Source organism: Muricoccus vinaceus (assembly GCF_042433125.1).
GTDB classification, from domain to species: Bacteria; Pseudomonadota; Alphaproteobacteria; order Acetobacterales; family Acetobacteraceae; genus Roseomonas; species Roseomonas vinacea.
The window spans coordinates 1-55,544 of sequence record NZ_JBHLVZ010000025.1 but is presented as its reverse complement, the minus strand read 5'-3'; the positions used below and the strand labels follow the sequence as shown (position 1 = coordinate 55,544).

Sequence of the window (55,544 nt, the reverse complement as noted above, 5' to 3'; positions counted from 1 at the left end):
TGGGCGGCATGGCCGTCGCGGCGACGCTGCTGCAGGCCGGCTTCGACATCCAGGTCTATGAGCAGGCGTCGCGCTTCGGGCGGATCGGGGCGGGCATCCAGATGCTGCCCAATTCCATGAAGGTGCTGCGCGGCATCGGCGTGGAGGAGCGGCTGCGCCAGGTGGCCTTCATGCCGCATTCGCACCTCAACCGCGTGTGGGACACGGGCGAGGTGAAGCGCGAGCTTCCCATGCCGGAGGACCTCTACGGCGCGCCCTTCCTTTGCATGCACCGCGCGGACCTGCACGACGCCCTTTCCGCGGCCGTGCCGACGGAGCGCATCCAGCTCAACAAGAAGCTGGTGGGGCTGGACCAGGCGGGTGGGCCGGTGACGCTGCGCTTCGCCGATGGCACCACGGCGGAGGCCGATGCGGTGATCGGCGCGGATGGGGTGCACTCGATCGTGCGCGGCATCATCGTCGGGCCCGATGCGCCGATCCACCGCGGGCGCATCGCCTATCGCGCGGTGTTCGATTCCGCCCTGATGCCCTCGGGCATCACGCCGTCCCGCACGAAGTGGTGGGGGCCGGACCGGCACATCGTGATCTATTACACGCGCGCCGACCGCAGCGAGCTTTACTTCGTCACCAGCGTGCCGGAGGCGGCCGACTGGGTGACGCCGGAATCCTGGTCCGCCAAGGGCGACGTGCGGGAGTTGCGCCGGGCCTATGAGGGCTTCCACCCGGAGGTCCGCATGGTGCTCGACGCCTGCCCGGACTGCCACAAATGGGCCATCCTGGAGCGCGAGCCGCTGCCGAACTGGAGCCAGGGGCGCGTGGTGCTGCTGGGCGACGCCTGCCATCCCATGACCCCCTACATGGCGCAGGGGGCGGCGACCTCCATCGAGGATGCGGCGGTGCTGGCGCGCTGCCTACCCGACATGCGCGGCGCGGATATCGAGGGCGCCTTCCGACGCTACGAGGCGCATCGCAAGCCCCGCACGTCCCGGATCCAGGCGATCTCCAGCGCGAACACCTGGATGAGCGGCGGCAACGACGACACGAGCTGGCTTTACGGCTACGACGCCTGGAACGCGCCGCTGGACGAGCCGGCCGCGGGGGCGCTGCTGCCGGAGGCGGTGGCATGAGCGAGGGGACGGCCCGTGCGGCGGATGGCTGCGCCATCGCCTTCTCGCACCACCCCGCCCCGCGGGAAGGCGCGCCACGGCTGGCGCTGATCCATTCCCTCGCTCTGGACCGCAGCTTCTGGGATGGCGTGATCGCGGAACTGGGCGGCGAGGCGGAGATCCTCGCTTATGACTGCCGCGGCCACGGGCGCTCGGGGAAGCCAGGCGGACCCTACACCACCGAGCTTTTCGCCGGTGACCTGGCGGCGGTGCTCGACCATCTTGGCTGGGAGGCCGCGACGGTGGCCGGCTGCTCCATGGGCGGCTGCGTGGCCCAGGCCTTCGCCGCGCGGTACCCGGAGCGCGCCCTTTCGCTGGCCTTGATCGACACCACCGCCTGGTATGGGGAGAACGCGCCCTATGAGTGGCGCGAGCGCGCGGCCAAGGCGCGGGCGGAGGGGTTGCAGGGACTGGCGGCCTTCCAAACGACGCGCTGGTTCGGCGATGCCTTCCGCGCCGCGCGGCCGGAGGTGGTCGCGGCCACCACGGCGACCTTCCTGCGCAACGACCTCGGTTGCTACGCCGCCACCTGCGCCATGCTGGGCGATGCCGATCTTCGCGCGGGCCTTCCCACCCTGCGGATGCCCGTGGCCGTGGTGGTCGGGGAGGAGGATTACGCGACCACGCCGGAGATGGCGCGCGCGATCCACGAGGCCGTGCCGGGATCGACGCTGACGGTGCTGCCGGGCGCGCGGCACCTGACGCCGATCGAGGCGCCGGCCGCGATCACAGCCGAGATACGCCCCCTCCTGCGCTCAGGGCACGCGGCGGCTGCCTGACACCACGCGTGGCAAGCGCGCCGAAGAGCGCGCGGCCTCCAGGAAGGGAGAAAGGACGCATGGCCTGTTTCGATCGCCGGCAGCTTCTGGCCGGTGGCGCGCTGCTGGCCGGGGTGGCCCCGCTGCGCAGGGCGCGCGCGCAGGATGGCTATCCCAGCAAGCCGATCCGCCTGCTGCTGGGCTTCGCACCGGGTGGCGTGGCGGACATCGTGGCGCGGCTGGTGGCGCCACGGCTTTCCGAGTTGCTGGGCCAGCCGGTGCTGGTGGACAACCGGCCGGGCGCGGGCGGGATTGTCGCGACGGAGGCCGCGGTGCGGGCCGCGCCCGACGGGCACACGCTGCTCTGGACCACGTCGAGCACCGCCACCGGCGTCGCGCTGTACAAGCGCCTTCCCTATGACGCGATGAGCGACTTGGCCTTCGCCTCCACCGTCTCCTTCTTCGACCATGTGCTGGCGGTGGCACCCGGCTTCGAGCCGCGGGATCTCCGGCAGACGATCGCTTACGGCCGCGCCAATCCGGGGCGGCTCAACATCGGCTCCATCAGCGTGGGCAACGCGCAGCACCTGGGCGCGGAACTTCTGCGCGCCATGCTGGGGATCGAGGCCACGGTGATCACCTATCGCGGCACGCCGGACCTGCTGAACGCTGTGGTGGCGGGGGATGTGCAGATCGCCTCGGAAATCCTGCCGCCGGTGCTGCCGCAGATCCAGGCGGCGCGGCTGCGCGCGCTGGCCATGGCGACGAAGGAGCGCTTCCCACTGCTGCCCGACGCGCCGACGGCGGAGGAATCGGGCCTGCCGGGCTATGTCGTTCGCTCCTGGAACGGCATTTCGGCCCCGGCCGCGACACCGCCGGCGGTGGTGGAGCGGGTGAGCCAGGCCGTGGGTGCCGTGATGGCGAATGCGGATCTGCGCGCGCGCCTGCGCGACCTGGGCGTGAGCCCCGGCGCGAGTTCCCCGGCGGAGTTCCGCGGCTTCTTCGGCGCGGAAACGCGGCACTGGGCGCAGGTGATCGACGAGGCCCGCATCGAGCGACAGTGACCGCGCGGCAGCCTGCGCGGCTTGGTCCCGGCCTCCCGCAGCGCCTAGGATCGAGCCCAAGCAAAGACATGGGGAGGTCGTTCGGACCGTGAGACGACGCCGCCTTCTGGCCGCACCGGCTGCGATGGCCCTGGGGAATGCCAGCGCCCGCGCGCAGGCGCCCTATCCGGACAGGGCCTTGCGCCTGATCGTCACCATCCCGCCAGGCGGTGCGCCGGATGTCGCCGCGCGCATCCTGGCGCAGCGGCTGGGCGAAAGGCTGGGACAGCCCGTGGTGGTCGAGAACCGCGCGGGCTCCAACGGGCAGATCGCGGCTGAGGCGGGGGCGCGGGCGCGGCCGGACGGATACACGCTGCTGTTCGCGCAGGATACCGTGATCACCGTGAACCCCGCGCTTTATGAACGCTCGCCCATCAATGTTTCCACCGACCTCGTGCCGGTGGCGAGCGTCGCGTCGAACCAGTTCGTGCTGTCGGTTAACCCCGGATTGCCGGCACGGACACTGGCGGAGTTCATCGCGCTCGCCCGGCGCAGCGACCCGCCCCTGGCCTATGCCTCCGGCGGTTCGGGCAGCCAGCACCAGCTTGCGATGGAGATGCTGATGCGGCGCGCGGGCATCCAGATGCTGCACGTGCCCTTCCGGGGTGGAACGCCGGCGGTGACGGCAACGGTTGCGGGAGACACCGCGGCGGTTTTCTCGGGCACTTCCTCCGCGCCGCTGATCCAGCAGGGGCGGTTGCGGGCCATCGCGGTGACCGGGCCGCGCCGTTCCCCGGCATTCCCAGACCTGCCGACCATCGGCGAGATGTTCCCGGGGTACGAAGTGGTCATCTGGCTGGGCGTCTTCGCGCCGGCCGGGCTGCCGGCCCCCGTGCTGGCCTTGCTGCGGGGCGGCATCAACGAGGCGTTGGGCGATCCTGCCGTGAAGGCGCGGCTGGAAGCAGGCGGAGGGCTGGAGCCCTTCGTGACCACGCCCGAGGCATTCGCCGGGCTGATCCGTCATGACACGGAGAAGTACGGGGCGCTGATCCGCGAGATCGGCATCAGGCCGGAATAGCGCCCCGCGGCGGTCAGACCTTGAAGCGGCTGCGCGTCTCGGGCGCGAAGATCCCGGCCGGCTCCAGCTTGCGGTGGCAGACGCCCTGCTCAAAGGCCCAGGTGGTGAAGGCGTCCAGGGTCCTGCGGTTGTCCTCGACGCCGTAGGGCCAGCCATCGCCGCCGATCAGCGCGCGCGCCTGGCGCGCGCGCTCGGCCATCCAGGGAATGGGGAAGAAGGACAGCGTGATATCGGACATGCGCGCGAGGGAGCGGTCCTTCGCCGTTTCAAGCGCCTTCATCAGGTTCAGCGCGAGCCAGCGGTTGCGCTCGTAAACGTCGCGGCGGATGACCACGACGTGCATGATCGGGAAGATGCCGGTGTCCCGCAGGAACTGCTCCTCGGTGGATTGGTAATCGGCGAAGAGGCGGCGGATGCCGGGATCGCCCGCCAGGAAAGGGGCAGGGGGGCGGGCCGAGAGCACGGCGTCGAGGTCGCCTGCCATGAGCATTTCGGATAGCGAGCGGTCCGGCACGGGGGTGAGGCGAAGGCCGCCGCGGAGATCGAGCTTCACCTTCTCCACCCGTCCGGGATCGTTCACGCCGGCCTGGTGCCACTGGATGCTCGCGAGATCCACGCCGTGGTGATGCGCCAGGATGCCGCGCGAGTAGATCGCCGCCGTCTGCGCCCATTCCGGCACGCCGACGCGCTTGCCGGCCAGTTGCGAGGGATCGGTCAGGCCGCTGTCCGCGCGCACGTAGAAGGAGGAATGCCGGAACATGCGGGACACGAAGACGGGAATGGCCACCAGTGTGTCGTCGCCCTGCGACATCAGGGAAACCACCTTGGCGAAGGACATCTCCGAAACGTCCCATTCGCGGTGAAAGGTGAAGCGGTAGAAGATCTCCTCCACGGGCATGCGGAGCACGGTGAGGTCCGCACCAGGCACGGGCACGGTGCCGTCCAGCACGTCGCGGACGTGATCGTACTCCGATAGCGCGATGGTGAGGGGGATGTTCGGCATCTGGCTGCTCCGGCGTGCGCGGCCGCCTGCGGCAGCGGAGCGGCGATCGGTGCTCCGCCACCCGACGTCGTGGTGCAGGTGAGCCTTGCCCCCTTTGCACACGCGGTCAATCGCGGGGCAGGCTGGTTCTAGCGCGCGGCCGGGACGACCTGTGCACGACGGCCTGACAGGGCGGTGCCGGAACCCAGGCGGAAGGTGCCGTCACGCTGCGGCACCGCCAGGGGGGCGACCTCCACCCGAGCGACGCCGTCCACCGGCATGCCCAGGAACTGCGCGACTTTCGGGCTGACGCTGATGATGCGCTCACCGCTGGCGGGCAGGCGGTCCCGCACGCGCACCATGGCGACGCGCCCGTTCCGGAGGTTGCGGATCCGCGCGGTGGTGCCGAGGGGAAGGACGGCACTGGCGGCGCTGTCGGAGTTCATCTCGACACGGCCGCCATCCGCCATGCGGCGGCCGGCAAGGCCCGGGGCGAAGACCGATGCCTGACCGCGACGCGCCCCGCCGGAGGGATCCGGCGCCGCGGACTGCGCCAGGGCGGAAAGGGCGAATGCGGAGAACGGAATTGCAACGAGCAGGGCGATCAGCGCAGTGCGCACGGCGGGATACCATTGAAAGGATACAGCCCAACGTTCCGGCTGCGGCGTGGTTTGAACCAGACAATGTCATGTTCTGTGGCATCCATCCGCGCGGCACGGCGTTTTTGCGCGGCATGAAGGCGACCCGCTGCCGGGCCGCCGCGGAGACGCGAAGGAGGAATTGACATGGTCAAGGCCAGCGTCGTGGCGGCAATCGGGGCCGCGGTGATCGGTTTGTCGCTGGGTGGCGCGGTCCCGGCGGGGGCGGCGGAACGCAACCCGCACGAACAGCGCGCGCGTCCGGGCGATGACACAAGCGGGCGCGTGCAGCGAGGACAGGCCTCGCATTACCACCGGCGATTGAACGGACGGCGCATGGCGAACGGGGAGCGCTTCTCGACGCGGTCGAATTCCGCGGCCAGCCGCACTCTGCCTCTGGGCACCACGGCACGGGTGAAGAACCTGGAGACGGGCCGCGTGGCGAGCGTGGAGATCGAGGATCGTGGACCTTACGCGCACGGGCGCATCCTCGATGTCAGCCCTCGCACGGCCGAGGAGCTTGGCATGTTGGAGGATGGCACCGCGCGCGTGGAGATTACCCCGGTGGAGGTCCCGCAGCGTGACGGGACCACCAGGCCGGGCGCCGGCGCGGCGCGGCGCTGATCCTACTCCTTCACCGCGCCGGTGAGGGACGACACGTAGTAGTCCACGAAGAACGAGTAGAAGATCGCGACCGGCAGCGAACCGAGCAGGGAGCCCGCCATCAGCGAGCCCCACTGATAGACGTCGCCCTGCACGAGTTCGGTCAGGATCGCGACCGGCACCGTCTTCTTCTCGGAGGAGGAGATGAAGGCCAGGGCGTAGATGAACTCGTTCCAGGAGAGCGTGAAGGAGAAGATCCCGGCGCTGATCAGCCCTGGCACGGCCAGCGGCAGGGTGATGCGGCGCAGGATCTGCAGGCGGGATGCACCGTCGATCAGGGCGCATTCCTCGAGTTCGTAGGGGATCGACTTGAAGTAGCCGATCAGGAGCCAGGTGCAGAAGGGTATCAGGAAGGTCGGGTAGGTGAGGATCAGCGCCAGCGGGCTGTCGAAGAGACCCAGCTGGAAGACCATGGTGGCGAGCGGGATGAAGAGGATGGAGGGCGGAACGAGATAGGCGATGTAGATCGCCAGCCCCACCACGTTGGATCCGCGGAAGCGCAGGCGCTGGATCGCGTAGGCCGCGAGCACCGAGGCGAAGATCGAGAGCACAGTGGAGCAGACCGCGACCAGCATCGTGGTCATCAGCCAGCGTGGGTAGGCGGTTTCGAACAGGAGCTTGTTGATGTTGGCGAGGGTGGGGTGAACCACCCAGAAAGGGTTGAAGTTCTTGTAGTCGTAGAGCTCGGCGTTCGGTTTGAAGGTGGTGATCGTCATCCAGTAGAAGGGAAACAGGAGGACGAACACGAACAGCGCGAGCGGCAGGTAGACCGTCATCAGCCGGCGCGGGGCCGACTGCCAGGAGAGGATGGCGCCCTCCTCCGTGGAGTTACTCATCGGAGCCTCCTTGCTGCCACTTGCGGTTGGACAGCGCGAAATAGCTGAACAGCGTGGCCAGGATCAGGAAGGGGATCATGGAAACGGCGATTGCCGCCCCTTCGCCGAGCTGGCCACCGGGGATGCCGCGCTGGAAGGCCAGCGTTGCCATCAGGTGGGTGGAGTTGATCGGCCCGCCCCGGGTGATGGCATAGACAAGCTGGAAGTCCGTGAAGGTGAAGAGCACGGAGAAGGTGAGCACCACCGAGAGGATGGGCGCGAGCAGCGGCGCGGTGATCTTGCGGAAGCGCTGCCAGGAAGAGGCGCCATCCAGCAGCGCGGCCTCGTAGAGGGAGGGCGAGATGGTCTGCAGGCCCGCCAGGAGCGAGATCGCCACGAAAGGAATGCCCCGCCAGACATTGGCGAAAACGAGCGACCAGCGCGCGTGCCAGGGCGTGCCGAGAAAGTCGATGTAGCTCGTGCGCCAGCCCAGCACGTCCACCAGCACGTAGGAGATAATGGAGAACTGCGCGTCGAACATCCACCAGAAGGCAATGGCGGAGAGAACGGTCGGCACGATCCAGGGCATCAGGATGATGGCGCGGATGAGCGACTTGAAGGGCACGTTCTCGTTCAGCAGCAGGGCGAGCCACAGGCCGAGGCCGAACTTCAGGACCGTGGCGACCGCCGTATAGAAGACCGTGTAGAAAACGGCGTTCCAAAAGACGTTGTCGTACCAGAGGGATTCGAAGTTCTCGAACCCCACGAAGACGCCGCCGCGGCCGATATGCGTATCGGTGAAGGCGAGCCAGATGCCGAGGCCGAGCGGATAGGTGAGGAAGACCAACAGAAGTCCCACAGCCGGCAGCAGGCAGAGAAAGACAAGAAAGGCTTTGTTGTCGAGCAGGCGCGCCAGGGCGCCCGGCGCGGCGCGCTTGGGGTTCCAGGGCACCGCGGCGGTGGTGGTGTCGGCCATGGGCCCTTCCTTCCGATCGGGTGCCGCCGCGGGCCCGTCCGCGGCGGCGCGTCTGCTCAGCGGTAGTAGCGGCGCGCGCGGCGCTCGGCCTCGCGCACGGCGTCCTCGGGCGTGGACTGGCCGGAGGCGGCGGCGGCATACATCTGGACCACCACGTAGTCGGCCGCGACGGAGCCGGAGGCGGCGCTGATCGGGCCCTTGTAGCCGGACCAGAACTCCACCGTGTTGGTGTCGCGGTACACCGCCAGCTTGGGATCGCTCTTCCAGACATCGCTCTCGCCGTAGGCGGCGAGCGGGTGGGACCAGTAGCCGCCGCAGCCGGTCAGCCAGGGATCATACTGCTCTGCCTCCATCATGAAGCGGAGGTATTCCTTGGAGGCGTTGGGGAAGCGGCTGTGCTTGAACACCATCGCGTTCAGCAACAAAACGTTTTCCGCCATCTTGCCGGCGGGGCCGGTCGGCATGCGCATCATGCCCGTATCCTCGGCGATGGCGACCGTGCGCGGGTCATTCTTGAGCGAGAAGTACATGGACACGCCGTTCTGCGTCAGGCCGATCTCGCCTGCCGCATAGGCGCGGTTGTTGTTGATGTCGCCCCAGGACAGGGTGCCGGGGATGAAGGTCTGGTAGAGTTCCCTGGCGTAGCGCAGGGACTGGATGGTCTGGGGGCTGTTGATCGCGACCTTGCCGGCCTCGTCGACCACCATGCCGCCATGGGACCACAGTAGCCAGTTGCAGAAGGCGTTGCCGTCGCCCACCGCGTTGCCCAGGGCGAAGCCGGCGGGATGGCCGTTGCGCTTCATGCCCTGGCAGAGCTTCAGGAAGCCGTCATGGTCGGTGGGGACGCTGTCGTAGCCGGCCTCCTTGGCCCAGGAAATGCGGTAGACGCAGGGCGCGCCGGTGCCGCCCATGGGAAGGGAGATCCACTGCTCCGTGCCCCACTTCTTGCCGAAGCGCTGGGGCAGCGCGAGCCAGCCGCCGTATTTCTGGCCGAGGTAGGTGGCCAGTTCGGTCATGTCGAGCAGCTTGTCGGCGTAGATATGCGGGTCGTCCGCCCAGCCCACGACCACGTCGGGGCCCGCGCCGGTGTTGGCCGCGACCGCGGTCTGCGGCCGCAGGTCCTCCCAACCCGCGAAGTCCACGCGCACCTGGACGCCGGTCTGCGCCGTGAACTTGGCGGTGTTCTCGCGGAACACCGTCTCGTCGGCGTCCACGAACTTGGTGGGGCGCAGCACGCGCAGGGTGGCACCGTTCTCGATCGGCTGCCGGGGCGCGGTGGCGTTGCCCATGGGGATGGCGGCGCGGGCGCCGAAGCTGGCGGCGGCCATGGCGCCAGCGCCGAGCGCCATCGTGCCGCGACGGGTGATGCGGTTCATTCTCTTGGTGTCTCCCTTTTTCTTCTTGGTGGGGGGCCTGTCAGGCGCCGAGGCGCATGCCGGTTCCCTTGCTGAACAGGTGGGCGAGCGCAGGGTCCGGCATGACGCGCAGCGTATCGCCCACACGGGCCGAGATGCGCTCGCGGAAGGCGCCGACCAGGATGGCCTCGCCCAGGCGCGCGGTGACCATGGTTTCCGACCCGGTGGGCTCCACGAGCTGGACCGTCACGGGAATGCCGGCCTCGTCCAGCCGGAGGTGCTCCGGGCGGATGCCGTAAACCACGGGTTCGCCGGGTTCGGCACGCGTCGGCAGGGGCAGGCTGGCGGTGGCGGTGGCCATGCCGTCCGGGCGGAAACCACCTTCCCCGACCTGGCCGGGAAGGAAGTTCATGGCGGGGCTGCCGATGAAGCCGGCCACGAAAAGGTTGGCCGGACGGTCGTAGAGCTCGAGCGGGGTGCCGATCTGCTCGACCTTGCCGGCCTGCATCACCACGATCTTGTCGGCCATGGTCATGGCCTCGATCTGGTCATGGGTGACATAGACAGTGGTGGTGCGAAGGCGCTGGTGCAGGTCCTTGATCTCGCCGCGCATCTGCACGCGCAGCTTCGCGTCGAGGTTGGACAGCGGCTCGTCGAACAGGAAGACCTGGGGGTGGCGGACGATGGCGCGCCCCATGGCCACGCGCTGGCGCTGGCCGCCTGAAAGCTGGCGGGGATAGCGGTCCAGCAGCGGATCCAGGCCCAGGATGCGGCTCGCGCGGGTGGTCTCCGCCTCCACCACGTCGGCCGGCGCCTTTGCCAGGCGGAGGGAGAAGGCCATGTTCTCGCGCACGGTCATGTGCGGGTAGAGCGCGTAGTTCTGGAACACCATGGCGATGTCCCGGTCCTTCGGGGGCACGTTGTTCACCACCCGGCCGCCGATCGCGATCTCCCCTCCCGTGATGTTCTCCAGCCCCGCGATCATGCGCAGCAGGGTGGACTTGCCGCAGCCGGAGGGCCCGACGAGCACGCAGAACTCGCCGTCGGCGATGTCGAGGTCCACGCCATGCAGAATGGGAGTGCCGCCAAAGCTCTTGCGGACGGCACGAATTTCCACGGATGCCATGAGTTCGGACTAACCCACCGTGCTGATCGGCACGAAACGTCGCGACCGCGGAATCGGCATTCGGCCACCCTCCCTGTGTGTTTGGCGGAAGCCTACGCAGGGGCCAGTCGGCAATGCAACAGGGTTCGGTGCGTTTCGGTTCCATACCGGCGCGTTCGGCGCGGGGGCGTCTTGCCCGGCATCGCCCGCCGGGCTGTATTGCCGCGGAGGCTCCGCGCGCCGGGGCCTGTGCGGCGACGCACGCGGCGTTCACAATGAAAAGATTGCCGCAGGGGGGATCCGGCCATGAACGGCACAGAAGGCAATCGGTACCGGGCCTGCGTCGTGGGCCTCGGCTCCATGGGAATGGGCGCGGCGCGGTCCTGCATCGCGGCGGGGCTGGCCACCTATGGCATGGACCTGAACCCGGCTGCCTGCCAGGCACTCCGAGATGCCGGGGCGGAGGGAAGTGGCGCGGACGCCTCGGCCTTCGCCGGGGAACTGGATGCGGTGCTGCTGCTGGTCGTGAACGCGGCGCAATGCCGGCAGGTGCTGTTCGGCGCCGACGGCTCGGGGCTGGCGGCGCGGCTGCGGCCGGGAACCGGGGTGATGGTCTCGGCCACCATCGCCGCGGCCGATGCGCGCGACATCGCGGCGAGGCTGGAGGCGATGGGGCTGCTGGCGCTGGATGCGCCTGTCTCGGGCGGCGCGGCCAAGGCGGCGGCGGGGGAGATGACGGTGATGGCCGCAGGGCCCCGCGCGGCCTTCGACCGGCTCCGTCCGCTGCTCAATGCCGTGGCGGGCAGGGTCTACGAGATCGGGGAGGAGATCGGGCTCGGCGCCACCGTGAAGATCATCCACCAGTTGCTGGCCGGGGTTCACATCGCGGCGGGGGCCGAGGCCATGGCGCTGGCGGCACGGGCGGGCATTCCGCTGGACACCATGTACCAGGTGGTCACCAACGCGGCCGGGAACAGCTGGATGTTCGAGAACCGCATGAAGCACGTGGTGGACGGCGATTACACGCCGCATTCCGCCGTGGACATCTTCGTGAAGGACCTGCGGCTCGTGACGGAAACGGCACTGTCGCTGAACTTCCCGCTGCCGCTGGCGAGCACCGCCTATGCCATGTTCGCCAATGCCAGCAATGCCGGCCATGGGCGCGAGGACGACGCGGCGGTGATCAAGACCTTCGCCGGCATCGCGCTGCCGGGTGTGGAGAAGCCATGAGCATGCGGCTGGGCGTCATCGCCGACGACTTCACCGGAGCGACCGACATCGCGGGCTTCCTTGTCGCGAACGGGCTGCGCACCGTGCAGATCAACGGCGTGCCGCCGGCGGGGCTGGACGTGGCGGCGGAGGCGGTGGTGGTCAGCCTCAAGACGCGGTCCTGCCCGGTGGAGGAGGCGGTGTCGCAGAGCCTGGCGTCGCTGGAATGGCTGCGCGCCCGGGGCTGCCCGCAGTTCTTCTTCAAGTACTGCTCCACCTTCGACAGCACGCCGCGCGGCAATATCGGCCCCGTGACGGATGCGCTGCTGGATGCGCTGGGCGAGGACTTCACCGTGATCTGCCCGGTGCTGCCGGTGAACGGGCGGACGACCTATTGCGGGTATCTGTTCGTCAACGGCGTGCCGCTGGCGGAATCGGGCATGCGCGACCATCCCGTCACGCCGATGACCGACAGCAACCTCATGCGGCTGATGGATGCGCAGTCCCGCGGGCGCACGGGGAGCGTGCCCAGCACGGTGATGGACCAGGGGCCGGATGCCGTGCGCGCCGCCCTGGCGCGCCTGAAGGATGAGGGCTTCCGCTATGCCGTGCTGGACGCGCTGAACGACGCGCATCTGGTGGTGATGGGGCAGGCCGTGGCGGGGATGCGGCTGGTCACCGGCGGGTCCGGGCTGGCGGACGGCATGGCGCGCGCCTGGGGGGGCGCCGATGCCGCGGCCGCCGCCGCCGAGGGGAAGCCGGCTGGCGGGCGTGCGGTGGTGCTGTCGGGGTCGTGCTCCTCCATGACGAACGCGCAGGTGGCGGCCTATCGCGGGGTTGCGCCCTCGGTGGCGGTGGACGTGGCGCGCTGCCTCTCCGATCCCGGCTACGCGGAGGAACTGGCGGGTTGGGCCGCGGGGCAGCCGGTGGGGCTGGCGCCACTGATCTACGCGACGATGGAGCCGGCGCGGCTGCGGGAGGTGCAGGCGCGCTTCGGCGCGGCCGAGGCGAGCGCGGCGGTGGAGCGGTTCTTCGGCGCGCTGGCGCCGCGTCTGGAGGCGGCGGGTTTCGACCGCTTCATCGTGGCGGGCGGGGAAACGTCGGGCGTGGTGACGCAGGCGCTGGGCATCGGGGGCTTCCACATCGGGCCGCAGATCGCGCCGGGCGTGCCCTGGGTGCGCGCCATCGGGCGGCCGCTGTCGCTCGCGCTGAAATCGGGCAATTTCGGGCAGGAGCGCTTCTTCTTCGAGGCGCAGGACATGGCCGACTGAGCCGGGAAGGAAAGAGACACATGCCGCGCTTCGCCGCCAACCTGTCGATGATGTTCACCGAGGTGCCCTTCCTGGACCGCTTCGCCGCCGCCGCGGCGGCGGGCTTCCAGGCGGTGGAGTTCCTGTTCCCCTACGAGCACCCGCCGGAGGTGGTGGCGGGCAAGGTGAAGGAGGCCGGTCTCTCGGTCGCGCTGTTCAACATGCCGCCCGGCGACTGGGCCGCGGGCGAGCGGGGCATGGCCGCGATCCCCGGGCGGGAGGCGGAGTTCCGCGAGAACGTCGGGGTGGCGCTGCGCTACGCCAGGGCGCTGGAATGCCGGACCCTGCACGGCATGTGCGGCATCACCACGGGGATGGACCGCGCGGCCTGCGAGGCGAGTTTCGTGGAGAACTACCGCTTCGCCGCCGATGCCCTGGCGGCGGAGGGGATCACCCTGGTGCTGGAGCCGATCAACAGCCGGAACATGCCCGGCTATTTCGTGGCGCACCAGCGCGAGGGCATCGCGCTGATCGAGCGCGTGGCGCGGCCCAACGTGTCGCTCCAGCTCGACCTTTACCATGCGCAGATCATGGACGGCGACCTGAGCAAGCTGATCGAGGCGCTGGCCGGGCGCTTCGCGCATGTGCAGGTCGCCTCCGTGCCCGACCGGCACGAGCCGGACGAAGGGGAGCTGAACTTCCCGCACCTTTTCGCCGTGCTGGACCGGGTGGGGTACGCGGGCTGGATCGGCTGCGAATACAACCCGCGCGGCGAGACCACGGCCGGGCTCGGCTGGTTCACGCCCTTCCGGGCAGGGTGAGGGCGACATGAGGATCATCGTCACCGGCGGCTCCGGCTTCCTCGGCAGCCGCGTTATCCGCGCGCTGCTGGCGGCCGAAGGAAGGGAGGGGCTGCCCGCCTTCGAGAACATCCTTTCCGTCGATCTCGGCGCCTGCCCGGTGGATGACCCGCGGGTCGCCTCGGCGGTGGGCGACATCGCGGATCCGGGCTTCGCGCGGCGCGTGATCGATGGCGATACGGTGGGTGTCTACCACCTCGCGGCGGTGCTGAGCGGCCAGTCGGAGCAGGATTTCGACCTCGGCATGCGCGTGAACCTGGACGGCACGCGCGCCCTGCTGGAGGCGGCGCGGGCCACCGGGCGCGCCCCACGCTTCGTGTTCGCAAGCTCCGTCGCCGTGTTCGGGGGCGACCTGCCGGCGGTGGTGCCGGAGACCATGGCGCCCATGCCGGCATCCTCCTACGGGGCGGCCAAGGCCATGGGGGAGCTGCTGGTCAACGACTATTCCCGCCGGGGCTTCGTGGACGGGCGCGCCTGCCGCCTGCCAACCATCGTGGTGCGGCCGGGCAAGCCAAATTCCGCCGCGTCCTCGTTCGCCAGCGGAATCGTCCGCGAACCCTTGGCGGGCATCCCCTCGAACCTGCCGGTTCCGCCGGAAACCCGGCTGTGGCTGTCCTCGCCGGCCGCGGTGGTGGCCAACCTCGTGCACGCGATGGCGGTGGAAGGGGCACGGATCGGGCCCTGGCGCACGCTGAACCTGCCGGGGCTCTGCGTCACGGCGGGGGAGATGCTGGAAAGCCTGGAGCGGGTGGGCGGCGCGGCGGCGCGGGCGCTGGTGTCGCAGGAGCCGGACCGGCGCATCATGGACATCGTCTGCTCCTGGCCGGGCGATTTCGAGGTGTCCCGCCTGCTGGCCATGGGCTTCACGCGCGATGCGGATTTCGACGGCGTGGTGCGCCAGTACCGGGACGAGTTCGTCCGGTGAGCCACGCGAGGAGGGCGGTGCCATGACCGAGGGCGAGCTGCGCGGCCTGCTGGTGGAACTGGGAGCCAGCCTCTTCGCGCGCGGCTATTCCGTGGGCAGCGCCGGCAACATCAGCGTGCGGCTGCCGGACGGCTTCCTGATGACGCCGACGAACTCCTCGCTCGGGCGGCTCGAGGCGTCGCGGATCAGCAAGCTCGACGGCGGCTGGCGCCATGTGGGCGGCGACAAGCCGTCCAAGGAGGTGTTCATGCACCGGGCCGTGCTGTCGGCGCGGCCGGAGGCGGGGGCGGTGGTGCACCTGCATTCCACCCATGCGACGGCGATCAGTTGCCTCGCCCGGCCCGGAGACGCGGAACCGATCCCGCCGCTGACGCCCTATTTCGTCATGCGCGTGGGGCGCAGCCTGCCGGTGGTGCAGTATTACCGCCCGGGCGACGCGGCCATGGAGGCGGAGATCCACGCGGCGGCGCTCGGGGCGCGCGCCATGCTGCTGGCCAATCACGGGCCGGTGGTGTCGGGCAAGTCGCTGCTCGACGCCGTCTATGCCGCGGAGGAACTGGAGGAGTCCGCGCGCCTCGCGCTGATGCTGCGCGGACAGGCGGCGCATGGCCTGACGCCGCCGCAGGTGGAGGACCTGCTCGCGACCTTCGGGTGAGCGGCGCCGCTACCGCGCCAGCATGAGGAGGTGACGCTCCTGCGCGGCCGTTTCCACGGCGCCGGGGCGGACGGCCCTCACGGCGTCGATGGCCTCCCTGGGCGGCTGCCCGCGCTCCACCAGGATGCGCGAGGCAACGAGGCCGGCGCGGCCCAGCCCGCCCTTGCAATGCACCAGCACCTTGCCGCCACCATCCAGCGCCGCGTGAACCGTGCCGCGGGCGGCGGCCCAGTCGGCTTCCCAGGCCGGGGTGGGGGTGGAGAAGTCCTCGATCGGCAGGTGCAGCCATTCCATGCCGGCGCCCGCCACCGAAGCGCCGAGGCCGGGCACGCGGAGCGCGCGCAGTTCCGCCGAAGTCACCAGGGTGACGACCAGGGCGGCACCCCAGCCGGCGATGGCCGCCACGTCGGTCGCAAGGTCCCGCGACCAGGTGCCGGTGGCCGCCATGGCCTGCCACTTGCCCGGGCAGAAGGTGATGCCGAGCGTGCCGCCGCCGGGGCAGGAAAGGGCGGCGATCTGCAACGGATGGGTCTGGCTGGTTCTCATTCCCGGCACTTCCTGTGGCCGCGCCGGAGGATGGACCAGCCCGGCGGGAACGGCCATCCCGGACCGGGCGTTGAGGCGCTGGGCCCATACGCGCTAATCTCGGGCAGGCCGGGTTATCAGAACCCAGGGAAGTGAGGTTGTGCATGCGTAAGCCGAATTATGACTTTGAACGCAGTCAGCGCGACAAGGCCAAGGAAATCAAAGCGCAACTCAAGGCGCAGAAGAAGCTCGAGCAGAAGGAAGCCGCCCAGGCGGGCGTGCAGCCCAGAGAAGACGGCGCCGGCGACGAAGGTGCCGACACCGGCCGGGAGTGATCCCGACCGGTGCGGTCGCCGCGGGGAAGGGGCGCCGGATCAACCGGCGCCCTTTTTTCGTTCCGTGGCGGTGCGTGCCGTGGCGTGTCCGCAGGGGCCCGCCGGATCAGGCCCAGGGATCGATGTGGAAGGTGGCTGTCGTGGGCTGGACCAGCGTGGCGGTGGCGCCGGCCTGCTCGTGCCCGTCGACGCTGATGCCGTTCACGTAGAGGTTGCGATCGGTGCTGGCGCTGCCACCCCAGGCATCGTTCAGGAAGGCGACCCCCACGGTGGTGGGCACGCTCGCCAGACCGTTGAAGGTGAAGTCCTGCACCGCGCCGGCCGCGTGGGAGGCGGTGACGGTACCGGTGCCGATCTGCTTGCCGTCCGCGATCACCAGGAACTGCGCGTCGCCCTGCCAGGCGTCCTCCGACAGGTGCAGCGTCAGGCTGTGCGTCGCCGCGGGCGCCGTGGCGGCCGCGCCGCCGACGGTGACGGACTTGCTGGCCCCGCTGTTCAGCAGCGCGGCGCCCACCGCCTTCTCCTGGCCGGCATAGGTGATGCTGTCCAGGTAGAGGTTGCGGTCGGTGGCGCTGCTGCCGCCCCAGGCGTCGTTCAGGAACGTCACGGACACCTGGTGCTGGCCCGAGGCCAGGCCGGAGAGGACGACGTCGTCGTGCTGGCCGGCCGCGTGGGAAGCCGCGGCGGTGCGGACGCCGCCCACCTGCTTTCCATCCACGGAGACGGTGAACTGCGCGTGGCCGAGATAGGCATCCTCGGAAACATGGAGCACGAGGTCGCCCGCGGCCGGGGGCGTGGACACGGGGGTGCTCGGTGTCGCGGGCGTAGCGGGTGTGGCGGGCGTTGCCGGCTTGGCAGGGGCAGGGCTGGCCCCGGTGTCATAGGGGTGGGACAGGTCGGACACCGGACGGGCGACCAGCGCCGTGACCGCCGAAACCAGGGCTGAGCCGAGGGCCACGTTGCCGCTCACCAGGCCGTAGGTGTGGTTGCCGCTGACCTGCGCCTGCACGCTGGTCTGGTTCAGCACCAGAGAGGCGCTGGGGGAGACGAGGTCGTTCACCGCCGTGTTGCCGGTGACGGAAAGGCTGGAGCCGGCATAGGGACCGCCTTCTCCGCCGAAGTGGATCATGGCGGGGTTCTGCGAGTGTGCACCCTGCTCGATCACGTTGTTCGCGATCAGCACCTTGCCGCCGTTGGGCACGTCGATCGAATAGCTGCCCGTGCCGTTGGCGCCCTCGGCGATACGGCTGTCGGTGATGACCGTCTCGTGCGCGCGGCTCTTGATCTCGTGCCCCACCACGGCGTCGTGGATGTAGCTGTTGTCGATGGTGAGCTTGGCGATCTCGCCCACGTAGAGGTTGTGCGTGCGGCCATCGCCGACGCCGTTGTGGTTGAACTCGCTGTCGGTGATGGTGATCGTGCCGTTCGGGACCGTGCCGGCGAGAATGCCGTTCTGGTTGTTCTCGAACAGGCTGTCATCGATCGTCAGGTTGCCGCCCTGGAAGCGGATGCCGGCCCCGTTGCCGTCCGCGACCGCCGCGCCGGAGAAGGCGATGTCCTTGATGGTGACATCCGTGTTGGTGACAAGGATCGCCTTGCCGTTCGGGATGTTGCCGGTGGCGGTCAACCGGGCCAGGCCGCCCACGCCCTCGATGGTGATCTTGGTGTTGATGGCCGCGAAGTCGTTGACATAGGTGCCGGCCTGCAGGGCGATCACGTCGCCGTCGTGCGAGGCCGCGACCGCAGAGGCAAGCGTCTTGAACTGCTGGCCAGCGCCAACATTGAGAGTGCTCATCGCTGTATCTTTCCCCAGCCGTGTGGCCCGAGTTTCCGGATTGGCGGAGCAAGCCCCCGCCGCTTGGCCGAAGGGCTACCAAGGCTCTGGACCGAACACATCCACGAGGTCGAAACGGTTGCGGAGTTGGAGCCGATTAGCCGGATCTAAGCTCTCTTTTCCGTGATTGATAGGGAAATCCTCCTGTTACTTTGATTGGGACGAAATCGCGCCACACTGCGCCGTGCCTGAAGAACACACGGTTACGAGGTAGAATTGATCACATTAAGGTGATGTTGGTGTGGGCAAGCTCGCAACCGGGTTGCCTTCCCACCCGCGCAACGGCCTGGCTACCTTTCCGTTTGATGGGAATGACCTCTCCCACAATCCGCCGTGCCGCGACTTCACAGGCGACCGGCGTTGTCCCGCCCCGGACGGAACGGGCGGTGGTTCCTTCCTCCATCTCCCCGTTCCGCCGGTTGGTGGCCCAGCCGCTGAAGGGGGCCATCGCCGCTCAGGTGGCGGGGTTGTTCAACGACCCCAGCCGAGGGGAGCAGCCGGTGAAGCGCCGGCCGGACGGGCTTTTCGGGCCTCAGTCCGTCGCCTGGCGGGTGCACGGCGATGTCACGTCCATGATGGTGGGCGGCGTGGCGTCCCTCCTGATGCAGATGCTGCACCCAGCCGTGCTGGCGGGGGTCTGGGATCATTCGAACTTCCGCGCGGACATGCATGGCCGCCTGCGGCGCACGGCCCGCTTCATTGCCCTCACGACCTATGGTGGGCAGGAGGAGGCCGAGGCCATGATCGCGCGGGTGAGGGGGATCCACGGCCATATCCGCGGCGTCCTGCCGGATGGCACCCCTTACGAGGCGAACGACCCGGCCCTGCTCGCCTGGGTCCACGTGACGGAGACCATCAGCTTCCTCGATGCCTGGATCCGCTACGGCGAGCCCGGAATGTCCTCTGCGGATCAGGACCGGTACTTCGTGGAAATGGCCCGCGTGGCCCGCGCGCTCGGTGCCGATCCGGTGCCGCGCAGCCGGGCGGAGGCTCTGGCGCAGATCCAGGCGGCCCGGCCCCGGCTCCGGAGCGATGCCCGGACGCGCGAGGTGGCGCGTGTGCTCATGGCTCAGCCCGCTCCGAGCCTTCCGATCGAGCCCTTCCGCCAGATCACCTTGCAGGCGGGTGTGGACCTGATCCCGGCCTGGGCGCGCCGGATGCATGGATTGCCCGGCGGGGGCCTGGGGCGGCCCCTGGTGCGGGCCGGCGCCCTGGGTGTCGCGCGGACGTTGCGCTGGGCGTTCGAGAGGAATGTTCTCCCGACCCATCCGGAGCGCGCAACGGCGGGGGGAGGGGGCGCCGGCGGATAGCGGACCTTCCGCCGGGGCCAGCCTCGGCCTGAGGCTGGGAGGCGTGCCGCGGCGGTTGGAGCCCGCCGCGGCACGCCGTCCTTCAGGCCGCCGGGGTCGCTTCCTCCGGCTCGCGCAGGAACACCAGCACCGAGCGGCCGGTGGCCTGGTAGACGCCGCCCACCTCGAAGGAGGCCTGCTCGTCGTCGTCGGGCATGTTGCTGTCCACCAGCAGCGTCCACCCCTTTCCGCCGGGGGTTTCCGGAAGGGTGAACTCGACCGCGTCGTGATAGCCGTTGATGACCATCAGCAGCGTCGCGTCCTGGCCGCGCTTGCGAATGCCGGTGACCTGGGCCCGGCCGTCCATGAGCATGCCGAAGCACTTCATGTTCGCGTCCTCCCAGTCCGCCGCCTGCATCTCCGAGCCGTTGGCGTTGATCCAGGTGACGTCCTTGACGCCCAGTTCCTCGTTGTACTCGCCGGTCAGGAACCGGGTCCGGCGCAGGATGGGGTACTTGTGCCGCAGGCCCGTCAGCTTCTGGGTGAAGCGGATCAGGGACTGGCCCTTCTCCTGGATGTCCCAGTTGAGCCAGCTGATCTCGCTGTCCTGGCAGTAGGCGTTGTTGTTGCCCTCCTGCGTGCGGCCGAACTCGTCGCCCGCGAGGATCATGGGCGTGCCCTGGGAAAGGATGAGGGTGGCGAGCATGTTGCGGATCTGGCGGGCGCGCAGCTCGTTGATGGCCTCGTCTTCCGTCTCGCCCTCGACGCCGCAGTTCCAGGAGCGGTTGTCGGAATGGCCGTCCTTGTTGTCCTCGCCGTTCGCCTCGTTGTGCTTCTCGTTGTAGGTGACGGTGTCGTTCAGCGTGAAGCCGTCATGGGCGGTGATGAAGTTCACGGAGGCCCAGGCGCGGCGCCCGCTGTGGTTGAACTTGTCGCCGGAGGCGGAGAGGCGGGGGGCGAGGGCGGTGGCCGGGGCCTCGCCGCGCCAGAAGTCGCGCACGGTGTCGCGGAAGGTGTCGTTCCACTCCGCCCAGCCGGCAGGGAAGCCGCCGACCTGGTAGCCGCCCGGGCCGCAGTCCCAGGGCTCGGCGATCAGCTTCACCTGTTGCAGCACGGGATCCTGTCCGCAGACCTTGAGGAAGCCGCTCTGCTCGTCGAAGCCGTGCGGCTCGCGCGCCAGGATGGTGCCGAGGTCGAAGCGGAAGCCGTCGATGTGCATCTCCTGCACCCAGTAGCGGAGGCTGTCGGCCACCATCTGGATGACGCGGGGATGGGAGAGGTTGACCGTGTTTCCGGTGCCGGTGTCGTTGATGTAGTAGCGCTTCTGGTCCGGCAGCAGGCGGTAGTAGCTGGCGTTGTCGATGCCCTTGAAGGAGAGCGTCGCGCCCTTCTCGTTGCCCTCGGCGGTGTGGTTGTAGACGACATCGAGGATCACCTCGAGGCCGGCGTCGTGGAAGCGGGCGACCATCTCCTTGAACTCGCGGAGCGAGTTCGGCACGTCCGAGGCGTAGCGCGGGTCGGGCGCGAAGAAGCCGATGGTGTTGTAGCCCCAGTAGTTCACCAGGTCGCGGTTCAGCAGGAAGTCGTCGTTGATGAAGGTGTGGATCGGCAGCAGCTCCACCGAGGTGACGCCGAGGGACTTGATGTAGTCCACCACCGGCTTCTGGCCGAGGCCGGCATAGGTGCCGCGCAGGTCCTGGCGGACCTTCGGGTGCAGGCGGGTGAAGCCCTTCACGTGGGTTTCGTAGGTGATGGTGTGGTCCCAGGGCACCGATTGCCGGCCGGGCTCGCCCTGCCAGTCGAAGTTGGGGTCAACCACCACGCATTTCGGCATGAAGGCGGCGCTGTCGCGCTCGTCGAAGGTCAGGTCGTCGCCGGTTTCCATCTTGTAGCCGAAGACGGAGGGATCCCAGGTCAGCTCGCCGGCATGGGCGCGGGCATAGGGATCGAGGAGGAGCTTGTTCGGGTTGAAGCGGTGGCCCGCCTCGGGCTCGTAGGGGCCGTGGACGCGGTAGCCGTAGAAGGTGCCGGGCGGCACGTCCGGCAGGTAGCCGTGGAAGATCTGGTTCGTGTACTCGGGCAGCTCGACGCGCTCGATCTCCTTGCCGCCCGTGCTGTCGAAGAGGCAGACCTCCACCTTTTTCGCATTGGCCGAGAACAGGGCGAAGTTGGTGCCCTTGCCGTCCCAGCTGGCGCCAAGGGCATTGGGCGTGCCCTCCTTGATGCGGGACCTGTTGACCTCGGACAAGGGCTGCTCCGTTCATGCATGGGACACCGCGCCCGGCCGGCTTGCCGGTGGGGCGGCGGCGATCCGCGGGGTATTGAGCAGGCGCAACGGGGCGGGAGCCTCATGGTTCATCCCCTTGTACGCCCCTACGGGGACGTGATCACGGCGGCGTGGTCTCCTTGGCACCGCATCCTCTGGTCGTCCCCACCGTTCTATGGGAAGAAACGAGGAGGGGATCGGCATGAACGAGGAGAACGGGCTGCGCTTTGGGCCGCTTTCGGACCGCTGCGCCCATCTCTGCGTGGACATGCAGCGGCTTTTCGCGGAGCGGACGGATTGGCACGCCCCCTGGATGATCCGGACCCTGCCTGTGGTGGAGCGCATCGCGGCCGCCCATCCGGAGCGCACGGTGTTCACGCGCTTCATCCCCGCCGCGCATCCTGGGGAAGGGGCGGGAACCTGGCGGCGCTACTACGAGCGCTGGCAGGGTGTCACGCTGGAGGCCCTGCCGCCCGAGGCGGTGGAGCTGCTGCCATCCCTGGCGCGCCTCGCGCCGCCCGCACGGGTGGTGGACAAGGCCGTGTATTCCCCCTGGATGCAGCCAGAGCTGGACGCGATCCTGGAGGAATGGGGCACGGACACCCTGATCGTCACGGGGGCGGAGACCGATGTCTGCGTCCTCGGCGCGGTGCTGGGGGCGGTGGACCGGGGCCTGCGGGTGGTGGTGCCCACCGACGCCGTGTGCTCCTCCACGGACCGGACGCATGACGCGCTGCTGACCCTGTACAGGGAGCGCTACGGCCAGCAGGTGGAGACCGTGCGGACCGAGGACCTGCTACGCGCCTGGACCTGATGCGGGCTCCTCGCGCCCCATCAGCCCCGCGGCGCGGCGGTGCAGCTTGTGAAGGATCCGGTCCAGGGCCCGCTGCTCCTCGGCCGTGAGCACCTCGGCCAGTTCCGCCTGCAGCGCATGGGCGCGCGGGACGATGCGGCGATAGAGCGCCGTGCCCCGGGGCGCGAGGCGCAGGATCTGGGCGCGCTGGTCCCCCGGCGCCGCGGTGCGGGCCACCAGTTCCTTGGACACCAGGCGGATCACGGCGCGGCTGACCTTCACCCGGTCCATTTCCGTGCGCACGATCACGGCCTGGGTGGAAAGCGGCTCTCCCTCGCCCAGCACGGCCATGACCCGCCATTCCGGGATCGAGAGCCCGAACTCGGCCTCGTAGCGGCCGGCGAAGGCGCGGCTCACCGTCTCCACCGCCACCGAGAGGCGATAGGGCAGGAACTCGGCAAGGCGCAGCGGGGCGGGCGGGGGATCGGGCATGAGGGATTTCTTGTATCATCTCAGATGAGATGATATCCAGCCTCGCAAGATCGCGGCCCATCGAGGCACGCGCGAGGGGAGCGAGGGGCCGGGCCATGCATGTCGATTACCGCAGCCTCCGCTTCGAGTACCGGCGCTCGCCCGACCAGTCGGCGGCTCAGGCGGTGCGGCACCCGGTCGTGGTGGTGGGCGCGGGCCCGGTGGGGCTGGCCACCGCCATCGACCTCGCCCAGCGCCTCGAAGGGTCCGGGCAGACGGTGCTCCTGCTGGACGACGACAGCGGGCTCTCCAACGGCTCGCGCGCCATCTGCTTCGCCAAGCGCACGCTGGAGATCTTCGACCGGCTGGGCTGCGGCGAGGCCATGGTGGAGAAGGGCGTGACCTGGAGCCGCGGGCGGGTGTTCCACCGCGAGGACCCCGTTTACAGCTTCGACCTTCTGCCCGAGGGCGGGCACGGCCGGCCGGCCTTCATCAACCTCCAGCAGTATTATGTTGAGGGCTTCCTGCTGGACCGGGCGCGGGCGCTGCCGGGCATCGAGATCCGCTGGGGCAACAAGGTCTCGGCCGTGGAGCCTTCGGTGGACGGCGTGGCGCTGTCGGTGGAAACGCCCGAGGGCGAGTACCGGATCGTCGCCGACTACCTCGTGGCCGCCGATGGTGCCCGCTCCCCGATCCGTCGCGCCCTGGGCCTGGAGAGCAAGGGCCGCACCTTCCGCGACCGCTTCCTGATCGCCGATGTCCGCATGAAGGCCGACTTTCCGGCCGAGCGCTGGTTCTGGTTCGACCCGCCCTTCCACCCCAACCAGTCCGTCCTGCTGCACAGCCAGCCGGACGGGGTCTGGCGCATCGACTTCCAGCTCGGCTGGGATGCCGATCCGGTGGCCGAGCGCGAGCCCGGACGGGTGATCCCGCGCGTGCGGGCGCTGCTGGGGAAGGACGCCGATTTCGAGCTGGAGTGGGTGAGCGTCTACACCTTCTCCTGCCTGCGGATGGAGCGCTTCCGGCACGGGCGGGTGATCTTCGCCGGCGACGCCGCCCACGGCGTCTCGCCCTTCGGGGCCCGTGGCGCCAACAGCGGCGTGCAGGACGCGGAGAACATCGCCTGGAAGCTGGCGCTGGTGCTGCGCGGCGAGGCGCCCGAGGCGCTGCTGGACAGCTACGATGCCGAGCGCGTGCTGGCGGCGGACGAGAACATCCTGAACTCCACGCGCTCCACCGACTTCATCACGCCCAAGAACGAGGCCAGCCGCGCCTTTCGCGACGCGGCCCTGGACCTGGCCCGGGACTGCGCCTTCGCCCGGAAGCTGGTGAACAGCGGGCGGCTTTCGCTGCCCAGCACCTATCGTGATTCGCCGCTCAACACACCCGATGCGGAGGCCTTCGGCGGGGCGATGGTTCCGGGCGCCCCGGCGATCGACGCGCCGCTGGCCGATGGCGGCTGGCTGCTCCGGCGCCTGGGCGGCGGCTTCGCGCTGCTGCATTTCGGGGAGGCCGCGCCGGCCGCACCGCACAGCGTGCCGCCGCTGCGCGTGGTCAATATCTCCCCCGCCGAGGACGCGGAGGGGCTGGCGGCCGCCCGCTACGACGCGCGCCCCGGCACCACCTACCTGATCCGTCCGGACCAGCATGTGTGCGCCCGCTGGCGGCGCCTCGATCCCGATGCGGTGCGCGCCGCGCTGGATCGCGCGACGGGGAGGACCTGATGCTGAACACCGAGCCCAACATCGCCTCCCCCGACGACTTCTACGAGGCCTTGCTGCGCATGCACCAGGACCTTTCCCCGGAGCAGGGCCGGCAGGTGGATGCACGGCTGATCCTGCTCCTGTCCAACCACATCGGCGACCTTGCCGTGCTGCGCCAGGCCATGGCGCGCGCGCGGCAGGGGATCGAGCCCGCCGGGCACGACGCCATCATCGCCGCCCGCGCCTGAAGGAAAGACCGCCCATGTCCGGCTTCGCCAGCACCACCGACCTCGCCGAGAAGACCATCTCCTTCGACGAGCTTGGCCCGGGTCTTTACGGCTACACCGCGGAGGGCGACCCGAATTCGGGCGTGGTGATCGGGGACGAGGGCGTGCTGGTGGTGGATGCCCAGGCGACGCCGCGCATGGCGGCCGATGTGATCGCGCGCATCCGCACCGTGACGGACAAGCCGGTGACGCATGTGGTGCTGTCGCACTACCACGCCGTGCGCGTGCTCGGCGCCTCCGGCTACGAGGGGGCCGAGGTCATCGCCTCGGACGTCACGCGCGACCTGATCGTGGAGCGCGGTCAGCAGGATATGGACAGCGAGATCGGCCGCTTCCCGCGCCTGTTCCGGGGCAAGGAGAGCATTCCCGGCCTGACCTGGCCGGACGTGACCTTCCATCAGAAGATGACGCTGTGGATGGGCAAGCGGGAGGTGCAGATCATCCAGATCGGGCGCTCGCACACTGCCGGCGACACGATCGTCTGGTTGCCCAGGGAGCGCGTCCTGTTTTCCGGCGACTGCGTGGAATACGGCGCGACGCCCTATTGCGGCGACGCCCATTTCGCGGACTGGCCGGGCACGCTGGACGCCATCCGCGCGCTGAAGCCGGTGGCCCTGGTTCCCGGGCGCGGCAATTCGCTGACCACGCCGGCGCAGATCGAGGAGGGGCTGAGCGGCACCGCCGACTTCACCGCCGATCTCTTCGGGATCGCGAGAAAGGGCGCGGCCGCCGGGCACTCGCTGAAGCAGGTCTATGACGAGGCGATGTCTGTCATGCGCCCCAAATATGGGCACTGGGTGATCTTCGACCACTGCATGCCCTTTGACGTGTCCCGCGCCTATGATGAGGCCCGCGGCCTGGACTACCCGCGCATCTGGACCGCCGAGCGCGACGTCGAGATGTGGAAGGCGCTGGAGCACGGGACCGAGATGAAGTCCGCCGAGCTGGATCGCAAGTAAAGGGATTTCGCCATGAACGCCCCCTTTCAACCGCAGCCTCTCACGCGCAACGAAACCGGCTACATGCCCGGCTTCGGCAACGGCTTCGAGACGGAAGCCCTGCCGGGCGCGCTGCCCATCGGGCGCAACTCCCCGCAGCGCTGCGCCTACGGGCTCTACGCCGAGCAGCTCTCGGGATCGCCCTTCACCGCGCCGCGCGCGACGAACGAGCGCTCCTGGCTGTACCGCATCCGGCCGACGGTGTCCCACTGGGGCAGCCTCGAGAAGGTGGATGCCGGGCTGTGGCGCACCGCTCCCTGTGCCGAGGTTGAGCTTGCCCCGGCCCCCATGCGCTGGGATCCGCTTCCCCTGCCGGACGGGAAGATCTCCTTCCTGGAGGGCATCCGCACCATCACCACGGCGGGCGACGCGGGCGCGCAGGCCGGCATGGCCGCGCATGTCTATCTCGTCACCCGCTCCATGCAGGACGAGTATTTCTACAACGCCGACGCCGAGATGCTGTTCCTGCCGCAGCAGGGCGCGCTGCGGCTGGCGACCGAGTTCGGGGTGATCGACATCGCACCCGGCGAGATCGCGGTGATCCCGCGCGGCGTGAAGCTGCGGGTGGAGCTGCGGGGCGGACCCGCGCGCGGCTATCTTTGCGAGAACTACGGCGGCGCCTTCACCCTGCCCGAGCGCGGGCCGATCGGCGCCAACTGCATGGCGAACCAGCGCGACTTCCTGACCCCCGTCGCCGCCTACGAGGACCGCGAGGTGCCCTCCACCCTGACGGTGAAGTGGGGCGGTTCGCTCTGGCGGACGGAGATCGGGCAGTCCCCGCTCGACGTGGTGGCGTGGCACGGCAACTACGCGCCCTACAAATACGACCTGCGCCGCTACTCGCCGATCGGGCCCGTGCTGTTCGACCACGCGGACCCCTCGATCTTCACGGTGATGAGCTCGCCGAGCGAGACGCCGGGCACGGCCAACATCGACTTCGTCATCTTCCCCGACCGCTGGCTGGTGGCCGAGAACACCTTCCGCCCGCCCTGGTACCACATGAACGTCATGAGCGAGTTCATGGGCCTGATCGAGGGCGTGTACGACGCCAAGACCGGCGGTGGCTTCGTGCCGGGCGGCTTCTCGCTGCACAACTGCATGCTGCCGCACGGGCCGGACATGGCCGCCTTCGAGGCCGCGAGCGCCGCCGAGCTAAAGCCGCACAAGCTGGAGGGCACGCTTGCCTTCATGCTGGAAACGCGGCTGCCGCAGCGCGTGACGCGCTTCGCCGCCGAGGCGCCGCAGTTCCAGCGCGACTACGGTTCCTATGGCGCAGCCCTGCGCAAGCACTTCAACCCGAACCAGCGCCCGGACCAACGATGAGCATGACCGACGCCACGCACGACCCGGCCCTGCGGAGCTGGGTGGAATCCGCCAACGGCCATCCCGAGTTCCCCATCCAGAACCTGCCGCTGGGCATCTTCACCCCGCCCGGCGGCGGCCCGGCCCGCGCCGGGGTCGCGATCGGGGACTTCGTGCTGGACATCTCCGCGGCACCCGTGGACGAGGACATGCGGGAGGCGGCCGCGGGCGGCTCGCTGAACGCGATCTTCGCGCTGGGTGCCGAGCCGAGGAAGGCGCTGCGGGCGCGTCTCTCGCTGCTGCTGACGGCGGGCAGTCCCCAGCGGGCGGAGCTGGAGCCGCACCTGCAGGCCATGGCGGATTGCGCGCTGCACCTGCCCGCGCGGATCGGCGACTACACCGACTTCTATGTGGGCATTCACCACGCGACGAATATCGGCAAGGTCTTCCGCCCCGACAACCCGTTGCTGCCGAACTACAAGCACGTGCCGATCGGCTATCACGGGCGCGCATCCTCCGTGCGCGTCTCGGGCACGCCGGTGCGCCGCCCGAAGGGGCAGCTGAAGGCGCCGGATGCCGATGCCCCGCGCTTCGCGCCCTGCGAGCGCCTGGACTACGAGCTGGAGATGGGGGTCTGGATCGGCCCGGGTACGGTGCTGGGCGACACCGTTCCGGTGGGGGAGGCCGAGGCCCATGTGGCCGGCTATGGCCTGCTGAACGATTGGTCCGCGCGCGACATCCAGGCCTGGGAGTACCAGCCGCTGGGGCCGTTCCTGGCGAAGAACTTCGGCTCCACCGTTTCCCCCTGGGTGGTCACGCCCGAGGCGCTGGAGCCCTTCCGCATTCCCCAGCCCCCGCGCCCGCCGGGTGACCCGGCGCCGCTGCCCTATCTTCTGGACCCGCAGGACCAGGCACGCGGCGCCTTCGATGTCGGGCTGGAGGTGCTGATCCTGACGGCGGCGATGCGGGAGAAGGGCATGGCCCCGCACCGGATCGCGCTTTCCAACACCCGGCACATGTATTGGACGGTGGCGCAGATGGTGGCGCACCACGCCTCCAACGGCTGCGACCTGAACCCCGGCGACCTGCTGGGTTCCGGCACCATTTCCGCGCCCGATCCGGGAGGCTTCGGCAGCCTGCTGGAAAGCAGCCGCGGCGGGAAGGAACCGGTGTCTCTGCCCTCGGGCGAGAGCCGGCGCTTCCTGGAGGACGGGGACGAGATCATCCTGCGCGCCCATGCCAGCCGGGCGGGCTTCGCCTCCATCGGCTTCGGGGATTGCCGTGCGGCCGTTCTGCCGGCCAACTGAAGCATCGACGCCAAGCTGGCCCACAGAGTCGGCACCAGGAAGGAACCATCCATGAGCCGCTTCACCCTCCGCCGGCGCGCCCTGCTGGGCGCCGGCCTCGCCGCCCTGCCGCTGGCGCCGGCGCTCGCCGCCTATCCCGACCGCTCGCTGCGCTGGATCGTCGCCTATGCGGCGGGCGGCGGCACGGACACGCTGGCGCGGCTGGTGGGCGCCTCGCTCTCGCAGCGCCTCGGGCAGCCGGTGGTGATTGAGAACCGCCCGGGGGCGGCCACCAACATCGGCGCGGAGGCCGTCGCGAAGTCCTCGCCGGATGGTTACACCGTCTTCACCGCGGACAACGGCACGCTGGTCTTCAACACCGCGCTGTTCAAGCGCCTGCCCTATGATCCCGTGCGCGATTTCCGCCCGGTGGGGCTGATGGCGCGCTTCCCGCTCTTCCTTGCCGTGGGGGAGAAGGCGCCTGCGGGCACGGCGCAGGAACTGCTCACCCGCGCCAAGGCCGCGCCCGGGTCGATCGACTGCGCGACGCCCGGCATCGGCTCGCCGCACCACCTGGCGATGGAGCGCATGTCGCGCGAGGCGGGGATCAAGCTCAACCACGTGCCCTATCGCGGCGCGGCGCCGGCACTGAACGACCTGCTCGCGGGCACCATCCCGATGATGGTGCTCGACTATCCCTCGGGCGCCGAATACCTGCGCACGGGGCGGGTGAAGGCGTTGGCGGTGCTCTCGGCGGCGCCGCTGGACGATCTCCCGGCGGTGCCGACCGTGCAGGCCTCCATGGGCCTGCGCGGCTTCGAGGCCTATGCCTGGCAGGGCATGGTGGTGCCCAAGGCCACGCCGGATGCACTGGTGGATCAGCTCACGCGGGAGCTGGCGGCCACCATGCGCGATCCGGCCGTCAGGGCGCGGATGCAGCAGATCGGGCTGGAAACCCTGACCGGCGGCCCCGCCGAGTTCGAGGCGCTGCTGGAGCGCGAGCGCGCCACCTGGCTGCCGCTGATCCGCGACCTCAACATCACGCTCGACTGAACGGGACCGCCGAATGAAGTTGCACGGGTATTTCCGTTCTTCCGCCGCCTGGCGCGTCCGGATCGCGCTGAACCTGAAGGGCCTTCCGGCGGAGCACGCCTTTCGTCACCTGCGTCGCGGCGAGCAGCGGGCGCCGGATTACCTGTGCCTGAACCCGCAGGGGCTGCTGCCTTCGCTGGAGACGGATGACGGCGCGGTGCTGACCCAGTCGGTCGCCATTTGTGAGTGGCTGGAGGAAACCCGGCCGGAGCCGCCCCTGCTGCCGGGTTCCCCGCTGGATCGCGCGCGAATCCGGGCCTTCGCCCTGGCCATCGCCTGCGACATCCACCCCGTGCAGAACCTCAAGGTCCTGGCCCGGCTGCGCGGCATGCAGGTGCCGGAGGAGGAAGTGACGGGCTGGGCGCGGAGCGTGATCCAGGAGGGGCTGGAAGCCTGCGAGCTTCTGCTGGCGGGCGGCGAGGGGCCTTTCTGCTTCGGGCCCGCGCCGACACTGGCCGATATCTGCCTGATGCCCCAGGTGGGGAACGCCCGGCGCTTCGGCTGCGACCTGGGCGCCCTCTCGCGCATCAACGCCGCCGTCCGGGCCTGCGAGGCGCATCCGGCCTTCATCGAGGCGGCGCCGGAGCGGCAGGGCGACGCCGAATAGGGCGCTCCGGTGCCCCGGGGGAATGGTATTCCCCCAACAGGGGGGCATGGCAGGACGGCGCCACCACGTCCGCCCCGATCTTTGGGAAACCGCGCTCTTTCGTGCGGCGCGCTGCGTTCATAGCTTTGACGGCATGAACGACACGCCCCCCCGCGCCGCGCCAACCGGCCGTTTCCAGGCGTCCTGTCGCGGCTGAGCCGCCGCGATCCCACGCCGCCGCTGCCCGCGGCAACACGAACAGCCGGAGCTTCCCCATGTCCGACACGCACGCCATCGGCGGGCGCAGGGCCGCCGTGCCCGCGCTCCCGGCTCCCGCCGCGCGCCGCCCAGCCGGCCTGGCTCTCAACCTGTCGCGCACCAAGCGCTTCGCCTCTTCGGTCGTGATCCTGCTGCTGTGGCAGGGCGCTTCGGTGGCCGGGCTGATCGCGCCGCGCACCCTGGCCGCGCCAACCACCATCGTGGCCACGGCGTGGGAGCTGATCCTTTCCGGCGAGCTGCCGCACCACCTGCTGGTCTCCCTCGGGCGGGTCGCGGCGGGGTTGTCCATCGGCGTGTCCTCCGGCGTCGCGCTGGCGCTGATCGCGGGCCTGTCCCGCCGTGGTGAGGAGATCGTGGATGCGCCCATGCAGATGCTGCGCACCCTGCCGTTCCTGGCGCTGGTGCCGCTGTTCATCCTGTGGTTCGGCATCGGCGAGACGCCCAAGATCGCGCTGGTCTCCCTGGGCAGCGCCTTCCCCGTTTATCTCACGCTGTTCGCGGGCATCCGTGGCACCGATCCCAAGCTGATGGAGGCGGGGCGGGTGTTCGGGCTGAATCGCGCGGGGCTGATCCGCCATGTCGTGCTGCCGGGTGCGCTGCCTTCGGGCCTGGTTGGCCTGCGTTATGCCCTCGGCAGCGCGCTGCTGAGCCTGGTGATCGCCGAGCAGATCAACGCCACCGCGGGCATCGGCTTCCTGATCAACGATGCGCGCGACTTCCTGCGCACCGACGTGATCGTGGTCGGGCTGCTGGTTTACGCCCTGCTGGGCCTGGGCGCCGATGCGTTGGTGCGCGGCTTCGAGCGGCGGGCGCTCGCCTGGCGCCCCAACCTGATCAAGGGCTGAGCACGATGTCCGAAAAGCGCAAGGTTTCCGTGCGCGGCCTCACGCGCCGCTTCGGCAGCAACACGGTGCTGCACAACCTGAACCTGGAGCTGGAGCCGGGCTCCTTCACCGCCCTGCTGGGCCGCTCGGGCTCGGGCAAGACGACGCTGCTGCGGACCCTGGCCGGCCTCGATCCCGCGCCGGGCGATGCGGGGATCGACCTTCCGGACCGCGTGGCCGCCGTGTTCCAGGAGCCGCGCCTGCTGCCCTGGAAGCGCATCTGGGCCAATGTCGCCCTTGGCCTGCCGGGCGCCGATGCCAAGGCGCGGGCCGAGCGTGCCCTGGGGGAGGTGGGCCTGTCCCGCCACCACGAGGCCTGGCCCGCGACCCTTTCCGGCGGCGAGGCGCAGCGCGCCGCGCTGGCCCGCGCCCTGGTGCGCGAGCCGCGGCTGCTGCTGCTGGACGAGCCCTTCGCCGCGCTCGACGCCCTGACCCGCATCCGCATGCACGCGCTGGTGCTGGAGCTGTGGCGCGCCCATCGGCCGACCACGCTGATCGTGACCCATGACGTGGACGAGGCGGTGCTGCTGGCGGACCGCGTGCTGGTGCTGGATGCCGGGCGCATCGCGGCGGACATCCCTGTGGAGATCCCCCGGCCGCGCAGCCACGGCGATGCCGGCTTCGTCGCGCTCCGCCGCCGCCTGCTCGGCGAGCTGGGCGTCGAGGCGGACGTGATCCGGGAAGCCGCGTGATGGGCGGCACCACCCGCCGCGCCGCCATCCTCGGCGCGCTGGCCGTGCCCGCGATCGCCCGCGCCCAAGTGCCGGTCACGCTGCGCGTGGCGCAGTACAAGGCAGGGGACGCGCTGCTGCTGCGCCTCGCCGGTCTGGCCGATACGCCCTACCGCGTGGAGTGGTCGGAGTTCGGCTCGGGCAACCTGATGCTGGAAGCCGCCAATGCCGGGGCGCTGGACCTCGCCTATGGCAGCGAGATCCCGCCCACCTTCGCGGCCGTCTCGGGCGCGCGGGTCAAGCTCGTGGCCGTGATCCGCGGGGACGTGAACGAGCAGGTGGTGCTGGTGCCGCAGGGCTCGGCCATCCGCGACATCGCGGGGCTCAAGGGCAAGCGCGTCGGCTTCGTGCGCGCGACCACCACGCATTACTACCTGTCCCGCATGCTGGCGGAGGCCGGGCTCTCGCTCTCCGACGTGCAACTGGTGAACCTCACGCCATCCGACGGGCAGGCCGCCTTCCGCTCGGGCGCGCTCGATGCCTGGGCGATCTACGGCTATTCCGTGCCCGTCGCCCGCCAGGGCGGCGCCCGCGTGCTGCGAACGGCGCAGGGCATCCTGTCCGGCAACTATCCCTACTTCATCCGCGCCGGCCTGGCCGACGAACCCGCCCGGGCCGAGGCGGCGCGCGACCTGCTGGACCGCATCCGCCGCGCCATGCCCTTCATCCAGGAACGGCCGGCCGAGTACGCGGCGGCCCAGGCGGCTGTGCTGAACGTGCCGGAGCCGACCATCCGCGCCCTACTCGACAACGTCTCGCAGGCGCGCAGCCTGGCGCCCGCCGATGACGCCGCCGTGGCATCCCACCAGGCGGTGGCGGACGAGTTCGCGCGCATCGGGGTGATCCCCCGCCGCGTGGATGTGGCGCCCCTCTGGGACCGCGGCTTCGCGCGGCTGGGGCGCTCCGCGTGATGGATGGCACGATCCTTCCCCGCCGCGCCGACGCGCTGCGCGACCTCGCGCGCCGCTTCGCCGAGGGCGCGGCGGCGCATGACCGCGAGGCCAGCTTCCCGCACGAGAACATCGCGGCGCTGCGCGAGGCCGGTCTTTTTGGCCTGACGGTGCCGGTGGAGTTCGGGGGCGATGACATCGGCCTGCCCCGCGCCGCCGAGGTCGTCGGCACCGTGGCGGAGGGCTGCCCGGCCACCGCGCTCGTGCTGGCCATGCAGCTCATCCAGCAGCGCGGGATCGCGCGCAACCCGGCCGTTTCCCCCGTCATCCGCGCGCGTCTCGGCCGGGGCGCGGCGGAGCGGGGCGAGGTGATCAACGCGCTGCGCGTGGAGTCCGAGCTCGGCACCCCCGCGCGCGGCGGCCTGCCGGCCACGGTCGCGCGCCGGGTGGAGGGCGGCTGGCGCCTCGATGGCCGCAAGATCTACTCCACCGGGGCGCCGGCGCTGGACTGGGGCCTGGCCTGGGCGCGCACGGACGAGGCGGCGCCGCGCACCGGCCTGTTCCTGGTGCCCATGCGTTCGCCGGGCGTGCGGATCGTCGAGACCTGGGACCAGGCGGGGCTGCGCGCCTCCGGCAGCCACGACGTGCTGTTCGAGGACGTGGCGCTCCCCGCGGACCACGCGCTGGAGCTTCGCGCGCCCGAGGCCTGGGGGCGGCCCGACGCCGATGCGTTGGCCTGGAACACGCTGTTGATCGCAGCCCTCTACACGGGCGTCGCGCGCGCGGCCCGGGGCTGGCTGCTCGGCTTTTTGCGCAACCGCGTGCCCGCCAACCTGGGCGCGCCGCTCGCCACCCTGCCGCGCGTGCAGGAGGCGGTGGGGCGCATCGAGGCGCTGATCCTGACCAATGAGAGGCTGGTGGCCGATGCCGCGCGCGAGCCGGCCACGGCCACCGGCTACGGCCTAATGAAGACGGTCGCGGCCGACAACGCCATCGCGGCCGTGCAGGAGGCCGTCGCGCTGTGCGGCAACCACGGCCTGTCGCGCGCCAATCCGCTGGAGCGCCACCTTCGCGACGTGCTCTGCGCCCGAATCCACACGCCGCAGTCCGACGCCGCGCTTCTCGCGGCCGGGCGCGCCGCGCTCTCGATCTGACAGAGGAACACGAATATGAGCCTCAACACGCTTCCTGCCGATGGCGTCGAATTCATCGGCATGGTCCAGCCGCGCCAGCAGTCGGAGATCCATCCGGCGAGCGGGCCTTCCATCGATCCCGGCTATCTCGTCGCCTCCGCCCAGGCGCATGACGAGGGCGGCTTCGACCGCATCCTCATCGGCTGGTTCTCCGACGGGCCGGACGGCCTGCAGCTCGCCGCCCATGCCGGGGCGCACACCAAGAAGGTGGGCTTCCTCGTCGCGCACCGGCCGGGCTTCGTCGCCCCAACGAACGCTGCGCGCGCCTATGCCACGCTGGACCAGCTCACCAACGGGCGCGCCGCGATCCACGTGATCTCCGGCGGCGACGACGCCGACCAGGCGCGGGACGGCGACTGGCTTTCCAAGGACGAGCGCTATGCCCGCACGGACGAGTACGTCTCGATCCTGAAGTCGGTCTGGGAGGGCAAGGCGCCCGTGGACCACGAGGGTGCCTATTACCGGATCAAGGGCGCCTCGCCCGCTGTGCGCACGGTGCAGCAGCCGCGCATCCCCGTTTACTTCGGCGGCGCCTCCGAGGCCGCGCTGCGCGTGGCCGGCAAGCAGGCCGATGTCTACGCGCTCTGGGGCGAGACGCACGCGCAGGTCCGCGAGATCGTGAGCCGCGTGCGCGCCGAGGCGGCGAAGCACGGGCGCCAGGACCAGGTGCGCTTCTCGCTCTCCTTCCGCCCCATCCTGGCGGAAACGGAGGAGGCGGCCTGGGCCAAGGCGGAGGGCATCCTCGGACGCATCCGCGAGGTGCGTGGGCAGTCCGCCCTCGGGCCGAACAGCTACGGGCCGCAGAACGCGGGCTCGCAGCGCCTGCTGCAGGCCGCGGCCCTGGGCGACCGGCCCGAAGGCCGGCTTTACACGGCCATCGCGCGGGAAACCGGCGCGCGGGGCAACACCACGGCCCTGGTGGGCACGCCCGAGCAGGTGGCGGAGGCCTTCCTGGAATACTACGACCTCGGCGTGACCACCTTCCTCATCCGCGGCTTCGATCCGCTGGAGGACGCGGTGGAGTATGGCCGCTCCCTGCTGCCGGCGACGCGCCGGCTGGTGGCGGAGCGCCTCGCGCGCCGCGTGCAGGTGGCCGCGGAATGATCGGCCGCCGTCTTCTTCTCGCGGGCGCCGGCGTTCTCGCCGCTCCCCGCATCCTCCGCGCGCAGGCGCCGCTCCGGGTCGGCGACCAGCGCGGCAACGCGCGGGCGGTGCTGGAGGCGTCGGGCCAGCTCGCGGGCTTCGGCGAGCGCATCGCCTGGAGCGAGTTCCCCGCCGCGGCCCCCCTGGTGGAGGCGCTGAACGCCGGCGCGATCGACACGGGGCTGGTGGGCGACGCGCCCTTCACCTTCGGCGCCGCCGCGGGCGTGCCGATCAAGGCCATCGCCGCCACCCGGGAGAACCGTGGGGGCCTGGCCATCCTCGTGCCGAAGGACAGCGCGGCGCAGAACCTGGCGGATCTGAAGGGCAAGCGCGTCGCGACCGGGCGCGGCTCGATCGGGCACCAGGTGGTGCTGGCGGCGCTGGAGGCCGCGGGCCTGCCGCTGGATGCCGTGCGCTTCGTCTTCCTGCTGCCCGCCGACGCCAAGGCCGCCTATTCCTCCGGCGCGGTGGAGGCCTGGGCCACCTGGGAGCCCTATGTCTCGCAGGAGGAGCTTCTTTCCGGGGCGCGGATCGTCGCGGACGGGCAGGGGATCACCCCCGGCCTCGGCTTCCAGGCGGCGCGCACGGATGCCATCGCGGCCCGGCGCCCGGAGCTGTCGGAGTTCGTGCGGCGCCTGGCGGCCGCCCGGCAATGGGCCAACGCGAACGCCCCGGGCTATGCCCAGACCTGGTCGGGGCTGATGAACGTCCCGGCGCCGGTCGCGCAGCGCTGGTTCGAGCGCGCGGGCACCCGCGTCGTGCCGATCGACGACGGCGTGGCGGTGGACGAGCAGAAGAACATCGACCTCTACACCCGCGCCCGGCTGGTCCGCACCCGGATCGAGGCGCGCGACCTGTTGGACGCCTCCTTCAACGAGGCCGTGGCGGCCGGGCTTCGCGGCGCTTGACGCCGGCGGCACCCGGCCGCAACCCTCCCTGCCCCGGGGAAACCATGACAAGGACAAAGCACCATGCCTGACGGCAGCATCGCCAAGCCCCCCCAGGGCTACGACTGGCGCAACAAGGGCATCCGCCACATCCCCGCCAAGGCCAGGAGCTGCGACACGCCCGAGACCAAGGGGATGAACCGCGAGGTCGCCATCTCCGGCAGCCGCACCGGCTCCACCGCGCTCTGGGCCGGCACCAACCGGATCGAGCCGAACTCCCAGACGGGCCCGCACCACCACGGCCACCTGGAGAGCGTGATCTACGTCATCTCCGGCACCGCCCACATGCGCTGGGGCGACCGGCTGGAGTTCATCACCGAGGCGAAGGCGGGCGACTTCTTCCTGGTGCCGCCCTATGTGCCGCACCAGGAGATCAACTCGTCGTCCACGGAAGTGCTGCACTGCGCCCTGGTCCGCAGCGGCACGGAGGAGGTGGTCATCAACCTCCCCGACCTCGACATCGTGGACGAGCCCGAGTGGATCAAGCAGGGCTGACGGGCCTGCCCGGGCGGCGGACGATGCCGCCCGGGGTTTCTTGATGGACGAGATCGACCGCAAGATCGTCGGCTTCCTGCAGGAGGACGCGACGCTGTCCGTGGCGCAGCTCGCGGACAAGGTGGGGCTGTCGGCTACCCCCTGCTGGAAGCGCGTGCAGAAGCTGGAGGCGGGCGGGGTCATCACCCGGCGCGTGGCGCTGGTGGACCCGGAGAAGATCGGCGTGGACCTGGTCGTCTACGTGGCGATCGAGGCCGGGGACCACACGCCCGACTGGCTCAGCACCTTCTCGCAGGCGATCTCGGCCATGCCGGAGGTGATGGAGGCGCACCGCATGGCCGGCGAGGTGGACTACATGCTGCGCGTGGCGGTCACGGGGATGGCGGAGTTCGACGCGTTCTACAAGCGCCTGATCGCCGCCGTGCCCATGCGCAACGTCACCTCCCGCTTCGCCATGGAGCGGCTGAAATACACCACAGCCTATCCCCTCCATTCCGGCCGCTTCCGGGACCGGGCGGGGCGGGACCTGGAAGGGCAGGGGTGAGGGAAGGGCACAACCCTTTCCCCGCCCCGCCGTTCACTCCCGCGGCCGTTACGGCCCCAAGGGAGTTTCCGATGAGCCTTTTCGACCGAATCAAATCCAAGATCTTCGGCCATCCCGCCGCGGCGGCCACACCGGATGCCGGCGGGATCGGCAGCGTGGCAGGGGGGTCCAGCGTCGACGCCAATGCCGGCACGCCCACGCCCGGCACCACCGCCGGCGCGTCCGGGCAGGGCGTGGATGTCGAGGCCGTGCTGACGGAGATGGCGTCCAAGAACCCACAGAAGCTGAACTGGCAGACCTCTATCGTCGACCTGATGAAGCTGCTGGATCTCGACAGCAGCCTGGCCAACCGCAAGGAACTGGCGGGCGAGCTGGGCTACACCGGCAGCACCGATGATTCCGCCACCATGAACATCTGGCTGCAGAAGCAGGTGATGCAGAAGCTGGCCGAGAACGGCGGCAAGGTTCCGGAGAGCCTCAAGGGCTGAAGCCGCGGCGTCAGGCGGCGGCGCGGGCCGCCATGGCCTCTCCCAGCGCCGCCGCCTCGCCGAGTGACGTGACGATGGCGTCGGCCGGGCCTTCCTCGCGCAGCGCGGCCAGCATCGGGCTGTCCGAGGGAGCGTCCCACAGGCCGACGATCACCTTCGCCTGCGGCAGCTGCCGGGCGATGCGGCGCAGGAAGTAGCGAAGGCCCGCCACGCTGTTTCCTTCCTCCAGCACGGACAGGCAGCACAGGCGCACCACCTCCGGGTCCAGCCGGGCGAGGTTCGCGTTCTCCAGGACGGCACTGGTTTCCGCCCGCGCGCCCAGTCCGGCGCGGTGCAGCACGAGCGCCGCCAGCCGGGCAGCCAGAGGGTCGAAGGGGCCGCGTCCTGCGATGCAGAGCACCGCGCCTTCCGCCTGCCAGTCCATCGGCAGGGTGGAGGCGCGGGCGATGCCGAGGTCCGACAGGTCGTCCAGCAGCGTGCCCACCTGGGCGCGGATCACGTCCAGCCGCTCCGGTTCCAGCGCTTCCCGCGACCAGTCGGTCTGGGCCAGGACCAGCCCCTGCAGCGCCACGCCGTCGCCATAGGCGGTCAGGGAGTTGCCGTCCTCGGCCAGGAATTCGCGCGCCTGATCCACCAGCCCGTCGGCGTCGCCCTCCAGGGCGCGCTGGTAGAAGCTTTCCTCGGGTTGCAGGGGTGGGCGGTCGCCCAGCATCACGTCGAAGAACTCGAAGCGCGGCACGTGGCGGCCCAGCACCACCAGCCCGACGGTGAGGGGTGTTGCGATCAGCAGCCCAATCGGGCCCCAGAGAAAGGCCCAGAAGCTGGCGGAAAGCACCACCGAGAGCGGCGAGAGCCCTGTCCGCCGGCCGAACAGCAGTGGTTCCAGCACCTGCCCCATCACCAGCCCGCAGACCAGGAAGATGGCCAGCACCGAGATCGCCAGTGACCAGCCGGGTTCGGTCGCGGCCGCCAGCAGCAGGGGCGGCGCAATGGCGATGGGCGTGCCGATGAACGGCACGAAGCGCATCAGCCCGGCCAGGATGCCCCAGAGCAGAGGGCTGGGCAGGCCGATGGCGGCCAGCACGCCGGCGATCACCACGGCGTAGCCCGCGTTCAGCCCCACCTGCGCCAGGAACAGGCGCGACAGGCGGGCGGCGGCGTCGTTCATGGCGGTCATGGTGCGGTGCAGGTCGCGGGCGCCCGCCAGGCGGATGGCGCGGTCGCGCAGGTCCTCGCGGTAGAGCAGAACCAGGATGCTGAAGATGATCACGAGCCCCGCGGTGGCCAGCGGACGCAGCAGCGGGCCCAGCACGTTGCCCATCACCCCCAGCAGGGCGGCATCGGACCGCCGGACGGGGGTCACGGGGACGGGCGTGGCGCCCGCATCCCCGGGGGCGGCGGCGCCGCCCAGCAGGTCCTGCCCCCGGCGCAGCAGGTTTTCCAGCCCTTGCAGCGCACCGAGCTTCTCGCGCAGTGCGGCGGCCAGGCGCGGAATGTCGTCGGCGAGGTCGGCGGCCTGGGTGCCCAGCGCCGTTCCCATGGCGCCCAGAACCAGGAAAGCGGCGAGCACGGCGGCCATCACCGACAGTCCCTTGCCCAGCCCAAGGCGTTGCAGCCCCCGTGCGACGGGCGCCAGCACGAAGGCGAGCAGCACGGCCAGCACGAGGGGAACCAGCACGTCCCGCCCGAAGTAAAGGGCCGCGACCACGACCGCGGCGGAAACCAGCATGGCCGCCCCCGCCACGGGATTGCCCGGCACGGGGGCGGGCGGCAGGCGTCGGTCGGTCGGGGCCATCAGGCGCGATTCGTTCCATGCAGCGGAGGGGAAGGCGCGGCCGTGCCACGCGCCCCGGCATCCCACCAGCCCCCTCGGGCGTTGCGCGCGGGAACGTCATCGCCTGCCCCCGGACCGGGCGGCGAGGACATGCTGCCCGGGTGCCAGGCTCGGCGCCGCAACGAAGGATGTTCCGTGCCCGATCCCGCAACCCCGCCCGACGCCCGATCCGCCTCCGTCCCTCCGCGGCACCTCTGGCCACGCCTTCCCACCGTGGCCGCCCTGCTCGCGGCCGTGGCCGTGCTGGCCGGTGGTGTCGGGACCCTGCTGAACGGGCGTGACGCCGATGCCATCACCGCCGGCAACGAGGTGATCATCGGGCTGGAAGGCGTGCTTTCCTCCATCAAGGACATCGAAACCGGGCAGCGCGGCTTCCTGCTTGTCGGCCGGGAGGAGTACCTGGAGCCCTACAAGGACGGGCTTGTGGCGGTGGAGCAGCGCCTGGCTTCCGTGGAGGCCCTGCGCGGGCCGGCTGGCCTGCCCGCCGAGACCCGCCTGCGGGAACTGATCACGCTGCGGGAGGCGCTGGCGGAGCGCTCCATCGTCGCGCGGCGCGAAAGCGGGGCGGAACGCGCGCAGGCCATGATGGAGGCAGGCGAGGGCCGGCAGGCCATGGACGCCATCCGCGCCGAGGTCGCCAGTCAGCAGGCCGCCGCCAGGCGGCATGTGGAGGCATTGAACAGCCGCAGCACGGAACGCGGCTTGTTCCTGTGGGGCATTTCTGTCGGGGCGGCGCTGCTCGCCTGCGCGCTGCTGGGCGCCTATGCCGTCACGCGCCGGCGGGCGGAGCGCAGGGCGAACGCCTTGCTGGACGCCGTCATGGCCAATGCTCCGGTGGGCCTCGGCTTCGTCGGGCGCGACATGCGCGTGGTGAACGCCAACCGCGCTCTGTTCGAGATCGGCGAGCGCGCCATGGGCCTGTCCCCCGCACCCGAGAGCGGCACCATGGTCGTTCTGCCCGAGGCCGTGCGTGTCCGGATCGAGCCGCGCATGCGGGCGGTTCTGGAGGGCGGGCGTACCCAGGCCGACGTGGAGGTGGAAACCGCCCCGCCCGAGCGGCCGGAGGAGCGGCACTACCTGTTGGCGACCCTGTTTCCCCTGGCCCGCTCCGGCCAGGGGGAAGAGGAACAGGGGGTCGGGATCATCCTCACGGACATCACCCGGCGCCGCCGCGCCGAGGACCGGCTCCGCCGGAGCGAGGCGCGCTTCCGGACGCTGGCCAACTCGCTCCCCCAGCTCGCCTGGCAGACCGACGCCGACGGGCAGATCGAGTGGTACAACCGGCGCTGGTACGACTTCACCGGCACCGGCTTCGAGGAGATGAAGGGGTCGGGCTGGGTGTCCATGCACCACCCCGACCACCTGGAACGCGTCCAGCAGCGCTTCCGCGCGGCGATCGAGTCCGGCGAGCCATGGGAGGATTTCTTTCCCCTGCGCGGCGCGGACGGCCAGTACCGCTGGTTCCTCAGCCGCGCCGTGCCGATCCGCGACGAGCCCGACGAGAATGGGACGCCCGGCCCCATCACCGGATGGTTTGGCACCAACACCGACGCGACCGACCTGCGGGAGGCCCAGGAGGAGGCGACGCTGGCCCGGGAGGCCGCCGAGGACGCCAACCGCGCGAAGAGCCAGTTCATCGCCAACATGAGCCATGAGCTGCGCACGCCGCTTTCCGCCGTGATCGGCTATTCCGAGATGCTGGAGGAGGAAGCCGGCGACCTGGAGGGCGGCGAGGCGCTGACAAAGGACCTGCAGAAGATCGGGGCCAACGCGCGCCACCTCCTTTCCCTGATCAACGACGTGCTGGACCTTTCCAAGATCGAGGCCGGGCGCATGGAAACCCATGCGGAGGATTTCGGCATCGAGACGCTGGTTTCCGAAACCGTGTCCACCGTGCAGGCCCTGATGGCGGCCAAGGAGAACACGCTGGAGGTCCAGCTGCCCGAGGAGCTGCGCGGCGAGGCCGGGCGCATGCACTCGGACCAGGTGAAGCTGCGGCAATGCCTGATCAACCTGCTCTCCAACGCCAGCAAGTTCACGGAAAAGGGGCGGGTCACGCTTTCCGCCGAAACGGGGCGGGACGCCATGGGCCGGCGCGAGGTGGCCTTCCGGGTGGCCGACACCGGCATCGGCATGACGCCGGAGCAGCTGTCCCGCCTGTTCACGCGCTTCACCCAGGCCGACAGCTCCACCACGCGCCGCTTCGGCGGCACGGGGCTGGGCCTTTCCATCACCAAGGCCTTCTGCACCCTGCTGGGCGGCGACATCGCCGTGGAAAGCAAGGAAGGGGAGGGCACCACCTTCACCATCCGCGTTCCCATGGACCTGACGGAAACCGGGCCGGAACCGGAGGCCGACTACGACCTGCCGGACGAGGAGGAGCGCACCCAGGCCGGGCTGGTGCTGGTGGTGGACGACGACCCCGCCTCCCGCGAGCTGCTGTCGCGCTTCGTGGTGCGCGACGGCTTCGCGGTGCGCTGCGCCCATGACGGCGCCGAGGGGCTGCGCATGGCCAAGCAGCTCCGGCCCACCGCGATCCTGCTGGACGTGATGATGCCGCGCATGGACGGCTGGTCCGTGCTGACCGCGCTGAAGGCCGATCCGGAGCTGGCGGAGATTCCGGTCGTGATGGTGTCCATCGTGCAGGAACGCGCGCTGGCGGTTTCGCTCGGCGCCGCGGACTACCTGATCAAGCCCGTGCAGTGGCACCGCCTGCGCACCGTGCTGGACCGCTACCGCGCCCCGGGCGTGGCCCTGGTGGTGGAGGCCGAGTCCGAACCGCGTGCCGACCTGCGGCGCCTGCTGGAAAGCGAGGGCTGGTCCGTGGAGGAGGCGGGCGGTCCCGATCAGGCGCTGGCGCGGCTTACCACCGCCGACGCGGCGGCGGCACCCGTGGGGCTGGTGCTGGTGGCCGTGCCGGGACCGGAGGGCGAGGGGCTGCGGCTCGTTCATGGTCTGCGCGCGCGCGAGGACCTCCGGCACCTGCAGGTGATCGCCCTGACCGGCGGGGAGGTGCCGCCGGCGGAACTGGAGGCCCTGCGCAACCAGGTGCGCCGGGTGCTGCCCGCGGATGACGAGCCGCCGGATGCCCTGTTGTCGGAGCTGCGGCGCATCGCTGCGGCGCGGGCCGCCGGGAATGCTCCGCCTGCTGGAACAGGAAGCGCCGCCGCGGCAGGGAACCCGGGGCAGCCCGCCCCGTTGCAGCCTCAGACGGAGGCTGCCGCACGATGACGAAGATCCTGCTCGTGGAGGACCACGAGGAGCTCTGGGATTTCCTGTCCCGACGGCTGCGCCGGCGCGGCTTCGACGTGGTGCTGGCCCATGACGGGCAGCAGGGCGTGGACATCGCGCGCGCGGAGCGGCCGGACGTCGTGCTGATGGACATGAACCTGCCGGTGATGGATGGCTGGACCGCCGCGCGGACACTGCGGTCCGATCCTGACACGGCCGGCATTCCGATCATCGCGCTGACCGCGCACGCGATGTCGGGCGACCGCGACCGGATGCTGGAGGCGGGGTGCAACGACTACCACCCCAAGCCCGTGGACTTCCCCCAGCTTCTCCAGCAGATCGACGCGGCGATGCTGGCGGCGGAAGGCTAGGCGGGCGGCCTCAGCGGTCGCCCACCACCGCGAAGCCCTGGATCTCGATCTGGGCGGCGAGGTTGGCCAGGGCGGAGATGGTGATCAGCGCGCTACCCGCGAAGTTGTCGCCGAAGATCTCGCGCCGGATCTGGGTCAGCCGGTCGCCGTTGCGGGCGTCGGTGATGAAGACCGTCATCTGCACCATGTCGCCGAGCTTGCCGCCGGCGCGCTCGATCGTGCGGCCGAGCAGGCGGAAGACCTGCCGCGCCTGGCCGTCGAAGTTGCCGGCAAGCGACGCGCCGCTGTCGTCCACGGTCGCCGTCTGGCCGGCGAGCCAGACGATCTTCCCGCCCTCCGTCACCACGCCGAGGGAATAGGCGCGCTCTTGGGGGCGGGCATCCTTGATGTATTCGCGCGCATCGGCGGCGGGGGTGGCCAGGGCGAGCAGCCCCAGCATGGCGGCGGCGGTGATCCTGGACATTCCCTGCTTCCCCGATGGGCGTTGCGGACGCCCCGGGGCATCGCAACGCGTGTGCCAGCGGGATCAGAGCCGGGGCGCGATGCCGCCGATGCCGCTGGCCAGTTCCAGCCCGGCGAGCGCGTTGAGGTAGGCGGCGCGGGCCGCGTTCCCGGCCACGCGCGTGGCGTTCAGGGTGCGGAGCGCGTCCAGCGTGTCCAGCAGCGTACGGCCGCCGGCGGCATAGGCGGCCTCGGTGGAGCGATAGGCTTCCTCCGCCCGCCGCAGCGCGGCGCCGGTGGTCAGGTCCAGCAGGGAACGCGCCTGCACATAGGCGGCCCAGGCGGTGGCGAGGTCGGCTTGCGCATTCGCCAGCGCGGCTTGGGCCTGGGCCTGGGCCTGCCCGCGCTGGGCATTGGCGACGGCGATGTTCCCTTCCGTCAGGCGGCTGGTGAAGATCGGGATGGAAAGGCCGATCCCCAGCGTGTCGTTGGCGCGCAGGGGGCGGTTGGCGTTGGGGAGATCCTGGCTGAGCTCCGTGCGGGTCAGGCTGCCGTTCACCGACACGTCGCGCGAGCGCCCGGCCTCGGCCAGGCGCGCGTTCGCGTCGGCCGCGTTCACCCCGCGGGAGGCGGCCAGAACGTCCGGGCGGTTGGGCAGGGCGCTGGCCAGCGTTTCCCGCGTCAGGTCCAGCGGCGCCGTTTCCTCGAAGCGGCCGCGCAGGTCGAAGGGCATGCCCGCCAGGATCGAGGGCACGGGGTCGCGCCCCGCGTTGCGCGCGGCGGCCTCGGGCGTGCGGGTGGCGTCCACCCCCAGCAGGGCCGCCACCTGGGCGGCCGCGGCGGCGTAGGACTGCGCGGCACCGGCCACGTCCTGCTCGAAGGGAAGGCGGCTGGCCTGGAAGCGCAGCAGGTCGGATTCCGGGATGGCGCCTTCCCGTACCTGGCGGGAAAGCAGGCCCTCCGTGCCGTTCAGGCTGCTGCGGTTGGCCAGCGCCACCTGGAGGTTGGCCCGTGCCTGCAACGCCTGCACGAAGAACTGGCGCAGGGTGAAGATCTGGCCGCGCAGCGCGTCCAGGAGCTGGGCCTCGGCGACGCTGATCTGCTCGTCGGCCAGGCGGGTCCGCAGCTCCCGCTTGCCGCCGCGCTCGATGGTGAAGCTGAGGTTCAGGGAGGCGTTGTTGAGCGGCGAGACGTAGCGCTCCCCGCTGTAGCTGCGAAAGCGCCCGCCCTCGTTCACCTGCGCCGTGGTCTGGCCATAGCCGATGCTGCCGGCCGGACGGGTATTGGCCACCAGCCGCTGCGCCTGCGCGATGTCCACGCCGCGCCGGGCGGCGAGAACGGCCAGGTTGCGGTCCACGAGCTGCGCCTCGGCCTCGGCCAGGGTCAGCACGGGCGCGCGGATGGGCAGGGGGGCAGCCGCCGCCGGCCGCGGGGCACGCGCCGGGCGGGGCACCGGCGCCGGATTGGCCGCGGGCGACGGGGCCAGGGCCGGGGCCGGTGCGTCCTGCGCCCCGGCGGGGGCGCCGAGCAGGGGCGCGAGCGCGCAGCCCGCCAGCAGGAGGTGGGCGAGCGAGCGGATGTGCGGGCGGTGCATCGGATCGGGTCTTCGCGATGGGCGAGGGAAGGGGATGAACTATTCGGCCGCGGCGGCGCGGGAGGCGGCGGCCATCTCGATGCGCTCCTCCCGCTCCGCCCGGCGGCGGCCGGTGAGGTCCACCGCGACGGGCAGCACCACGAGGATGAAGACCGGCACGAGGCCGATGCCGCCCACCACCACGATCGCCAGCGGCTTGGTGACATCCGCGCCGATGCCATGGGCCAGGGCCATGGGCAGCAGCCCGCAGAAAGAGGCGAAGCAGGTCATCATCACCGGGCGCAGCCGGTCAAAGCCGGCGCGGGTCAGCGCAGGCGTCCAGGACAGGCCTTCCTGCTCGCGCAACTGGTTGAAGTAGGACAGGAAGATGATCGCCTCCATCACCGTGATGCCCAGCAGGGCCAGGAAGCCGATGGCCGCCGGCACGGAGAAGTTCAGCCCCGCGCCCGCGAGGGCCAGCACGCCGCCCGAGATGGAGAGCGGCAGCAGCGCGAAGACCATCAGTGTTTCCCGCAGCCGCCCGAAGGCGATGTAGAGCAGCACCGCGATGATCGCGAGGGCGATGGGCACCACCACCATCAGCCGGGCCACCGCCTGCTGGAGGTTCTTGAACTCGCCCACCCATTCCAGGCGGTAGCCCTGGGGAAGCTGCACGTTGCGCGCCACGCGCTCCTGCGATTCCTGCACCGCGCTGGCCGGGTCGCGGCCGCGCACGGAGAAGCGGACGGGGACGTAGCGGGCGGAGTTCTCGCGGTAGATGTAGGAGGCGCCGGAGACCATCTCGATCTTCGCCACGTCCCGCAGCACGGCATTGGCGCCGACCGGCACGCGGCCGATCGCGTCCATGCCGTCGCGGAAGCGGGAGGAAAGGCGGACCACGATGGGGAAGTTGCGGTCGCCGCCCGGCTCGTAGAAGGCGCCCGCCTCCTGCCCGCCGACGGCGGCGGAGATCGCGGTGTTCACGTCGCTGACCGTCAGCCCCAACCGCGCGGCCTTGGCGCGGTCCACGGTGACGGAAAGGGTCTGCTGGCCGACGCTGAGCAGCACGCCGAGGTCGGCGATGCCCTGGACCTGGGACATTTCCCGCCGGATCGCGTCCGCGACGCGCGAGGCGACCTCGGGCTCGGGCCCGATCACCTTCACGGCGTTGGCGCCCTTCACGCCCGATGCGGCCTCCTGGACGTTGTCCGAGATCGCCTGGGAGAAGGAGAACTCCACCCCGGCGAAGGCTTCGTCCAGCCGCTGGCCGATGGCGGCGACCAGCCCGTCGCGGTCATGCGCCGTGGTCCACTTCTCCTGGGCCACGAGCGGGACGAAGAACTCGGCGTTGAAGAAGCCGGCGCTGTCCGTGCCATCGTCCGGCCGGCCCTGCTGGGAGGTGACGGTGATGACCTCCGGGAACTCCATCAGGATGCGGCGGATTTGGTTGGCGGTCGGGCTGCCTTCCTCCAGGCTGATGGTCGAGGGCATGGTGGCGCGCAGCCAGATGCTGCCCTCCTCCAGCGTCGGCAGGAACTCGGCGCCGAGCCGCGTCATGACGCCGACGCTGCCCACCAGCATGGCGCCGGCCAGCAGCATGGTGAGCCCGCGCCGGCGCATGCCGCCATGGAACAGGCGGGTATAGGCCCAGCGGATGCCCTTCACCGCGAAGGTGTCCTTCTCCTCCGTGTCCGGCTTGAAGAAGGTGGCGGCGAGTGCCGGGGTGATGGTGAAGGTGGCCAGCAGCGCGCCGCCGATGGCGTAGGCGTAGGTCTTGGCCATGGGGCCGAAGATGCGCCCCTCGATGCCGCCCATCGCGAAGAGCGGAATGAAGGCCGCGATGATGATCATGATCGAGAAGAGGATGGCGTTGTCCACCTCGCTCGCGGCCTTGAGCACGGTCATCGGCACGGGGCGGGGCTTGGCGCCCGGCGGCAGGTGGTGGCGGGCCAGGTGCAGGTGGCGGAAGATGTTCTCCACCATGATCACGGTGGCATCCACCAGCAGGCCGAAGTCCAGCGCGCCGAGGGAGAGCAGGTTCGCGCTCTCGCCGCGCGCCATCATCATCAGCACCGCGAAGAAGAAGGCGAAGGGGATGGTGGCGGCGATCACCGCCGCGCCCCGCAGGTCGCCCAGGAACAGCCATTGAATGATGAGGATGAGGGCCACGCCCTCCAGGATGTTGTGGACCACCTTCACGGTGGTCGTGTTCACCAGGTCCTCGCGGTCGTAGAGGGGGACGATCCGCACGCCCGGCGGCAGGATGCCGCCCTCGTTGATGCGCTTCACCTCGGCCTGCACGCCGTGGATGGTGGGCAGGGTCTGCTCGCCGCGGCGCATCAGGATGGTGCCGAGCATCACGTCGTCGTCGTTCTCATGGCCCGCCACGCCCAGGCGGGGCAGGTTGCCCACGCCCACCGTCGCCACGTCCGAGACGAGGACGGGATTGCCGCCCTGGCTGCCGAGCACGACGTTGCGGATATCATCGAGCGAGTGGATCAGGCCGATGCCCTGCACCACGACCGACTGCGGCCCGACGTTGAGCGTGCCCGCGCCCACGTTCACCGAGCCGTTGCGGATCGCCTCCACCACCGCCGGCAGGGAAAGCCCGTAGGCGTTCAGCCGGCCGAGATCGACCTGCACCGCGTAGGTCTTGGAGATGCCGCCGAAGGAGGTCACGTCGATCACGCCCGGCACGCGCTTGAAGCGGCGGTCCAGCACCCATTCCTGCAGGGTCTTCAGGTCCTCCAGCGGAAATCCGGGGGGGCCGACCAAGCGGTAGCGCAGGATCTCGCCGATGGGCGAGGCCGGGGAGATGCCGGGCTGGGCGCCGTTGGGCAGGCCGCCGAGCTGGCCGAGGCGGTTCAGCACCTGCTGCACCGCTTCGTCGTAGGTGTAGTTGAAGTTGAACTGCACGCGCACGTCGGACAGGCCGAAGAGGCTAGTGGAGCGCAGCGTGGTCAGGTTGGGCAGGCCCGACATCGCCACCTCGATCGGGATGGTGATGGTGCGCTCCACCTCCTCGGCGTTCTGGCCCGCGTTCTGGGTGATGATGACCACGGTGGGGGGCACCGGGTCCGGGTAAGCCTCGATGTTGAGCTGGCGGAAGCCCAGCACGCCCACCACCATGAAGACGACGAAGAACAGCAGCACGAGCGGCCGGCGCTCGAGAGACTGGGCGACGAGGTGACGCAAGGCGGCGGCTCCCGAAGTGGGGGATGATGGCGCAGGGCTGGATGGAACTCGAGGCCTCGGAGGCTCCGGCGAGCCTGATCTGAGGCTTCCGCGCCTGGACCGGAAGCCTGAAAATGGGGGTGTAAGCGGCTTGTAAGCCTGGGGGCGCATAAGCGCAGCCACGGAATGCCGGGGGCGCTCGCCCCGCTCCTTGTTCGAAAGCAGGTGCTGGCCATGAACATGCTGACCCCCCCTCAGCTCGCCGAGGCTGCCGCCATCACGCCGCTTGACGCCAAGACCCTCGACTCCGCCAGCCCCTTGCCCCCCGCACCTGCCTCCGGGGCGCCCGCGCGCCGCCGCCTGCCCCTGATGCTCGCCGGGATCGCCGTGCTCGGGCTCGGCGGCGCCTATGCCTACAAGGAGCTCGGCGGCCAGGCCGCGCCAGGCGTGATCTCCCCGGCCCAGGCGGCTTCCAACACCGGGCGCCTGGCGGACGGCTCCTTTCGGCTTTCCCCCACCGAGTCGAAGCTGCTGCGGGTGGAGCCCGTGGCGGCCCGCGCCTTCCGGCCCGAGCGCGTGGCCGAAGGACGCATCTCCTTCAACGAGGAGCGCTCCACCCCCGTTTTCGCGCCCTTCACCGGCCGCGTGGTGCGCGCCCTGGCGCAGCCCGGCCAGCAGGTGCAGGCCGGAGACGTCCTGTTCGAGATCGAGACCACCGACCTGACCGGGGCGGCCAACGACCTGCTGGCCTCGCTGGACGCGGCCGGAAAGGCGCGCACCCAGGTGGAGCTGTTCCGCCGCAACGAAACCCGCCAGCGCGACCTCTTCGCCGCCAAGGCCGCCGCCCGTCGCGACCTGGAGCAGGCGCAGGCCGACCTGGCCAATGCGCTGTCCGACCAGCGCACCGCCGAGGCCACGCTCGCCGCCGCACGGGACCGGCTGCGCGTGCTCGGGCGCGACGCCGCCGCCATTGCCGAGATCGAGCGCACCCGCCACGTCAACGCCGTGGTGGCCGTCACCGCGCCGCTGGCCGGCACGGTGGTGCAGCGCCGCATCGGCCCGGGCCAGTGGCTGAACGCCGGTGGGTCGGACCCGATCTACACCATCGCCGACCTGTCCCAGATGTGGCTGGTGGCGGGCGTGCGCGAGATGGACGCGCCGATGGTGCGCGTGGGCCAGACGGTGCAGGTCAGCGTGGACGCGCTGCCCGGCCGGAGCTTCGACGCCCGGATCGAGAACGTGGCCAATTCGCTGGACGCCACCACCCGCCGCCTGACCGTCCGCGCCGCCGTGCAGGACCCGGACCACCTGCTGAAGCCGGAGATGTTCGCCTCCTTCCGCATCGCGGTGGGCGACAGCAGCGATGCCCTGGCGGTGCCGGCGGGCGCGCTGATCTACCGCGGCGCGAACACCTCCCTCTGGGAGGCGCTCGGCGACGACCGCTTCATCATGCGCCGCGTCCGCACCGGCCTGCAGGCTGACGGCATGGTGCAGGTCACGGAGGGGCTGGACCGCAACGCCCGCATCGTGACCGGCGGCGCCCTGTTCATCGACCGCGCCGCCCAGGACTGATCGGCCGGACGCCGTTCGCCTTATCCGGTCACGAGGCCGCCAGGCGGCGTGGCCGCGGCGGGCGTGGTCAGGGCGGGGGCAAGCGGCAGGTGCAGGGCGAAGGCGGCACCGCCGCCGGGGGCATCGCCCACCTCCACCCTGCCGCCGTGAGCGTGCACGATCCTTTCCACGATCGAGAGCCCCAGCCCCAGCCCGCGGCGATGCACGTCGCCCGCGCGCCAGTGACGGCGGAAGACGTTCTTGCGCTCCGCCTCCGGCACGCCACGCCCCTGGTCGGCCACCTCCACCAGCGCCATGCCGTCCTGCGGCGTGGCCAGGCGAAGCGTGACGGCGCCGCCGGGCGGGGAATGGGACAGGGCGTTGTCCATCAGGTTCCGCAACGCCCGGCCGATGGATTCCCGCTCCCCCCGCACCCAGACCGGGCTGTTGACGGTGGGGGCGATCAGGCCGTGGCCCTCCCGCTCCGCCATCGGGGCGAAGCGGCGGGCGGTTTCGGCCGCCAGCTCCGCCAGGTCGAAGGCGCCCTCGGCCACGGGCATGTCGCGCGCGGCCTCCGCGGCCTCCAGCAGGTCGGACACGAGCTGTGCCAGCTCCTGCACGTCGCGCCGCAGGCGGTCGGTCACCTCGTCGGCGTTGAGCAGGTCGAGTTCGGCCTGGATGATGGCCAGCGGCGTGCGCAGCTCGTGCGCGACCTCTGCCGAGAAGCCGCGCTGCCATTCCAGGCTGTCGTCCAGGCGGTCCAGGGCGCCGTTCACGGCCTGGATCAGGGGAAGCAGCTCCAGCGGGATCTCGCCTTCCTCCAGCCGGGTGGGACCGCCATGGCCGATGCGCTCCGCCTCCCGCGCCGCGCGGCGCAGGGGGGCGGAGAGCAGGATCAGCAGGCCGAGATTGGCGCCGAAGAGCAGCACGGCGCCGAGCGCCAGCACCGCCATGATCGGGCCCAGCGCCGCCGCCGGCACGTCGTCCAGCACGATGTAGGACCGTTCCATGTCTTGGGCGATCTGAAGCGCCAGCCGTCCGTCCGGCGTGTCCACCCAGCGCGTCACGCCCCAGAGCCGCGTGCCGTCCTGTCCCTCCTGGAAGGTGGAGGGGATGCTGCCGTCCTCCTCGACCCGCGGGAGTTGCTGCTCCACGCCCGGAGAGGCGGCGAGGCGGCGTCCCTCGGCGTCGGTGACGGCGTAGAGCATGGAGCCGGTGGCGGTGTCGAAGCGGCGCGCACCTTCCGTCCGGATGGGCCTGGACAGGCCGGCCAGGCCCTCTGCCGCGAGGCGCTCCGTCACGTCGTTGCCCGAGGCGAGGATGCCGCGCTGGTGCTCGGTCCAGACCACGCGGTTGATGGTGTGGTGCAGGATCAGGCCGCCGATCACCAGGGCGCCGAAGCCGATGACGGCATAGGCGGCGGCGAGCCGCGCGACGAGGCTGTGCGGCTTGCGGTCTGCTTCGGCGGGCGGGTGTTCGGCCATGCGCGCGAAGCTAGACCTGCCGGGTACGCCCTGTCTCGGGGCGTGGCTTGCCCGCGCCCTTGCGCCGACGCAATCTCCGCGCCCGTGCGGAGGGACCGCGATGCGCGTGCTGCTGGTGGAGGACAATGCGCGCCTGGCGCAGCTGCTGGCCGAGGGGCTGCGGCGCGCGGGCTGGCAGGCCGACACGGGTGGTTCCCTGGAGGAGGCGGAGGCCGCCCTGGCGACGGGTGAGTACGATGCCGTCGTGCTGGACCGAGGCCTGCCGGACGGCGACGGCATCGACCTGGTCCGCCGCCTGCGCCACCGGCTTGGCGCGCCGCCGGTGCTGATGATGACGGCGCGCGGCGAAGTGGCCGAGGTGGTGGAGGGGCTGGACCTCGGCGCCGACGACTACATGGTGAAGCCGGTTTCCCTGGTGGAGCTTGTCGCACGGCTGAACGCAGCCCAGCGCCGTGGCGGGCGCGGCGCAGCGCCCCTTGTGCTGGGCGCCGTCTCGCTCGACCCGCTGTCGCGCGCCCTGACCGTCGCGGACGCGCCCTTCGACCCGCCGCCCCGGGAGCGCACCCTGCTGGAGGTGCTGCTTCGCGCCGCGCCGCGCCCGGTGGCCAAGGAAACGCTGGAGGCGCGGCTGGCGGGGCTGGACCGGGCGGTGCAGCCCAATGCGGTGGAGGTCTATGTGCATCGCCTGCGCGCCCGGCTGGGGCAGGCCGGGGCAGGGGTGGTGATCCAGACCGTGCGCGGCCTAGGATACCGGCTTGAGGCCGCAGTGCCCGGCGAGGTTCCCCCGCCCTGAGCGGGCGGCACCGGTGGGGGGTGTCGGGGCGACCGTGCGCCGGGGTTGGCGAGAAAGGAAGGGGCGCATGCGCCGATTGATCCCGCTGCTGGCGATCGCGGGGCTGGCTGCCTGCTCGCAGGAGGTGCCGCCCTCCGCCATGTCCGACATCCCGCGCCGCGCGCCGCTCCTGCCCTCGGGATCGCTGGTCATTGCCTTGCCGGGGGTGCCCCCGGTGCCGCGGGCGCTGACGGCGGAGCTGGCGAGGGGTGGACCCGCGATCTGCGCCCCCACTGTCCCGGCGCGGCTCGACCCGGTGGGCGAAGGGCAGTTCCGGCTGGTGATGCAGCCGCCCGGGTTCCTGGTCACGCGAGAGAGCATTCTCCGGCGGACCGGCCAGGGGCAGCCCGGTGCGCCGGAACTGGCGCTGGACGGAGCCAACAACGGCCGGTGCGACTACGTGATCCGCACGGCCGATCGCGTCTGAGGCACCTCCACCATCCGGCTCAGGCAGGAGCGGCGGCCGAGCCGGGGCAAGAGCGTGCCCGGCCCGCTGCCATGTGCCCGACGATGCCTGACACGTCCCGGCCTCGGTGAACCGATGTGGCGTGGCCCGAGTGTCGCGGGCGGCATGTCGGGCATTGTGCGCGGGCTGGGCTGCCTTCACACATCTCCGCACAAAAGCTGGTTGGCCGTCCTGCTTGCCTCGCTCGTAGTGGGGACGCGCGGCGCGCGGATGCGCCGCGGAGGGATCGTCCGGGGCCGCAGCGCCGTCCGACGGCCATCAGCGGGGTTCCCAGACATGGCCGATCCTGTCGCCTCTGCCGGTCCGGAGGAGCCGGACGGCCACTGGTGCGACATCGCCGGGCCGGTTCGGCGCTGCGTCGGACGGCGCGGCTTGCTCGTCCCGCCCGCGGCGCCCGCGCCGCTGCTCGCGCAGCCTTCCAGGGCTTCCCCGCCCACGCTCGACCCCTCGGTTGGGCCAGCTCCGGGCCTGCCCGAGTTGCGGGATCGGGCGGTGGCGGATGGCGCGATGGATTGGACGCGACCCTTTGTCCTGTTCCTCTCCGGGCTGCGTCGCGCCGTCCGTGGCTTGGATGGCTGCGACGATCTTCGCGCGCCTTTTTCCGCACCCTTTCCGCGAGAATCCGCGCGATGATGCCAGACATGGCGGATACGGTTGACGGCGAAGAGGTTGCGGGGCTCATCCGCACCATGGTGCAGGCGCAGCAGCGCCTGGCGGAGCTGACCCGCGGGGAGGTGGATGCGGTGGTCGACGCATCCGGGCAGCGGCACCTGCTGCCTTCCGCGCAGGAGGACGTGCTGCGCACCGCCAACACCTTTCACGCGATCTTCCAGCACGCGGCGGTCGGGATCGTCGGAACAGACGCCGACTGGCTGATCCGTGAGGGCAACCCGGCTTTCTGCGCGATGCTGGGCCGCAGCGAGCGGGACCTCGTGGGCACCGACTTCCTGTCGCTCGACCTCGTGCGGCACCAGCCGGGCTGGCGCAGCCTGGCCGAGGAGGTGCGCGAGGCCGGCAGGCAGGGGGTGGTGGTGGAGCGGCGCTTCCAGGGGCGTGGCGGCGCATTCCTCTGGGTGCGGATCAGCATCTCCGCCCGGCGCGGGCCGGGCGGTCGGGTGCAGGGCTTCATCGCCATGGTGGAGGACGTCACCGAGCGCGAGACCAACCGCCTCGCGCTCACCAAGGCTTTGAAGCTGCAACGCATGGCCGGTCAGACCGCGCGCCTCGGCGGGTGGGAAGTGCCGGTGGGCGTGTCGGCCGTCACCTGGTCCAACCAGGCCTGCGCGATCCTGGACCTGCCGGTGGGGCATGCCTCGCCCGTGAGGGAGGCGCTGGCCTTTGTTGCGCCGGCCTGGCGCCGCCGGCTTTTCGCGAAGCTGCGCGCCTGCCTTCGCGAGGGCGCCGCCTTCGACTTGGAGGTCCGGCTGCTGACCGCACGCGGCGGCTGCACCTGGGTTCGCATCGCCGGGGAGGCGGAGCGGGACGAGGCGGGATACATCGCCTCCGTCGGCGGCGCCGTGCAGGACGTCTCCGGGCGCCGCGCGGTTGAGGAGGCGACCCGCCGCCTGGGCGAGCGGCTGGCCGCGCGCGTCGGCAGCATCGCCGACGCTTTCCTGATGCTGGATGGCGAGTTCCACATCACCTACGCCAACCAGCGCGCGCGGGAGGTGCTGCAGGGCGGCGAGGGCAGCCTGATGGGCCGCCCCATCTGGAACCATGCCGGGTTCGAGGACGGGGGGGCATTCGGCGCGCAGCTCCGCATAGCCTCGGCCGAGCCGAAGCCCGTGGAGTTCGAACTGTTCCTGGAGCGCGCCGCGACCTGGCTGGAGGTGCGCGCCTTTCCCTCTGACGGCGGGCTGACGGTCACGCTGCACGACATCACGCAAAGGCGGCAGGAGCAGGAGCGGCTGCGGCTGCTGGAGGCCTGCGTCGCACGGCTGGACGACGCCATCCTGATCACGGAGTCGGTCCTTCCCGGCGGATCGCTTGATCCGACGCTTCCCGGCGGATCGCCCGATCCGACGCTTCCCGGCGGATCGCTTGATCCGACGAAAGCAGCTGCCCCTGGTCTCCCCGGGCCGCGCATCGTCTTCGCGAACGACGCTTTCCTCAAGCTGGCCGAGGACGGCGGGGGCGGCGGTGCCCCGCGCATCGGACCCGGCCGGATCCGGGCGGCGATCGAACAGGGGCGCCCGCTGCGCGCCGAGCTGATCCACCTGATCCAGGGGGGGCGGGATACCTGGGTGGAGCTGGACGTGGTGCCCATCGCCGATGATTCCGGCCTGGTCACCCATGCCGTTGCCGTGCAACGCGACGTCACGGAGCGCAGGCGTCAGCAGGTGCAGATGGAGCAGCAGGCGGCCCTGCTCGATCTTGTGCAGGACGGCATCCTCGTGCGCGGGCTGGATGGCGCGATCCTCTACGCGAACCGAAGTGCCCGGAACATGTATGGCTGGGCCCCGTCCTGGGGGCGCGCCGCGGCCGGCGAAGCTGTCGTCGAGCTGGTCGACGCCGATGCCGCCAGTTTCCAGGAGGCGCATCGGGCGGTGCTCAGCACCGGGCAGTGGAAGGGCCGCTTCCAGCAGCGCCGCGGCGACGGTGACCCGCTGGTGGTCGATTCCGATTGGATCCTGGTGCGCGACGGTGAAGGAAAGCCCCGCTCGATCCTCTGTGTTCACCGGGAGGTCACCGAGCGCTTGGCGCTGGAGGAGCGTTTGCGTCAGTCGCAGCGGCTGGAGGCGGTGGGGC

The 55,544-nt window shown here is 70.8% G+C and carries 51 protein-coding genes (1 of these 51 running past the window's edge); 36 read left to right on the top strand and 15 right to left on the bottom strand.

Going from position 1 to position 55,544, the window contains the following annotated elements; translation table 11 throughout:
- From ACFFIC_RS11630 to ACFFIC_RS11615, 4 genes are all read left to right on the top strand, one after another.
- On the top strand, positions 1–1,127 hold the 3' portion of the coding sequence (locus tag ACFFIC_RS11630) for an FAD-dependent monooxygenase (protein WP_377050412.1). Its footprint begins 43 nt before the window's first position; 1,127 of the gene's 1,170 nt are visible here — the last part of the coding sequence; its start codon lies beyond the left edge, outside the window; the stop codon is at positions 1,125–1,127.
- Entirely contained in the window at positions 1,124–1,945 is an 822-nt protein-coding gene (locus ACFFIC_RS11625; RefSeq protein WP_377050410.1) for an alpha/beta fold hydrolase, read from the top strand. Before ACFFIC_RS11630 ends, ACFFIC_RS11625 begins: the two co-directional genes overlap by 4 nt.
- A 59-nt stretch (positions 1,946–2,004) precedes the next feature.
- Complete coding sequence (locus ACFFIC_RS11620) at positions 2,005–2,988, top strand: tripartite tricarboxylate transporter substrate-binding protein (RefSeq protein ID WP_377050408.1); 984 nt, start codon at positions 2,005–2,007, stop codon at positions 2,986–2,988.
- 88 nt (positions 2,989–3,076) lie between these two features.
- Positions 3,077–4,045 carry a Bug family tripartite tricarboxylate transporter substrate binding protein gene (locus ACFFIC_RS11615; protein WP_377050406.1) on the top strand — a complete coding sequence of 323 codons (969 nt, stop codon included), beginning with the start codon at positions 3,077–3,079 and terminating at the stop codon, positions 4,043–4,045.
- Between the two features lie 13 nt (positions 4,046–4,058).
- On the opposite strand, the gene ACFFIC_RS11610 is transcribed toward ACFFIC_RS11615, so the two are convergent.
- Both ACFFIC_RS11610 and ACFFIC_RS11605 read right to left on the bottom strand, forming a co-directional pair.
- Positions 4,059–5,048, bottom strand: a complete 990-nt coding sequence (locus ACFFIC_RS11610; protein ID WP_377050404.1) for a substrate-binding domain-containing protein — start codon at positions 5,046–5,048, stop codon at positions 4,059–4,061.
- Between the two features lie 128 nt (positions 5,049–5,176).
- Positions 5,177–5,647 carry a septal ring lytic transglycosylase RlpA family protein gene (locus ACFFIC_RS11605; RefSeq protein WP_377050402.1) on the bottom strand — a complete coding sequence of 157 codons (471 nt, stop codon included), beginning with the start codon at positions 5,645–5,647 and terminating at the stop codon, positions 5,177–5,179.
- Between the two features lie 165 nt (positions 5,648–5,812).
- On the opposite strand from ACFFIC_RS11605, the gene ACFFIC_RS11600 reads away from it, so the two are divergent.
- Positions 5,813–6,289, top strand: coding sequence for a septal ring lytic transglycosylase RlpA family protein (locus tag ACFFIC_RS11600; protein ID WP_377050400.1), 477 nt, complete (start codon positions 5,813–5,815; stop codon positions 6,287–6,289).
- A gap of 2 nt (positions 6,290–6,291) precedes the next feature.
- Here the strand turns inward: ACFFIC_RS11600 and ACFFIC_RS11595 are convergent, their stop codons facing one another.
- From ACFFIC_RS11595 to ACFFIC_RS11580, 4 genes are read right to left on the bottom strand one after another with little or no spacing between them, the layout of a single operon-like run.
- Positions 6,292–7,164 (bottom strand): carbohydrate ABC transporter permease, encoded by an 873-nt coding sequence (locus tag ACFFIC_RS11595; RefSeq protein ID WP_377050398.1) that lies wholly within the window; start codon positions 7,162–7,164, stop codon positions 6,292–6,294.
- Entirely contained in the window at positions 7,157–8,119 is a 963-nt protein-coding gene (locus tag ACFFIC_RS11590; protein WP_377050396.1) for a carbohydrate ABC transporter permease, read from the bottom strand. Before ACFFIC_RS11590 ends, ACFFIC_RS11595 begins: the two co-directional genes overlap by 8 nt.
- Positions 8,120–8,175: 56 nt before the next feature.
- Complete coding sequence (locus ACFFIC_RS11585; RefSeq protein WP_377050394.1) at positions 8,176–9,495, bottom strand: ABC transporter substrate-binding protein; 1,320 nt, start codon at positions 9,493–9,495, stop codon at positions 8,176–8,178.
- A gap of 40 nt (positions 9,496–9,535) precedes the next feature.
- Entirely contained in the window at positions 9,536–10,600 is a 1,065-nt protein-coding gene (locus ACFFIC_RS11580; RefSeq protein ID WP_377050392.1) for an ABC transporter ATP-binding protein, read from the bottom strand.
- 285 nt (positions 10,601–10,885) lie between these two features.
- On the opposite strand from ACFFIC_RS11580, the gene ltnD reads away from it, so the two are divergent.
- The 5 genes from ltnD to otnC are packed head-to-tail and all read left to right on the top strand — an operon-like array spanning position 10,886 to position 15,478.
- Positions 10,886–11,809 carry an L-threonate dehydrogenase gene (ltnD, locus tag ACFFIC_RS11575; RefSeq protein ID WP_377050390.1) on the top strand — a complete coding sequence of 308 codons (924 nt, stop codon included), beginning with the start codon at positions 10,886–10,888 and terminating at the stop codon, positions 11,807–11,809.
- Positions 11,806–13,059 (top strand): 3-oxo-tetronate kinase, encoded by a 1,254-nt coding sequence (gene otnK / locus ACFFIC_RS11570; protein WP_456306932.1) that lies wholly within the window; start codon positions 11,806–11,808, stop codon positions 13,057–13,059. The genes ltnD and otnK overlap by 4 nt, the downstream gene beginning before the upstream one ends.
- A 20-nt stretch (positions 13,060–13,079) precedes the next feature.
- A complete protein-coding gene (gene otnI / locus ACFFIC_RS11565) occupies positions 13,080–13,859 on the top strand; it encodes a 2-oxo-tetronate isomerase (protein ID WP_377050388.1) in 780 nt (259 codons plus the stop codon).
- Positions 13,860–13,866: 7 nt separating this feature from the next.
- Complete coding sequence (gene denD / locus ACFFIC_RS11560; protein WP_377050386.1) at positions 13,867–14,823, top strand: D-erythronate dehydrogenase; 957 nt, start codon at positions 13,867–13,869, stop codon at positions 14,821–14,823.
- 22 nt (positions 14,824–14,845) lie between these two features.
- Entirely contained in the window at positions 14,846–15,478 is a 633-nt protein-coding gene (otnC, locus tag ACFFIC_RS11555) for a 3-oxo-tetronate 4-phosphate decarboxylase (protein WP_377050384.1), read from the top strand.
- A 9-nt stretch (positions 15,479–15,487) separates the two neighbouring features.
- On the opposite strand, the gene ACFFIC_RS11550 is transcribed toward otnC, so the two are convergent.
- On the bottom strand, positions 15,488–16,024 hold the full coding sequence (locus ACFFIC_RS11550; RefSeq protein ID WP_377050382.1) for a cyclin-dependent kinase inhibitor 3 family protein: 537 nt from the start codon (positions 16,022–16,024) through the stop codon (positions 15,488–15,490).
- Positions 16,025–16,167: 143 nt separating this feature from the next.
- Here ACFFIC_RS11550 and ACFFIC_RS11545 point away from each other — a divergent pair, with 143 nt between their 5' ends.
- Positions 16,168–16,338 (top strand): hypothetical protein, encoded by a 171-nt coding sequence (locus ACFFIC_RS11545; RefSeq protein WP_377050380.1) that lies wholly within the window; start codon positions 16,168–16,170, stop codon positions 16,336–16,338.
- Positions 16,339–16,444: 106 nt separating this feature from the next.
- Here the strand turns inward: ACFFIC_RS11545 and ACFFIC_RS11540 are convergent, their stop codons facing one another.
- The gene (locus ACFFIC_RS11540) at positions 16,445–18,133 is read right to left on the bottom strand and encodes a carbohydrate-binding domain-containing protein (protein WP_377050378.1); all 1,689 of its coding nucleotides are present in this window, start codon (positions 18,131–18,133) and stop codon (positions 16,445–16,447) included.
- 425 nt (positions 18,134–18,558) lie between these two features.
- Here ACFFIC_RS11540 and ACFFIC_RS11535 point away from each other — a divergent pair, with 425 nt between their 5' ends.
- Positions 18,559–19,482, top strand: coding sequence for an oxygenase MpaB family protein (locus tag ACFFIC_RS11535; RefSeq protein ID WP_377050376.1), 924 nt, complete (start codon positions 18,559–18,561; stop codon positions 19,480–19,482).
- Positions 19,483–19,564: 82 nt separating this feature from the next.
- On the opposite strand, the gene glgX is transcribed toward ACFFIC_RS11535, so the two are convergent.
- Positions 19,565–21,709 carry a glycogen debranching protein GlgX gene (gene glgX / locus ACFFIC_RS11530; RefSeq protein ID WP_377050374.1) on the bottom strand — a complete coding sequence of 715 codons (2,145 nt, stop codon included), beginning with the start codon at positions 21,707–21,709 and terminating at the stop codon, positions 19,565–19,567.
- A 220-nt stretch (positions 21,710–21,929) separates the two neighbouring features.
- Between glgX and ACFFIC_RS11525 the strand changes: the two genes are divergently transcribed.
- A complete protein-coding gene (locus ACFFIC_RS11525) occupies positions 21,930–22,541 on the top strand; it encodes a cysteine hydrolase family protein (RefSeq protein ID WP_377050372.1) in 612 nt (203 codons plus the stop codon).
- On the opposite strand, the gene ACFFIC_RS11520 is transcribed toward ACFFIC_RS11525, so the two are convergent.
- Positions 22,524–23,012: a MarR family winged helix-turn-helix transcriptional regulator gene (locus ACFFIC_RS11520; protein ID WP_377050370.1), complete on the bottom strand. Its 489-nt coding sequence runs from the start codon at positions 23,010–23,012 to the stop codon at positions 22,524–22,526. The genes ACFFIC_RS11525 and ACFFIC_RS11520 overlap by 18 nt on opposite strands.
- Positions 23,013–23,107: 95 nt before the next feature.
- On the opposite strand from ACFFIC_RS11520, the gene ACFFIC_RS11515 reads away from it, so the two are divergent.
- The 16 genes from ACFFIC_RS11515 to ACFFIC_RS11440 all read left to right on the top strand — a co-directional run bounded on the left by ACFFIC_RS11515 (position 23,108) and on the right by ACFFIC_RS11440 (position 37,839).
- Positions 23,108–24,715: an FAD-dependent oxidoreductase gene (locus ACFFIC_RS11515; protein ID WP_377050368.1), complete on the top strand. Its 1,608-nt coding sequence runs from the start codon at positions 23,108–23,110 to the stop codon at positions 24,713–24,715.
- Positions 24,715–24,942 (top strand): DUF2783 domain-containing protein, encoded by a 228-nt coding sequence (locus ACFFIC_RS11510; RefSeq protein ID WP_377050366.1) that lies wholly within the window; start codon positions 24,715–24,717, stop codon positions 24,940–24,942. Before ACFFIC_RS11515 ends, ACFFIC_RS11510 begins: the two co-directional genes overlap by 1 nt.
- A gap of 14 nt (positions 24,943–24,956) precedes the next feature.
- A complete protein-coding gene (locus ACFFIC_RS11505) occupies positions 24,957–25,940 on the top strand; it encodes an MBL fold metallo-hydrolase (RefSeq protein ID WP_377050364.1) in 984 nt (327 codons plus the stop codon).
- A 12-nt stretch (positions 25,941–25,952) separates the two neighbouring features.
- Positions 25,953–27,302 (top strand): homogentisate 1,2-dioxygenase, encoded by a 1,350-nt coding sequence (gene hmgA / locus ACFFIC_RS11500; protein ID WP_377050362.1) that lies wholly within the window; start codon positions 25,953–25,955, stop codon positions 27,300–27,302.
- Positions 27,303–27,304: 2 nt separating this feature from the next.
- On the top strand, positions 27,305–28,588 hold the full coding sequence (fahA, locus tag ACFFIC_RS11495; RefSeq protein ID WP_377050360.1) for a fumarylacetoacetase: 1,284 nt from the start codon (positions 27,305–27,307) through the stop codon (positions 28,586–28,588).
- A 51-nt stretch (positions 28,589–28,639) separates the two neighbouring features.
- Complete coding sequence (locus tag ACFFIC_RS11490) at positions 28,640–29,620, top strand: Bug family tripartite tricarboxylate transporter substrate binding protein (RefSeq protein WP_377050358.1); 981 nt, start codon at positions 28,640–28,642, stop codon at positions 29,618–29,620.
- A gap of 13 nt (positions 29,621–29,633) precedes the next feature.
- Positions 29,634–30,266 (top strand): maleylacetoacetate isomerase, encoded by a 633-nt coding sequence (maiA, locus tag ACFFIC_RS11485; RefSeq protein ID WP_377050356.1) that lies wholly within the window; start codon positions 29,634–29,636, stop codon positions 30,264–30,266.
- A 254-nt stretch (positions 30,267–30,520) separates the two neighbouring features.
- Positions 30,521–31,369, top strand: coding sequence for an ABC transporter permease (locus ACFFIC_RS11480; RefSeq protein WP_377050354.1), 849 nt, complete (start codon positions 30,521–30,523; stop codon positions 31,367–31,369).
- A 5-nt stretch (positions 31,370–31,374) separates the two neighbouring features.
- Positions 31,375–32,100 carry an ABC transporter ATP-binding protein gene (locus ACFFIC_RS11475; RefSeq protein ID WP_377050352.1) on the top strand — a complete coding sequence of 242 codons (726 nt, stop codon included), beginning with the start codon at positions 31,375–31,377 and terminating at the stop codon, positions 32,098–32,100.
- On the top strand, positions 32,100–33,050 hold the full coding sequence (locus ACFFIC_RS11470; protein WP_377050350.1) for an ABC transporter substrate-binding protein: 951 nt from the start codon (positions 32,100–32,102) through the stop codon (positions 33,048–33,050). The genes ACFFIC_RS11475 and ACFFIC_RS11470 overlap by 1 nt, the downstream gene beginning before the upstream one ends.
- Complete coding sequence (locus ACFFIC_RS11465) at positions 33,050–34,183, top strand: acyl-CoA dehydrogenase family protein (protein WP_377050348.1); 1,134 nt, start codon at positions 33,050–33,052, stop codon at positions 34,181–34,183. The genes ACFFIC_RS11470 and ACFFIC_RS11465 overlap by 1 nt, the downstream gene beginning before the upstream one ends.
- A gap of 15 nt (positions 34,184–34,198) precedes the next feature.
- Positions 34,199–35,326, top strand: a complete 1,128-nt coding sequence (locus ACFFIC_RS11460) for an LLM class flavin-dependent oxidoreductase (protein WP_377050346.1) — start codon at positions 34,199–34,201, stop codon at positions 35,324–35,326.
- Positions 35,323–36,273 carry an ABC transporter substrate-binding protein gene (locus ACFFIC_RS11455; protein WP_377050344.1) on the top strand — a complete coding sequence of 317 codons (951 nt, stop codon included), beginning with the start codon at positions 35,323–35,325 and terminating at the stop codon, positions 36,271–36,273. Before ACFFIC_RS11460 ends, ACFFIC_RS11455 begins: the two co-directional genes overlap by 4 nt.
- Positions 36,274–36,336: 63 nt before the next feature.
- Complete coding sequence (locus ACFFIC_RS11450) at positions 36,337–36,807, top strand: cupin domain-containing protein (protein WP_377050342.1); 471 nt, start codon at positions 36,337–36,339, stop codon at positions 36,805–36,807.
- A gap of 43 nt (positions 36,808–36,850) precedes the next feature.
- The gene (locus ACFFIC_RS11445; RefSeq protein ID WP_377050340.1) at positions 36,851–37,351 is read left to right on the top strand and encodes an Lrp/AsnC family transcriptional regulator; all 501 of its coding nucleotides are present in this window, start codon (positions 36,851–36,853) and stop codon (positions 37,349–37,351) included.
- Between the two features lie 71 nt (positions 37,352–37,422).
- Positions 37,423–37,839, top strand: a complete 417-nt coding sequence (locus ACFFIC_RS11440) for a DUF3597 domain-containing protein (RefSeq protein ID WP_377050338.1) — start codon at positions 37,423–37,425, stop codon at positions 37,837–37,839.
- A gap of 10 nt (positions 37,840–37,849) precedes the next feature.
- Here ACFFIC_RS11440 and ACFFIC_RS11435 read toward each other — a convergent pair whose 3' ends face one another.
- Positions 37,850–39,634, bottom strand: a complete 1,785-nt coding sequence (locus ACFFIC_RS11435) for an AI-2E family transporter (protein WP_377050336.1) — start codon at positions 39,632–39,634, stop codon at positions 37,850–37,852.
- 174 nt (positions 39,635–39,808) lie between these two features.
- On the opposite strand from ACFFIC_RS11435, the gene ACFFIC_RS11430 reads away from it, so the two are divergent.
- Positions 39,809–42,904 (top strand): ATP-binding protein, encoded by a 3,096-nt coding sequence (locus ACFFIC_RS11430; protein ID WP_377050334.1) that lies wholly within the window; start codon positions 39,809–39,811, stop codon positions 42,902–42,904.
- The gene (locus ACFFIC_RS11425; protein WP_377050332.1) at positions 42,901–43,275 is read left to right on the top strand and encodes a response regulator; all 375 of its coding nucleotides are present in this window, start codon (positions 42,901–42,903) and stop codon (positions 43,273–43,275) included. The genes ACFFIC_RS11430 and ACFFIC_RS11425 overlap by 4 nt, the downstream gene beginning before the upstream one ends.
- A gap of 10 nt (positions 43,276–43,285) precedes the next feature.
- On the opposite strand, the gene ACFFIC_RS11420 is transcribed toward ACFFIC_RS11425, so the two are convergent.
- The 3 genes from ACFFIC_RS11420 to ACFFIC_RS11410 form a co-directional block, all read right to left on the bottom strand.
- On the bottom strand, positions 43,286–43,738 hold the full coding sequence (locus ACFFIC_RS11420; protein WP_377050330.1) for a RidA family protein: 453 nt from the start codon (positions 43,736–43,738) through the stop codon (positions 43,286–43,288).
- A gap of 63 nt (positions 43,739–43,801) precedes the next feature.
- Entirely contained in the window at positions 43,802–45,310 is a 1,509-nt protein-coding gene (locus tag ACFFIC_RS11415) for a TolC family protein (protein WP_377050328.1), read from the bottom strand.
- A gap of 39 nt (positions 45,311–45,349) precedes the next feature.
- The gene (locus ACFFIC_RS11410; protein ID WP_377050326.1) at positions 45,350–48,484 is read right to left on the bottom strand and encodes an efflux RND transporter permease subunit; all 3,135 of its coding nucleotides are present in this window, start codon (positions 48,482–48,484) and stop codon (positions 45,350–45,352) included.
- Between the two features lie 213 nt (positions 48,485–48,697).
- On the opposite strand from ACFFIC_RS11410, the gene ACFFIC_RS11405 reads away from it, so the two are divergent.
- Positions 48,698–50,035, top strand: a complete 1,338-nt coding sequence (locus tag ACFFIC_RS11405; protein WP_377050324.1) for an efflux RND transporter periplasmic adaptor subunit — start codon at positions 48,698–48,700, stop codon at positions 50,033–50,035.
- Positions 50,036–50,055: 20 nt separating this feature from the next.
- Here ACFFIC_RS11405 and ACFFIC_RS11400 read toward each other — a convergent pair whose 3' ends face one another.
- Complete coding sequence (locus tag ACFFIC_RS11400; RefSeq protein WP_377050322.1) at positions 50,056–51,498, bottom strand: sensor histidine kinase; 1,443 nt, start codon at positions 51,496–51,498, stop codon at positions 50,056–50,058.
- A 100-nt stretch (positions 51,499–51,598) separates the two neighbouring features.
- Between ACFFIC_RS11400 and ACFFIC_RS11395 the strand changes: the two genes are divergently transcribed.
- The 4 genes from ACFFIC_RS11395 to ACFFIC_RS11380 form a co-directional block, all read left to right on the top strand.
- A complete protein-coding gene (locus tag ACFFIC_RS11395) occupies positions 51,599–52,291 on the top strand; it encodes a response regulator transcription factor (protein WP_377050320.1) in 693 nt (230 codons plus the stop codon).
- Positions 52,292–52,358: 67 nt separating this feature from the next.
- On the top strand, positions 52,359–52,757 hold the full coding sequence (locus ACFFIC_RS11390) for a hypothetical protein (RefSeq protein WP_377050318.1): 399 nt from the start codon (positions 52,359–52,361) through the stop codon (positions 52,755–52,757).
- 315 nt (positions 52,758–53,072) lie between these two features.
- Positions 53,073–53,429, top strand: a complete 357-nt coding sequence (locus ACFFIC_RS11385; protein ID WP_377050316.1) for a hypothetical protein — start codon at positions 53,073–53,075, stop codon at positions 53,427–53,429.
- An 8-nt stretch (positions 53,430–53,437) separates the two neighbouring features.
- Positions 53,438–55,544: PAS domain-containing protein (locus ACFFIC_RS11380; protein ID WP_377050314.1), on the top strand; the 2,107-nt coding region annotated here is incomplete at its 3' end.

Bases quoted from the DNA above. Each gene is read 5' to 3' on its own strand.
- ACFFIC_RS11585 (WP_377050394.1), bottom strand. From the start codon at position 9,495: ATGAACCGCATCACCCGTCGCGGCACGATGGCGCTCGGCGCTGGCGCC.
- ACFFIC_RS11385 (WP_377050316.1), top strand. From the start codon at position 53,073: ATGGCCGATCCTGTCGCCTCTGCCGGTCCGGAGGAGCCGGACGGCCAC.
- ACFFIC_RS11395 (WP_377050320.1), top strand. From the start codon at position 51,599: ATGCGCGTGCTGCTGGTGGAGGACAATGCGCGCCTGGCGCAGCTGCTG.
- fahA (WP_377050360.1), top strand. From the start codon at position 27,305: ATGACCGACGCCACGCACGACCCGGCCCTGCGGAGCTGGGTGGAATCC.
- ACFFIC_RS11465 (WP_377050348.1), top strand. From the start codon at position 33,050: ATGGATGGCACGATCCTTCCCCGCCGCGCCGACGCGCTGCGCGACCTC.
- ACFFIC_RS11505 (WP_377050364.1), top strand. From the start codon at position 24,957: ATGTCCGGCTTCGCCAGCACCACCGACCTCGCCGAGAAGACCATCTCC.
- ACFFIC_RS11545 (WP_377050380.1), top strand. From the start codon at position 16,168: ATGCGTAAGCCGAATTATGACTTTGAACGCAGTCAGCGCGACAAGGCC.
- ACFFIC_RS11440 (WP_377050338.1), top strand. From the start codon at position 37,423: ATGAGCCTTTTCGACCGAATCAAATCCAAGATCTTCGGCCATCCCGCC.
- denD (WP_377050386.1), top strand. From the start codon at position 13,867: ATGAGGATCATCGTCACCGGCGGCTCCGGCTTCCTCGGCAGCCGCGTT.
- ACFFIC_RS11425 (WP_377050332.1), top strand. From the start codon at position 42,901: ATGACGAAGATCCTGCTCGTGGAGGACCACGAGGAGCTCTGGGATTTC.
- ACFFIC_RS11480 (WP_377050354.1), top strand. From the start codon at position 30,521: ATGTCCGACACGCACGCCATCGGCGGGCGCAGGGCCGCCGTGCCCGCG.
- ACFFIC_RS11520 (WP_377050370.1), bottom strand. From the start codon at position 23,012: ATGCCCGATCCCCCGCCCGCCCCGCTGCGCCTTGCCGAGTTCCTGCCC.
- ltnD (WP_377050390.1), top strand. From the start codon at position 10,886: ATGAACGGCACAGAAGGCAATCGGTACCGGGCCTGCGTCGTGGGCCTC.
- ACFFIC_RS11460 (WP_377050346.1), top strand. From the start codon at position 34,199: ATGAGCCTCAACACGCTTCCTGCCGATGGCGTCGAATTCATCGGCATG.
- ACFFIC_RS11470 (WP_377050350.1), top strand. From the start codon at position 32,100: ATGGGCGGCACCACCCGCCGCGCCGCCATCCTCGGCGCGCTGGCCGTG.
- maiA (WP_377050356.1), top strand. From the start codon at position 29,634: ATGAAGTTGCACGGGTATTTCCGTTCTTCCGCCGCCTGGCGCGTCCGG.
- ACFFIC_RS11475 (WP_377050352.1), top strand. From the start codon at position 31,375: ATGTCCGAAAAGCGCAAGGTTTCCGTGCGCGGCCTCACGCGCCGCTTC.
- ACFFIC_RS11595 (WP_377050398.1), bottom strand. From the start codon at position 7,164: ATGAGTAACTCCACGGAGGAGGGCGCCATCCTCTCCTGGCAGTCGGCC.
- ACFFIC_RS11490 (WP_377050358.1), top strand. From the start codon at position 28,640: ATGAGCCGCTTCACCCTCCGCCGGCGCGCCCTGCTGGGCGCCGGCCTC.
- ACFFIC_RS11625 (WP_377050410.1), top strand. From the start codon at position 1,124: ATGAGCGAGGGGACGGCCCGTGCGGCGGATGGCTGCGCCATCGCCTTC.
- ACFFIC_RS11620 (WP_377050408.1), top strand. From the start codon at position 2,005: ATGGCCTGTTTCGATCGCCGGCAGCTTCTGGCCGGTGGCGCGCTGCTG.
- otnK (WP_456306932.1), top strand. From the start codon at position 11,806: ATGAGCATGCGGCTGGGCGTCATCGCCGACGACTTCACCGGAGCGACC.
- ACFFIC_RS11600 (WP_377050400.1), top strand. From the start codon at position 5,813: ATGGTCAAGGCCAGCGTCGTGGCGGCAATCGGGGCCGCGGTGATCGGT.
- otnC (WP_377050384.1), top strand. From the start codon at position 14,846: ATGACCGAGGGCGAGCTGCGCGGCCTGCTGGTGGAACTGGGAGCCAGC.
- ACFFIC_RS11400 (WP_377050322.1), bottom strand. From the start codon at position 51,498: ATGGCCGAACACCCGCCCGCCGAAGCAGACCGCAAGCCGCACAGCCTC.
- ACFFIC_RS11390 (WP_377050318.1), top strand. From the start codon at position 52,359: ATGCGCCGATTGATCCCGCTGCTGGCGATCGCGGGGCTGGCTGCCTGC.
- ACFFIC_RS11550 (WP_377050382.1), bottom strand. From the start codon at position 16,024: ATGAGAACCAGCCAGACCCATCCGTTGCAGATCGCCGCCCTTTCCTGC.
- ACFFIC_RS11510 (WP_377050366.1), top strand. From the start codon at position 24,715: ATGCTGAACACCGAGCCCAACATCGCCTCCCCCGACGACTTCTACGAG.
- ACFFIC_RS11610 (WP_377050404.1), bottom strand. From the start codon at position 5,048: ATGCCGAACATCCCCCTCACCATCGCGCTATCGGAGTACGATCACGTC.
- ACFFIC_RS11515 (WP_377050368.1), top strand. From the start codon at position 23,108: ATGCATGTCGATTACCGCAGCCTCCGCTTCGAGTACCGGCGCTCGCCC.
- otnI (WP_377050388.1), top strand. From the start codon at position 13,080: ATGCCGCGCTTCGCCGCCAACCTGTCGATGATGTTCACCGAGGTGCCC.
- hmgA (WP_377050362.1), top strand. From the start codon at position 25,953: ATGAACGCCCCCTTTCAACCGCAGCCTCTCACGCGCAACGAAACCGGC.
- ACFFIC_RS11590 (WP_377050396.1), bottom strand. From the start codon at position 8,119: ATGGCCGACACCACCACCGCCGCGGTGCCCTGGAACCCCAAGCGCGCC.
- ACFFIC_RS11405 (WP_377050324.1), top strand. From the start codon at position 48,698: ATGAACATGCTGACCCCCCCTCAGCTCGCCGAGGCTGCCGCCATCACG.
- ACFFIC_RS11540 (WP_377050378.1), bottom strand. From the start codon at position 18,133: ATGAGCACTCTCAATGTTGGCGCTGGCCAGCAGTTCAAGACGCTTGCC.
- ACFFIC_RS11450 (WP_377050342.1), top strand. From the start codon at position 36,337: ATGCCTGACGGCAGCATCGCCAAGCCCCCCCAGGGCTACGACTGGCGC.
- ACFFIC_RS11420 (WP_377050330.1), bottom strand. From the start codon at position 43,738: ATGTCCAGGATCACCGCCGCCGCCATGCTGGGGCTGCTCGCCCTGGCC.
- ACFFIC_RS11435 (WP_377050336.1), bottom strand. From the start codon at position 39,634: ATGGCCCCGACCGACCGACGCCTGCCGCCCGCCCCCGTGCCGGGCAAT.
- ACFFIC_RS11580 (WP_377050392.1), bottom strand. From the start codon at position 10,600: ATGGCATCCGTGGAAATTCGTGCCGTCCGCAAGAGCTTTGGCGGCACT.
- ACFFIC_RS11445 (WP_377050340.1), top strand. From the start codon at position 36,851: ATGGACGAGATCGACCGCAAGATCGTCGGCTTCCTGCAGGAGGACGCG.
- ACFFIC_RS11415 (WP_377050328.1), bottom strand. From the start codon at position 45,310: ATGCACCGCCCGCACATCCGCTCGCTCGCCCACCTCCTGCTGGCGGGC.
- ACFFIC_RS11455 (WP_377050344.1), top strand. From the start codon at position 35,323: ATGATCGGCCGCCGTCTTCTTCTCGCGGGCGCCGGCGTTCTCGCCGCT.
- ACFFIC_RS11525 (WP_377050372.1), top strand. From the start codon at position 21,930: ATGAACGAGGAGAACGGGCTGCGCTTTGGGCCGCTTTCGGACCGCTGC.